Below are 46,759 nucleotides of genomic sequence, written 5' to 3'. Positions count from 1 at the left end.
TAACGCCGAAGCACAGCGGCGCCCTTGGAATGGCGACGAAGGAGCCATGGAAAGGGCGTCCGGCGGCCGTAGGCCGCGTACTGCTGCGACTTGTTAAGGGCCTGTTTACCCTTGGTTTTTGATTTGGCACCCAACGCTGAATGCCGACTCCCGATACCTTGCAATAACTTGACCAATTGCGCCAGGAACCAGAACACCGAATAGGCAGAAATTGCCCAATGAATACGCCGGATTGCCCCGAGACCTGAACACCAGATTAGCCGCCAAACCGTTGCCAGACTGAGGCCTGTTTTCAGCCTGCGGACAACCACTGAAGCCAGTGCCAAACACAAAACCCAATGAGCACCGGAGCAAGGCCTTTAACGCAAAGATAAGCGGCGCCCTGTACAGGGCGTCCGGTGGAGGCCGTAGGCCGGAACGAACTTGATCGACTTGTTAAATTATTTCAAGTTTGGCTACTTGGTAATACTCCTGCTCAGGAGCACTAACCCATAGGGCTATATTTCTTGGTAGATCAAATTCGGTTGTTACGCCAGCGTTTTCGAGAACCGGGCCCTTAAACTCAACCAAGATAGGTTCGTTAAACCCAGCTAATTCGAACGTACCTATGGCCCAATGGGCGTATTTACCCTGCTCTGAGCCGGAGTCTAGGAGGAAAAATTCCCCAGTGATCCTGTGTGGCCAACTTTCTACAGTTTCAAGATATTTTTCTGCATCGTTCTCAGGTATCCGGGCGTTTAGCTCCGGGTCTGCCGGTTTGACGCCTGTGAGCTTTTCAAATAACCAATTATAAATGCTCATCTAGTGCACCAAAAATTTAACGCCAGCAATAAACGGCGCCCTGAAAAGGGCGTCCGGTGGAGGCCGAAGGCCGGAACGAATTTAATTGCCTTGTTATAACTGGCACGGTTTCAGCGACCTTTCTTCTTGGTCGGATTCCGAATATGGCCAACCACAAGAACCACCACACAAATGAACAAGATCAGCAAAAGAACCAACAAGAGGAGTCCTGCGCCGCCTTCACAGGTTTGCTCACAACCGAGAAGCCTTGCGAGGAAGCGAACCCCTCCCCTAAACAACCCGTCAAACAGTAGTTCTCCCAAAAACTCTCACCTACTTTTGCCGGAGCCTGATTGCCCCGTGCATATAACAGCTAATTATACGAACGCGTTCGTATAACACCCGTTCGTAAAACCCCATCTTAAAACTCTCAATATTTTTTTCAAAAATCACTTCAAAAACAGTTGCTTGAGAGCATTTCACCACGGCTACCGCCGGAGTTATACGCCCACCTTCGAGCCACCCCTGCGCACCATTGTGGGCGTATAACTCCGCCCATTGTTTTCCATCTTTTCAACCCTATCAGATAGTTACACGGATTTCTCATGCGACTTTTGCAGTTTTGCGAACGCGTTCTTATAACTCCGCCCTACAGTCGCATCTTGACATCTCCATATACCGGGTTACTGTATATAAAAACAGTATTTCGAGGATGACTGGATATGGATATCCCCTCCCCCCTTCCGGCACAGCCAACCCGCTTCCTGGACAAGGTCCGGAGCTTTATCCGTCTGCGCGGCATGGCGTACAAAACCGAAACAACCTACCTGTTCTGGATCAAACGGTTCATCCGGTTTCATGATCGGAGACACCCTGAGTCTATGGGAACTGTCGAAGTGGAAGCGTTTCTGTCTCACCTTGTTTTGCAGGCAAATGTCAGCACCGCTACCCAGAGGGTCGCGCTCAATGCGCTTGTGTTTCTGTACCGTGAGTTCCTGGGGCAGCCCTTGGAGGAACTCAGTTTTGAACGCGCGAGGAGGCCCAAGCGTTTACCCACCGTGTTCAGTCCGGAGGAAGTAAAGGCAGTGATCGGCAACCTGGAAGGCGAATACAGGCTTGTCGCCATGCTTCTCTATGGCTCAGGCCTGCGTATTAATGAAGCGTTGCGTTTGCGGGTTAAAGACGTGGACTTTGATATGCAGCAGCTGATCGTTCGAAGTGGCAAGGGGGACAAGGACCGGATTACTTTGCTGCCGGATCGCTTGATTAAGCCGCTACGGAAACAGATCGATTCTGCCCTGCACCAGCATCAGGCCGATCTCCTCAAAGGGGTCGGTTCAGTCTATTTACCCGCAGGGCTGGCACGAAAGTATCCGAATGCCAGCGAGGAGCCTGGCTGGCAGTATGTTTTCCCCGCAGCGGAGCTTTCCCGGGATCCGCGTGCTAACGTCCGGAGGCGCCATCATCTGCTCGATCGGACGGTTCAGAAACACTTCCGGCGCGCTATTTTGGATGCTGGTATTCGCAAGCATGCGGGCAGCCACACCTTCCGACACAGTTTTGCTACGCGTCTGCTTGAGGCGGGGTACGACCTGCGCACCATCCAGAAGCTGCTGGGGCATTCGGACCTGCGAACCACTGAGATCTACACCCACGTTGTTCGCAAGGGAGGATTTGGCGTCCGCAGCCCGGTTGACAGTGCCTTTTAAACTCCCGGTTACTGGCCGGTATCCGTTTGATATGGATATAGCCGGGCAGCGGGGGCCCTGAGGGCCTCACTGCATGTTCTGGTAAGCGTCGTCTGTGCGAGCGGCCATCACGAAGTCGTTTTTGTGCAGGCCGCCAATCTTGTGGGTCCACCAGCGCACGGTGGCTTTGCCCCACTCCAGCAGGATAGCCGGGTGATGATTTTCCTCTTCGGCCAGATCGGCCACTTTGTTGGTGAATGCCTGGGCCTGGACGAAGTTGCGGAATTTGAACACGCACCGGAGCTGTTCTTCGCCATCCAGCTCGACGATTTCCCAGTCGGGAACAGATTTGAGCAGTTCGGCTTTTTCGTCTGCGGTGACTTGTGGTGCGTCAGCACTGCAGGCTTCACAGGCTTGCTGTTTCAGATCGCTCATTTTCACCTCCTTTTGCCTCTTCCCTAACCATGGGTTTCAGCCTTCGTTTTATCAACCCGGTGCTTGAAATCCGGCCCTGTTCATAATACTGTATATTTAAACAGTATTCGGAGATTTCCCCATGAGCGAACTGCTGAACACACTGATGCGGGATGCCCGTGTCTGGCAGGGGCACCGGCACCGTCAAACCACACAACCCTCCGAATCCACCGGCTACCAGGTACTGGATAACCAGCTGGGGGGCATCGGCTGGCCCCGGGGCGCGTTGAGCGAATGCCTGCTGGATGCCCCCGGTATTGGCGAGCTGCACTTGTTATTACCGTTGATGCAGCGGCTGACGGAAGCGGGCAAGACCGCATTCTGGCTGAATCCGCCACACACGCCCTATGCACCGGCCCTGGCACGGGAAGGCGTAGATCTGGATCAGGTGGTAATGATTCATACCGAAGATGCCGGCGATTTCCTATGGACCCTGGAAAACTGCCTTCGCTCCCCGGTCACCGGTCTGGTGCTGGCCTGGCCGGGCAAGCTGGCCACCCGTGAGGTCCGCCGGCTGCAACTGGCGGCGGAAGCGGGCAGCAACGTGTGTGTGCTGTTCCGGGAGCGCAAATATGCAGAGCAGAACTCTCCGGCCGCCCTGCGCCTGGAACTGACGCCGGACGACAATCAGGATCTCAAGGTCAATGTGATCAAGCGCCGGGGCAGCTGGCCCGGGCAGCGGTGCAGCCTGGCCATGGCGCACCGGGCCGACCTGGCGTTCCGGGAAGCCCCTCGGGTGGTGCAAGGCCCCTGGCAACACACACAACGATAGGGTTCACATGCTCTGGTTGTACCTGCATTTTCCGCACCTGCTGCTGGACCATATCCGCCGTGACCGGGAGGACCAACGCCCTCTGGTTATTGTGGAAGGCTCCGGCCAGCGCGTTATCCAGGCCTGCCCGGATGCCCGGGACCATGGTGTACGTGCCGGCATGCGCCTGAAAACCGCCATCAACCTGGTACCGGAACTGGGCATGGTGCGGGCACAGCCCGAGCAGGAAGCCCGGATACTGGAAGACCAGGCTCGGTGGCTATACCGCTACGCTGCCCACATCGTATTGGTATCCCCGGATGGCCTCCTGGCGGAAATCGGCAGTCTGCAGAGGCTATACGGCGGCCTGCCGGCGGTCTGGCAAACGGTGGAACAGGCCCTGAACGAACACCGGCTCACCGCCTGGGTTGCCATTGGCCATACTCCGCTGTCAGCCCGACTGATTGCCCGGGCCGGCAAGGGGGAATGCACAGCGGACAAGGGTCATATTCTCCGGGCCCTGGAGACCATGCCACTGGTGGCTGCAGAGTTTGATGGGAAAACCTGCACCCGCCTGCAGCGGCTGGGTCTGAATACCCTGGGCGAGGTATTCGCGCTGCCCGCACCGGAGCTGGCCCGCCGGCTGTCTCCGGAAACCCTGGCCCGCATCCAGAAAATCCAGGGCACAAGGCCCGATCCGCAAACACCTTGGCAGCCGCCCCATTCGTTTCGTCAGCAGGCGGATTTCATTCAGGAGATCGAACACACTCAGGGGCTGCTGTTTCCGCTGCAACGCATACTCTCGGAGCTGGAAGACGACCTGTGCTGGCGCCAGCAGGACACCGACAGCCTGCACCTGATCCTGCAGCACCGGCACGAGGAAGACACCCGCCTGCGGATACGGACCGCCGGGCCGGAACACCGGGCCGAGGCCTTCCTGAACCTGATCCGGCTGCGGCTGGAACAGCAGCCATTGCGGGCACCGGCGGTTGCCCTGGTGCTGTCGGTGAAACGCTTTCTGGGGCGAGAAGCTCCCACCGGCCAGGATCTGTTGGGCGAAGGCCAGGACCTGAACGAGGCCTGGCATACCCTGATCAGCCGGTTGCAGGCACGACTGGGCGAGCAATCCCTGAAACGGTTATCCCCCCAGGCGGACCATCGCCCGGAGCGGGCCTGGTCGGCCACAGAGGTGCAACAAAAACACAAATCCCGTCTTGCAGCGCCGGAACACCTGCCCCGCAGGCCACTCTGGCTGCTGCAGGGCCCGCAACCGCTGACCGAACCGCCGGCGGCCTGGTTTGCCGGGCCGGAACGCATCAGTGGCGGCTGGTGGGACGGCCAACGGGTACATCGGGATTATTACATCGCCCAGCTGCAAAGCGGCCAGCTGGCCTGGGTCTTCCGGGATGTGCATGAGGGTTGGTTCATCCATGGCTGGTTCGGGTGACGCAATGTCCGGCTACGCCGAGCTCTTCTGCTTCAGCAACTTCACTTTCCTGACCGGCGCCTCCCACCCTCACGAATTGTCGGAACGGGCGGCAGAGTTGGGTTACACCGCCCTGGCCATCACCGATGCCTGCTCCGTGGCCGGCATTCCCCGGGCCTGGGCAGCCCTGAAAGAAAGTCAGGTCAAGCTGATTACCGGCAGCTGGTTTGAGCTGGAGGATGCCCCGACAGGCGCCGCGATTCCCCGATTCATCTTGCTCGCCCGCACCCGCATGGGGTACGGCCAGCTATGCCAGCTGATCACTACTGGCCGCCGCCGCGCGGAAAAAGGCCAGTACCGGCTGTTTTACAGGGATGTGGAAACCCACGAGCTGGACGACTGCCTGTGCCTCTGGCTGCCGCCAGCCATTGTCGAGGTGGATGCTGACCAGGCCCTGGCCTGCGGCGAATGGCTGTACCGGCTGTTTGACCACCGGTTCTGGATTGCCGCCGCCCGTACCCTGGAATCCGGAGAAGAGCAGCAACTGGCCCGCACCCGCTGGCTGGCCGATCAGCTTCGCTGCCCCATCACCGCCTGTGGCGAGGTCCACATGCACAGCCGGGAGCGCCAGCCCCTGCAGGACGTACTCACCACCCTGCGCCATCACACCACCCTGGAAAGTGCCGGCCATTGCCTGTTCCAGAACGGTGAGCGTTACCTGCGTCCCCTGCCAGTCCTGCAACGGCTGTTCCCGGAAACCTGGCTGCAACAGGCCCTGCGCATTGCCGAGGACTGCACCTTCGAGCCCGGCAGCCTGCGCTACGAATACCCACCGGATCTGGTTCCGGAGGATGAAACGCCCGCCGGCTACCTCAAACGCCTGACCCGCGAAGGCGAGCGCCGGCGCTACCCGGATGGCACCCCGCTCCAGATCCAGGGCCTGATCCGCAAGGAGCTGGAGCTGATCACGGAGATGAAGTACGAACACTACTTCCTCACCATCCAGGACATCGTCGCCTTTGCCCGCAGCCAGGGCATCCTGTGCCAGGGACGGGGCTCGGCGGCCAATTCGGCGGTTTGTTATTGCCTGGGTATCACCGAAGTGAACCCGGCCAATGTAGAGCTGCTGTTCGAACGATTCATCTCCAGGGATCGCAACGAACCGCCGGATATCGATGTGGATTTCGAGCACGAACGGCGGGAGGAAGTCATCCAGTACATCTATCGGCGCTATACCCGGGAACGGGCCGCTCTGGCCGCCACCGTCATCCGCTACCGCCCCCGCAGCGCCATCCGCGATGTGGGCAAGGCCCTGGGTTTTGATCCGGCCCTGGTGGAACAACTGCTGGATGGCATCGACTGGCGGGACGAGGCCACCAACTGGCGCCAGCAGATCCTGGACAAGAATCTCACCCGCAACCCGCAGGTGGCGGACCAGTTCTTTACCCTGGTGAACACCCTGCTCGGCTTTCCCCGGCACCTGTCCCAGCACGTCGGCGGCTTTGTGATCAGTTCCGGCCCGCTGGCCGAACTGGTACCGGTCGAGAACGCCGCCATGGAAGACCGTACCGTGATCCAGTGGGACAAGGACGACCTGGAAAGCCTCGGGCTGATGAAAGTGGACGTCCTGGCGCTCGGCATGCTCTCTGCCATCCGCAAGGCGCTGGAGCTGATCAGCGAACAAAAAGGCGGCCCATTTACTATCCAGGACATCCCCCAGGAAGACCCGGCCACCTACGCCATGCTCCAGAAGGGCGACAGCATCGGCGTATTCCAGGTGGAATCCCGCGCCCAGATCAACATGCTGCCGCGGCTGAAGCCGGAGACTTACTATGATCTGGTCATCGAAGTCGCCATCGTCCGCCCCGGTCCCATCCAGGGCGACATGGTCCACCCCTACCTGCGCCGCAAACACGGCCTGGAACCGGTGGACTACCCAAACGACGCCGTCCGCCGTGTCCTGGAACGCACCCTGGGCGTGCCCATTTTTCAGGAACAGGTCATCAAACTCGCCATGGTCGCCGCCGGCTTCTCCGCCGGCGAAGCAGACCAACTCCGCCGCGCCATGGCCGCCTGGAAATCCCACGGCGACCTCACCCCGTTCCGGGAAAAACTCATCACCGGCATGCTCGAACGGGGCCATGATGCCGACTTTGCCGAACGGTTATACCAACAGATCTGCGGCTTCGGTGGTTACGGCTTCCCCGAATCCCACGCCGCCAGCTTCGCCCTGCTGGTTTACGTCTCTGCCTGGATCAAACGCCACTACCCCGCAGCCTTCTACTGCGCCCTGCTCAACAGCCAGCCCATGGGCTTCTACTCCCCATCCCAACTGGTCCAGGACGCTCGCCGCCACAACGTCACCGTGTTGCCACCAGACGTCAATTACAGCCATTGGGACCACACCCTCGAAGGCCCGGACCGCCACCTGCGCCTGGGCCTCAGAATCATCCAGGGCCTTTCCACCGGCGGCGCCGAACGCATCCACCAAAACCGCCCGGCCAACGGCTACCGCTCCGCCACAGAACTCCGCCGCCAGGCCGCCCTCAACCAGCGGGACATGGAACTCCTCGCCGGCGCCAACGCCATGCCCGGCTTCACCGCTAACCGCCACCAGGCCTACTGGCAACTGCTCGATCACGAACAGCCCACCGAACTGTTCGCCGCAGAAGACCCGGACGACTACCAACCGGACCACTGCGACCAACTCCCCGAACCCACCGAAGGCCAGAACGTCCTGGCCGACTACGCCAGCCAGGGCCTGACCCTCCAACGCCACCCCCTGGCTCTATTACGGCAGCAAGGCCACCTCCGCTTCTGCCTCACCTCCGAACAACTCAAAACCACCAAAGCCGGCATCCCCGTCCAGGTCGCCGGCCTCGTCACCGGCCGCCAACGCCCCGGCTCCGCCTCTGGCGTCACCTTCGTCACCCTCGAAGACGAAACCGGCAACGTAAACGTCGTAGTCTGGCTGGAAACCGCACGACGGCAGCGGAAGCCATTACTGACTGCCCGGCTATTACATGTGAAAGGCGTGCTGGAGAGAGAGGGCGATATCGTCCATGTGATGGCGGGGAAACTGTCGGACCTGAGCCATCTGATTAACTCGTTACCGGTCAGTTCGAGAGATTTTCACTGATCTCGAATCTACACATACCTTCAGGGTCTCGTTTCCGGAATCCCACTGAATGGTATGGGCGCCTGTCAGGGTCTCCCTCCCGGGAATGTTGAAGGCCATGGATGGCCTGAAACAAGCGCACATGGGTGAGGCCGAGCGTTTATGAAGCGAAGCTTCATGCGACAGCCGAACGACAGCAATCTGTGATTGCTGGCTGGACCCCGAAGGGGTGCTCGTAGCGGTTCCCGGGAGGGAGACCCTGACAGGTGCTTGCACCTTAAGTTAACGGCCAGAAACAAGAAAACCCCGCCCAAAGGCGAGGTCTTCTCAAAACAGCGGCGAGAGATCAGCTCAACAACTTGATCATCACACCCGCAGCCACCGCGGAGCCGATAACACCAGCCACGTTCGGCCCCATCGCGTGCATCAGCAGGAAGTTCTGCGGATTGGCCTCCAGACCAACCTTGTTGGACACCCGCGCCGCCATCGGCACCGCAGATACCCCGGCAGAACCGATCAGCGGGTTGATCTGCTCCTTGGTCAGCTTATTCATCAACTTCGCCATCAGCACACCACAAGCCGTACCGATACCGAATGCGACAATACCCAGCGCCAGAATACCCAGAGTCTGGGCGTCCAGGAACTTGTCCGCCATCAGCTTGGAGCCAACAGACAGCCCAAGGAAGATCGTGGTGATATTGATCAGGGCATTCTGGGCCGTATCGCTCAGACGCTCCACCACGCCACACTCCCGCATCAGGTTACCGAAGCAGAACATACCCAGCAGCGGTGCCGCATCCGGCAGGAACAGAACCACCGCAATCAGTACCACCAGCGGGAAGATAATCTTCTCCTGCTTGCTCACCGGGCGCAGCTGGGACATCTTGATGGCGCGCTCTTTTTCGCTGGTCAGCGCCTTCATGATCGGCGGCTGGATCATCGGCACCATCGCCATGTAGGCATAGGCCGAGACCGCAATGGCACCCAGCAGATGCGGAGCCAGAACACTGGACACGTAGATGGAGGTAGGACCATCCGCACCACCGATAATACCGATGGCGGCGGCTTCCAGGATGTTGAAATCCAGAACACCGGTCCAGTCCAGCAATGCAGCACCCAACACGGTTCCAAAAATACCGAACTGCGCTGCCGCACCCAGCAGCATGGTCTTCGGGTTGGCCAACAAAGGACCAAAGTCTGTCATGGCACCCACGCCCATGAAAATCACCAGCGGCCCGATGGTGCTGCCGATAACCACGGAGTAGAAGTTGTACAGCATGCCATGGCCATAACCGAAGTCCTGGGCAATGGAGTTGGCCATCGCCATCTCGGAGTAACTGGCCTCCTTGACGGCAACCTTGAAGGCTTCCTTCAGCTCGGGCGTCACCGCCTGGCCGGCCTGATAAGCCACATCTAGCGGCGCGGCCAGCGCGGCCAGAATCTGGCTCGCGTCGCTCTTGAGAGCGAAGTGGATGGCATTTTCCGCCGCAGTCAGGGCAAGCCCTGCCTCCGGGATGTTCGCCAGGATGCCGCCGAAACCGATTGGTATCAGCAGCAGTGGCTCAAAGCCCTTGCGAACTGCAAGGAACAGCAGAAGCAGGCCGATGGCGATCATGATCACCTGGCCGAGCTCGATGTTGAACAGGCCACTACCTGTCCAGAGTGTGATTAATTTTTCCATGGAATGCTGGCCCTTATGCGATTGTCAGCATTTCATCATCAGGGGATACGGCATCACCGACCTTGATGAAGACCTCACCGATGGTACCGGCTTTGGGTGCGCGAACTTCGGTTTCCATCTTCATGGCTTCGAGGATGATCAGGACATCGCCCTCTTCCACGGTGTCACCCGGAGAAACCAGAACCTTGAAGATGTTACCGCCCAGCGGTGCTACCAGAGGCTCACCTTCGCCGGCAGCAGGTGCCGGTGCCGAGGATGCGGCCGGTGCGGAAGCAGCACCACCCTCACCCTGGATCTGGCTGATCTCACCGCCTTCGGAAACAGCAACCACAAACTTCTTGCCGTTCACTTCCACGGTGTAGGTCTCGGGGCCTTCGGACTTCTTGGCCGGAGCGGCGCTTTCGGCGGTCGGAACCGGCTCGAATGCATCCGGGTTGCCACGGTTTTCCAGGAACTTCAGGCCGATCTGCGGGAACAGCGCGTAGGTCAGCACGTCGTCTACGGTGTTATCCGCCAGCTTGATGCCTTTCTCTTCGGCGAGCTTCTTCAGTTCGTCGGTCAGCTTGTCCATTTCCGGCTCAAGCAGGTCGGCCGGACGACAGGTAACGGGCTCTTTTCCGTCCAGAACACGCTCCTGCAATTCCTTGTTCATGGGCGCCGGTGCCGCACCGTACTCGCCCTTGAGGATTGCAGAGGTTTCTTTGGAGATGGACTTGTAGCGCTCGCCGGTCAGAACGTTCAGTACCGCCTGGGTACCCACGATCTGGGACGTCGGCGTTACCAGCGGAATGAAGCCCAGGTCTTCGCGGACCTTGGGAATCTCGTCCAGAACCTGGTCGAACTTGTCGCTCGCGTTCTGCTCACGCAGCTGGTTTTCCATGTTGGTCAGCATGCCACCGGGCACCTGGGCAATCAGGATGCGGGAATCGGTACCCCGGAGGCTGCCCTCGAACTTCGCGTACTTCTTGCGCACTCCGCGGAAGTATGAAGCGATTTCTTCCAGCAGGTTCAGATCCAGGCCGGTGTCACGGTCGGTGCCTTCCAGAATCGCCACCACAGCTTCGGTGGGCGAGTGACCGTAGGTCATACTCATTGAGGAGATGGCGGTGTCCACGTTATCGATACCGGCTTCCGCCGCCTTGATGGCAGTGGCGGTCGACATGCCAGTCGTTGCGTGGCACTGCATGTGGATCGGAATATCCAGTTCTTTCTTCAGACGGCTGACCAGATCGTAGGCCACGTACGGCTTGAGAATACCCGCCATGTCCTTGATAGCGATGGAGTCCGCGCCCATGTCGGCCACTTCCTTCGCCAGCTCGACCCACATCTCGATGGTGTGGACCGGGCTGGTGGTGTAGGCAATGGTGCCCTGGGCGTGCTTGCCGGTCTTACGAACGGCCTTGATGGCACGATCCAGGTTGCGAGGGTCGTTCATCGCATCAAAAATACGGAATACATCGACGCCATTCTCGGCGGCACGCTCACAGAAACGGTCCACCACGTCATCCGCGTAATGGCGGTACCCCAACAGATTCTGACCACGCAGCAACATCTGCTGCGGCGTGTTGGGCATGGCTTTTTTCAGCTCGCGGATGCGATCCCAGGGATCTTCGCCCAGGTAACGGATACAGGAGTCGAAGGTAGCTCCACCCCAGGATTCCAGAGACCAGAAACCGACTTTGTCGAGTTTCTCGGCAATGGGCAGCATGTCATCCAGCCGCATACGGGTGGCAAGCAGGGACTGGTGCGCGTCACGCAGAATTACGTCCGTAATCCCCAGCGGTTTCTTTGTGTCAGTCATCGTGTCAGCCTTCTGTTAAAAGGTTCTAATCTGTTACCGGGTCACTTCTTGTGGCGTGACCGGTATTGTGCAATCGCCTTCTTGATGGCCTCGGCAGTGTCAGGATCAACCGACGCGGGCGCCTTCGGCTTGGCACGTGGCGTTCTGGCCGGGGTTGCCGGCTCTGGTGGCGCAAACCGTCCAATGAGTTTGGACATGAGGAGTGTCGCGAATACCAGAACAATCAGGAACACGAACACGAAGCCCATACCTGCGATCATCAGATCAACGGCTTGTGACATCAGCTCATTCATATCGAACAGCTACCTGTATTGGTTTGTGTGATTTCCCCGCCTTGCCCGGTCCGACCACTTAGACTAAGGTCTTACAGCCTTATCGGGACAAATCGGGAGGCAAAATCCTGCGTAATTTACCGTTTTCGCGTGCCCCGAGCAACCTGAATGGGATTTGCCATACGCGCTTTCCGAGGCTCGTGGCCCGAATTGACAAATTTCCGCACCCCGGAGCCGTTCCGAATTCAGGCATATCGGACACGTATTTTCCGCCCCTTGATCCGCCCCTGTTCGAGGCGCTTCAGAGCCTTGGCTGCGAGCTCCCGATCGATCGCAACAAAGCACTGAAAATCAAACAGATCGATCTTGCCCACGGCCGCTCCGGGAATGCCCGCTTCACCGGTCAGCGCACCAAGGACATCACCGGGGCGCACCTTGTCCTTTCGGCCGCCGGCAATACACAGTGTCCGCATGGCCGGTGCCACGGGCCGGCGCGGCACCGCCAGCAGGGCTTCGGTATCGCCCCATGCCGCCGGCCGCTTACGGGCAGCCTCGAGCTGGCTGATCTTGTGGCCTTTGGCAGGTGTGCAAAGAGTTACCGCCAGGCCCTGTTCACCCGCGCGGCCAGTGCGGCCCACACGATGGGTATGAACTTCGGGATCCCTTGCCGGCTCGGCGTTGATCACCAGGGGCAGGGATTTGATATCCAGCCCCCGGGCAGCCACGTCAGTAGCTACCAGTACCGAGCAGCTCTGGTTGCCGAAACGCACCAGCACGCTATCCCGCTCCCGCTGTTCCAGATCCCCGTGGAGCGCTAAAGCGGAAAAACCACTGTCCCGCAGGCTGTCAGCAAGCTCATCACACTGCTGTTTGGTGGTACAGAACACGATGCAGGATGCGGGCTGGCGCTCAGACAGTACCGCCATGACCGCCCCGGCGGTGACACCGGAAGGAATTTCATAGAAGAGCTCACGGATATCCGGGTTGTCCCCAGCCGACTCCGCCCTCACATCTACAGGTTCGCGCTGGTAACGACTGCTGAGCTTACGGATGGCTTCCGGCCAGGTAGCAGAAAACATCAGGGTCTGGCGCGCGTCCGGCGTGTGGGAAAGGATGTCCTCCATCGCTTCCTGAAACCCCATGTCCAGCATCCGATCCGCTTCATCCAGGACAACCGTACTGGCCTTGTCCAGCTTCAGAGTACCCTTGCGCAGGTGATCCTGAATCCGCCCCGGCGTACCCACAACGATATGCGCTCCGTGGCTCAGGGAGCCGATCTGGGGGCCGATGGCAACCCCGCCACACAGGGTAAGCACCTTGATGTTCTTCCGGGCCCGGGCCAGCTCCCGCAAGGATTTCGCCACCTGGTCCGCCAGCTCACGTGTGGGGCAAAGCACCACCGCCTGCACGGCAAACAGTCGCGGCCGAAGGCCCTCGATCAATCCAATGCCGAAGGCCGCTGTTTTCCCGCTGCCGGTCTGGGCCATGGCAATAACATCCTTACCCGCCAGGCAATGGGGCAACGCCCGGGCCTGGATCTCGGTAGGTTGTTCGAAACCAAGCTGCTCAAGATTGGCAACCATGGCAGGTGAAAGACCAAATTCTTTAAAGGAAGACATACAAGAAAATCCCGGGGACAGCCGATGCTGGTTATGGAGGCAAAAACGAGCGCGTATACTACACCATCAGGATACCCGATTTGGTAAATAAAGAACGGAGCTACCGATGGCATCCCTACAGGATCAGTTACTGAAAGCCGGTCTGGCCGACGAGAAGAAAGCCAAGGCCATCCGCAGTGAGAAACGCAAACAACGCAAACAGCAGCCCAAGGGGGCGGTACAGGTCAACGAAGCGGAAATCCGCGCCCGCCAGGCCCGGGAAGAGAAGGCCGAACGGGACCGGCAGCTGAACCTCCAGCGCCAGAAAGAGGTAGAGAAAAAAGCCATCCAGGCCCAGATCCGTCAGCTGGTGGAAACCAACCGTCTGGATCGCAGCCGGGGCGAAACCTCCTACCAGTTCGTGGATGACAAGAAGATCAAGAAAATCCTGGTGGACGACACCATGGTGGATCAGCTCTCCCGTGGCCGTCTGGCGGTGGTTCGTCTGGGCGAGAACTATGATGTGGTGCCTGAAAAGGTCGCCCGCAAGATCATTGAGCGGGACGAAGGCGCCGTTGTGGTCCTGCACGACCGCAAGCAGGACGACCAGGGCGAGGACGATCCCTATGCCGGTTACGAGATCCCTGACGACCTGATGTGGTAGGTATTAGTAATAACTTCGCGCCCGGCGGCGCTGAACTAGACTGCAGGAACAGTCTCATTCGGGAGAATAACACCATGAAACTGAAAACCTCACTGATTCGCACCGCCGGCGTTGCCATGCTGGTCACCATGGTCAGCTTTCCCCTCGCAGCCCAGGAAGAAGAAGCCGTCTTCGGCCGGGAACTGATGACCCAGCAGGAGATGCAGGAACACCGCCAGACCATGCAGAACCTGAACACCCAGGCGGAACGGCAACAATACCTGCAGCGGCACCAAGAGCGCATGCTTGAGCGCGCCCGCGAGCGCGGCGTAGAGCTTCAGAACGGCCAGGGCCGCGGCCAAGGACAGGGCATGATGAATGGTCAAGGCCAGGGTCAGGGCCAAGGTATGATGAATGACCAAGGTCAAGGCCAAGGTCAAGGCCAAGGTCAGGGTCAGGGTCAGGGTATGATGAATGGTGGACAAGGTAACCGTGGTGGTAAAGGCTCCGGCGGCCAGGGTGGCGGCGGATAAACGACAGTCCACCGCTTTATCGGGCACAAAAAAACGGGGCTGAAAATTCAGCCCCGTTTTCGTTTACGGCGTGGACTACCAGAGATGGTATCAAGCGGTTCCGCGACGCTCGCGCGCCCAGAGGCCGGTAACCCAGGATGAATCCGAAGCCAACTGGTCTAAACCATCCTCGCCTTCATCGGCAAATCAGTTGGCAGGTACCGACAGTATCTATGTAAATCAGTGTCTTGCCGTCTACAGGTGGGGCCGAGAGGTTATCGGTTTTGACGCTATCCATGGTTGCCGCGAATACCGCGGGCGATACACCCAGAACCGAACACATAACCGCAGCGGGCCTGCTAATCTTTGGGGTGAACCCAATGTGCCCCGCTCTGAGACTGGTAGCCTGTGTGGGACAAGTATAATTCGGGACAGGAAACCTTATCAGCAGGTACGACAATGACCGACCTTGCATCTGACACGCCCGCAACCAAAAGTCGCCGGTCACCCACCCCTCCCCACAGCTGCCTGAAGCGTTATGGCATCGACGGTCGAGGCCGTGAAGTGGACCTGTGCGGCCAGGCTGCCAGTGACCACCCGGAGTTTGCGGCGTTTCTGGTCAACTGCGGTATCGACTTTCTCTCGGTGAGTCCGGACAGTTTCCTGCGGGTGAAAGAACAGGTTGCACGAGCCGAATCCGCGGGAGACCCGTCATGAGCAGCAGCGCGAGACCTTCGGAGAGCCAGGGCAGCATTACTGCAGTCCGGGGAAACGTGGTGGACGTGCAGTTCAGCTCCGCCCTGCCCTCCCGCAACGCCGAACTGCGGACCGGCAAGGACTGGCAGGTAATTCTGGAGGTGCAGACTCACCTCAATACCACTACCGTACGCTGCATCGCCATGAACTCCACCCGGCGACTCGCCCGGGGCGTGCCGGTCAGACAGACCGGAGCGGGACTGAAGGTGCCGGTTGGCCCCTCTCTGCTGGGCCGCATGATGAATGTGTTCGGCAAACCAGTAGATGGTGGCCCGGCCATCGAGACCACCGAGTACTGGCCCATCCACCGCCCGATGCTGCCACTTGCAGAGCGCACCACCAGTACTGAGATCTTTGAAACCGGGATCAAGGCCATCGATCTGCTCGCACCCATGGAGCGCGGTGGCAAATCCGGCATGTTCGGGGGCGCGGGCGTTGGCAAGACAGTGCTGATCAACGAGATGATCAACAACATGGCCGAGCAATATGAGGGCATCAGCCTGTTCTGCGGCATTGGCGAGCGCATGCGCGAGGCCGAGGACATGTACAGTTCAATGCAGGAATCCGGTGTGCTGGAGAAATCGGTGCTCGTCTATGGCCAGATGAACGAACCACCCGGCGCGAGGTTCCGGGTTGGCCATGCCGCGCTGACCATCGCGGAGCATTTCCGGGATGTGCAGAAGCGGGATGTTCTGCTGCTGATCGACAATGTGTTCCGGTTCGTGCAGTCTGGTACCGAAGTTTCCGGCCTGATGGGGCGGATTCCGTCCCGGGTCGGCTACCAGCCCACCCTGGCCACCGAACTGGCGGCACTGGAAGAACGGATCTGCAGCTCGCGCAATGGCAGCATTACCTCGGTTCAGGCGGTCTATGTACCAGCGGATGACCTGACCGACCCTTCCGCCACCCATATTTTCTCCCACCTGACCGCCTCCATCGTCCTGTCCCGGAAGCGGGCCAGCCAGGGTTTGTACCCCGCCGTGGATCCTCTGAAAACAGACTCGAAGATGCTGACTCCAACGATAGTCGGCCATCGCCATTACCGGGTCGCGCAAGCGGTGCGAAGCACCCTGGCGGAATATGACGATCTCAAGGACATCATCTCCATGCTCGGGATGGAGGAACTCTCCCGAGAGGACCGGGCCACAGTGAGCAAGGCCCGAAGGCTGGAACGTTTCCTGACCCAACCGTTTTTCACCACCGGGCAGTTCACCGGCAAGGGCGGTCGCCTGGTGCCCCTGGAAAAAACCATCGCAGGCTGTGAGCGGATACTGGCCGGCGAGTTCGAAAAGGTCAGCGAAAAGGCCCTTTACATGATTGGTGACATCGACGAAGTGGACATCCCGGAGGCCAGTCGTGAGTCCTGATCAACTATCGACTCCGGACTCCATGCACCTTCGCCTGTTGCTGCCGACGGAAGTGCTTCTGGAGCAGTCCGTTTCGAAAATCATTGCCGAAGCGGAAAACGGCGAGTTCTGTCTGCTGCCCAGGCACATCGATTTTGTGGCAGCACTGGTGCCGGGCGTTCTTTCCTTCTATACCAGTGAGGGAGAGGAACACTTTGCCGCAGTGGACCGGGGCATCCTGGTGAAGTGTGGGCGCGATGTGTTTATCTCCACGCCCCAGGGCGTCACCGGAACCGATATCGCGGAGCTACAGGAACTGATCGAGGAACGCTTCCTGGAGCTTGATGAGCACGAGCGAAGGGCCCGCGGCGCACTTGCCCGACTCGAGGCCGGTGCCCTGCGGCGATTCCTTGATCTCAGGGAGCAGTTCCATGACTGACAAACCCAACCCGCCAGGCTCTGACAACGACCCCGGGGACCTCGGCAGCACCGTTGGGCGCCGGGCAAGGCGCAAGCAGAAGGCCCGGGCAGAGGGCCGCCGCACTGCCTGGTTCGGACTGGGCATGTTCGGACTGGTAGGCTGGTCCGTAGCGGTCCCTACCCTGATTGGCATCGCAATTGGCGTCTGGGCCGACCGGCGCTGGCCCGGTGAGGTGTCCTGGACCCTGACACTGCTGATTATCGGGGTGGCACTGGGCTGCCTGAACGCGTGGTACTGGATCAAACAGGAGAGTGAGGATGAGTGAAGGGGTATCCCTTGCCGGATTTGTGACGGGCCACATAGCCAGTTTCGGGCTGGGTGTCCTGCTCGGAACCGTCTTTCTCTGGGGGCTATGGCTGACCGTCCAACGGCTGCCAACGGCTGCCCATCCGGCCATAATGATGCTGGCCAGCCTCCTGTTACGTTTTGGTGTGACCCTGGCCGGATTCCTGGTGATAGCCCGGATCGGCAGCTGGGAGCATCTCCTGGTGGCGGCCGCCGGCTTTACCCTGCCCCGCTTGATGATCGGCCGCCGGCTTAAGTCCACACTGGGCAGGGAGGATCCACAGGCATGACCATTACGCCAGACAGCGTTATTTATTGGCAATGGGGCGATTTCGCCCTGAATGCAACCATCGTGTTTACCTGGCTGGTGATGGCCCTGCTGACCCTGGTGTCCTGGCTGGTGAACCGGAAACTGTCGGAAGGCCACGACCTGTCACGCTGGCAAAACCTTCTGGAAGTGGTGGTGATCGGTATCCGGGACCAGATCGCCCAGGTAAGCCATCAGCAGCCAGGGCCTTACCTGCCTTTCGTGGGCACCCTGTTCCTGTTTATTGCGATGGCCAACCTGCTCAATGTAATTCCCGGTTACATGGCCCCCACGGGATCGCTGTCCACCACAACCGCCCTCGCCATATGCGTGTTTGTTGCCGTGCCGGTTTTCGGCATTGCCAGCAAAGGCGCCGGGGCCTACCTGCAGCATTACATCAAGCCGACCCCGCTGATGCTACCGTTCAATGTGATCGGGGAGATTTCCCGCACGGTTGCCCTGGCTGTCCGCCTCTATGGCAACATCATGAGCGGGACAGTGATCGTCGCCATCCTGCTGAGCCTGACACCCTACTTCTTTCCTGTGGTCATGCAATTATTGGGGCTGCTTACCGGCATGATCCAGGCCTATATCTTTGCCATTCTCGCCATGGTCTATATCGCTTCGGCGACCACGGTCCATGAGCATGGCGAGCCAGACGAACCTCAGCAGAAAACACCACCGTCCAAACAGTAAAGGAGTTGCCTATGGACAGCATTTCTCTGATCGGCATGGTTTCAGTCATCACCGCAGGCCTGACCATCGCCATCGGCTCCATCGGGCCCGCGTTCGGAGAAGCCCGGGCCGTCGCCCAGGCCCTGAGTGCCATCGCCCAGCAGCCGGATGAATCTGCCACGATTACCCGTACCCTGTTCGTGGGCCTGGCCATGATCGAGTCGACCGCAATCTACTGCTTTGTGGTGGCCATGATCCTGATCTTCGCCAACCCATTCTGGGATCATGTGACGGCCGTTGCCGGAGGCTGATCCATGGAAATCAACTGGATCACGGTATCGGCCCAGGTTGTCAATTTCCTGATCCTGGTCTGGCTGCTCAAGCACTTTCTCTATCAGCCGGTTACCCGGGCCATGGACCGGCGTGAGCAGAAAATCCGCAACCGCATGGACGAGGCGGACAGCCGCGAACAGCAGGCGATGAAGGAGAAGGAAAGCTACCAACAGAAACTTGCGAGCTTTGAGAAAGAGCGTGAGGAACTGCTGGAAGAAGCGCGCCAGGAAGCCCGACAGACACGAAGCCAGATGCTGGATCAGGCGCGAGAGGAAACCGCCCGCGCTCGCAACCACTGGATGCGTGAGGTGAGCGAAGAAAAGACGGCTTTTATCGACGGAATGCGGCATCAGTCCCTGGACGTGGTTGAGTCCGTTATCCGGAAGGCCCTGCAGGACCTTGCGGACGAACGCCTGGAGGAGCGGATTGCCCATACCTTTGTCCGGCAACTAAACTCGCTGGATGAAGAAACCCGGGAGGCCATGGGGCATTCCGGGGAACCTGCCACCATTGCCAGTTCCTTCGAGCTTGAACCGGCCCAGCGAAGCACCTTGACCCGAGCGATTCACGATCTGATTGGTGCTGACCTGGCGGTGAACTATACGCGGGCGCCAGAGCTGATCTGCGGCATCGAACTGACCTGTGAAAGTCAGCGGATCAGCTGGAACCTGTCGGACTACCTGGAAGAGATGACCGCAAGTATCGAGAAAGCGTTTGAGCCTCTTCAAACAGGCGGGCCGGGAGCCTGATGCCATGCTGATACAAATGCTCGATGACACCATGGCGACGATGAAGACCGTCACCCGGGACAACAGATTCACCCTGCACAGCCAGGAAACCGGGACCGTAATGCAGGTCGGTGGCGGCATTGCCCGGGTGCGGGGTCTGGCCAGTGTTACTTCGGAAGAGCTGGTGCAGTTTCCCGATGGCGTTCTCGGGGTGGCCGTCAACCTGGAGCCGAATGAAGTGGGCATCATGCTGCTCGGCGATAGCGACAACCTCAATGCAGGAATACGGGTGACGGCAACCGGCCGGGAAACCGACACCCCGGTGGGCGAGGGGCTGCTGGGCCGGGTGATTGATGCCACGGGCCGGGTGCTGGATGGCGGCAAGCCACTGGAGGTCCACGAACGCCGCCCCATTGAACGGCCGGCGCCGGAAATCATCGAACGGGCACCGGTGACCACCCCGCTGGAGACCGGCATCAAATCCATAGATGCTCTCATTCCCATTGGCCGGGGGCAACGGGAACTGATCCTGGGAGACCGCCAGACCGGCAAGACCTCCATTGCCATCGACACCATCATAAACCAGCGTGGCAAGGGCGTGGTGTGCATTTACTGTGCCGTTGGCCAGAGGGCGACCTCGGTTGCCAAGGTGGTGGAAACCCTCCGTCAGCACCGGGCCATGGAGCACACGGTAGTGGTGGTGGCCTCGGATGACAATCCGCCGGGCCTTCGTTTCATTACCCCCTACGCAGCGACCACCATGGCCGAATATTTCATGGAACAGGGCCAGGATGCGCTGATCGTCTACGATGATCTGACTCGCCACGCCCGGGCCTACCGGGAACTATCACTGCTGCTGCGCAGGCCACCTGGCCGGGAAGCCTACCCTGGCGATATCTTCTACATCCATTCCCGGTTGCTGGAGCGCAGCACGCACTTGCGCAGCGAGTTCGGGGGCGGCTCGCTGACCGCTTTGCCGGTGATTGAAACCCAGGCCCAGGATATTTCCGCCTACATTCCCACCAACCTTATTTCCATTACCGACGGTCAGGTCTACCTGTCACCGACGCTGTTCCAGAAAGGCCTCTTACCCGCCATCGACGTGGGCAAATCCGTCTCACGGGTTGGCGGAAAAACCCAGCATCCCTCCCTTCGCAGTGTGGCCAGCGACCTACGCCTCGCCTACTCTCAGTTCGAGGAGCTGGAAACGTTTGCCCGTTTTTCCACTCGCCTGGACAAGGATACCCGCGCCACCATCGAGCGTGGCCGGCGCGTCCGGGAAGTGTTGAAACAGGGCGAGCACCACCCCCTGCGAGCCAGCGAGCAGGCCGTCATTCTTTTTGCCGTGAACGCCGGGCTTCTGGATGATCTGCCCGCGGAATCGGTTTCAGAAAGGGAGCAGAATATTCAGCAGCACCTGTCGGCGACCTTGCCCGAAATCTGCGCGCAGATCGACGCCGGCAAGAAACTGGGCGACGAGCAGTGGCAGCAGACCACCGAAGCCATTAAGGAGGCGCTGGCAACAGAGTTAGCGCCTTCAGACAAGGACCGGACCTGACATGGAATCCCTCGAACACCTGCGGAAACGGCTGGACAGCCTGGAAGATCTCCGCGGCATCGTCAAAACCATGAAGGCACTCTCTGCAGCCAATATTCACCAGTACGAGCAGGCAGCCCGGGCACTTTCCGGCTACTACCGCACGGTCGAGATGGGGCTGCATGTGGTTCTCAAGGGCTTTGATCCCTCAAGCTTTGCCGGGGGTTCACCCTCCGGCGACCACCGTCTGGGCGCTGTCATTTTCGGCTCTGACCATGGGCTGTGCGGCCGTTTTAACGAGGATATTGTTGAATATTCTCTGGAACGCATGGAGAGCATTCCGGCGGACAGAGATAGTCGGCGAATACTGGCCGTGGGTGCACGGGCAGCCGCCAGCCTGGAACATGCCGGACAGACCATCGAGGAGGAGTTTCCGGTGCCGGGGTCAGCAAGCCAGATTACCAAGACGGTCGGCCAGATCCTTCTGAAAATTGACGAATGGCGGGAACAGGGTGGTGTGCATTATGTCTACCTGTTCTACAACCGCCACTCCAGCATGCAGGGCTACCACCCCACCGGCGTTGAGTTGTTACCGGTAAACCTGCGGCGGTTTCACCGACTGGAAGAAGAGCCCTGGCCCTCCCGAAGCCTGCCGACCTACACCATGGACCGGCGGGCGCTGTTTCGCCGCCTGCTGGACCAGTACCTTTTCGTACTTCTGTTCCGCGCCTGCGCAGAATCTCAGGCCAGTGAACATGGAGGGCGTCTGGCCGCCATGCAGGCGGCCGAACGTAATCTGGAGGAAAGGCTCGGTGACGTTACGATGGACTACAGACGCGCCAGGCAGACGGTCATCACCTCGGAACTCCTGGACCTTGTGGCCGGATTCGAGGCCATTGAAACCGATGCCGGGCGGCCGCGTTAGCCGTTACTCATCGCGGTTCCAGTAAACCCGGACCAGGTTGGATTCCTTGGTGTACTGGATTTCCAGCTCACCGTCGTAGGCCCGCTCAATGGCTTCACCCGTGCCCCGGGGCAGGTGTAGATCGGTAAATTTCACCACCAACTCCCCTTCCGGACCATCCTCGACGCCCATCAGTCGCTTCATGGGATGATCGGCCTTTTCTTCCTCGACCTTGTTATAGATAAGTTTAAGAATTTCATCCCGATGCTTTCCGAGGAACACACCAGAGAGAGTGAGAATGCCTGCCGGCATGTCATCCCGGATTCGTTCACAGGCGGGGCACATCATCTCGTGGGCCTCCCCGACCGGCTCCGCCGACCACTGCCAGCGCCCCTTGTGAAAAACAGCACGGCACTCGGGGCACACGGTGGGTTCCTTAGGCTTGCTCCTGGCCATATATGGGTCGTGAATCTCCTCCTTGATTAGCCTGTCGCCACGACCGCGTTCGGCTACATCACCATCTTTTCCGCTCATACATTTGCTCCTTTCCCTGTTAATCCGGAATGTCGGTGTCAGTGCAGCCTGTGTCGCTCGAAGATTTCCCGGACCTCCCGCTCGGTTTCTTCCGGCACGATGACCTTAACGACCTTGGCGTCTTCGTCGATGTAGATGTTATCCCTCGGGATGCCAGTCGCAATCAGGTCATCCCAGGTGTTCTTGGCCTGGTCGTGATCGTCGTAGGAGCCATTCAGGGTTTTATTCATTGTCGGACCTCCGTGCCATATTATTTGCTTGCAACTTGAAGAATAGGCAGGAGGGTGAGGATTGTGCAAATAGTGATCGGTCAGAAATTGATTCGTGGCAAGTCCTTTCTGCCTCCACTCAGCCCCCTTTTCCCGTCCAACGCCAATCCCGGATTTCCGGCATATCCTGCCCTTCCCTGTCAATATACTGCTTGTGTTCGGTCAGCCGGTCCTGCATATGCTGCTTGAGGTAGGCCCCTCTCTGCATGAGATGCGGTACACGATCTACCACATCCATCACCAGATGGAATCGATCAATGTCATTCAGCACTGCCATATCGAAAGGTGTTGTCGTCGTGCCCTCTTCCTTGTAACCGCGCACATGCAGGTTCCGGTGATTCGTTCTCCGATAGGCCAGGCGATGAATCAGCCAGGGGTAGCCATGGAATGCAAAGATAATCGGCTTGTCGGTCGTAAACAGCGAATCAAAGTCCCGTTCCGAAAGCCCCACGGGATGCTCCTCTTTCGGTTGGAGCGTCATCAGGTCAACCACGTTGATTACCCGAACCTTCAGCTCCGGCACATGCTCACGCAGGAGTTTGACCGCCGCCAGGGTCTCGACGGCAGGCACATCGCCCGCACAGGCCATCACCACGTCCGGCTCACCGTCCTGGTCGTTACTGGCCCACTCCCAGATCCCGATACCGGCGCGGCAATGCTTGATTGCCGAGTCCATGTCCAACCACTGGGGGCTGGGCTGTTTACCCGCAACAATGACATTGACCTTGTCCCGGCTGCGCAGGCACTTGTCGGCAACGTATAAAAGCGTGTTGGCATCCGGCGGCAGATACACCCGCACGATGCTGGCTTTTTTGTTAACCACGTGATCGATAAACCCGGGATCCTGATGGGAGAAACCATTGTGATCCTGGCGCCAGACATGGGAAGTCAACAGAATGTTGAGCGAAGCTACCGGTCTGCGCCAGGATATACCCTGACTCACCTTCAGCCATTTCGCATGCTGATTGAACATGGAATCGATGATGTGGATGAACGCTTCGTAGCAGGAAAAGAACCCATGGCGTCCGGTCAGCAGATAACCTTCCAGCCATCCCTGGCAGGTATGCTCGGAGAGGATTTCCATAACCCGGCCATCCGGTGATAAATGGTCATCGTAATCCATCCGCATTGCCTGCCAGGTTCGATCCGTCACCTCAAGAATGGCTCCGAGTCTGTTGGACACCGTTTCGTCCGGCCCCATCACCCGGAAATTCCGATTTTCGAGGTTCTGCGCCATGACATCCCTGAGGTAGTCACCCAGGCGCCGGGTAGCTTCCCCCGGAACGGCGCCAGGCTGCGGAACCTCAAGGGCATAGCTGGCAAACTCCGGAAGCCGTAAATCCCTGAGCAGGAGACCTCCGTTGGCATGGGGATTGGCTCCCATCCGCTGAGTCCCCCGGGGAGCCAATGCCGCCAGCTCGGGCCGGAGAGTGCCGTTGTCGTCAAACAACTCCTCGGGCCGGTAACTTTTCATCCAGTGTTCAAGCACCCGAATGTGCTCGGGTTTGCTGGCAAGCTCGGCAAAAGGAACCTGATGCGCACGCCAGTAGCCCTCGACCCTGAGGCCATCAACCTCCTCGGGGCAGGTCCAGCCCTTGGGGGTTCGCAGAATGATCATTGGCCAGCGGGGCCGCTCCTCACTCCCGCCCTCCCTGCCATGGGACTGGATCGACCAGATCTCGTCCAGAACCTCATCCAATACCGCAGCCATCCTCTGATGGACCACCATCGGGTCATCACCCTCGACCAGGTAGGGCTTGTAGCCGTAACCGGAAAACAGCTCCTCCAGTTCTTCCGGGCTGATCCTCGCCAGTATGGTCGGATTGGCGATTTTGTAGCCGTTCAGGTGGAGAATTGGCAACACCGCACCATCAGTAACCGGATTCAGGAACTTATTGGAATGCCATGCTGTGGCGGCTGGTCCGGTCTCTGCCTCACCATCCCCCACCACGCAGGCCACGATCATATTGGGGTTATCGAAAGCAGCCCCGAACGCGTGACTCAGGGAATACCCGAGCTCGCCACCCTCATGAATGGAACCCGGCGTTTCCGGTGCGGTGTGACTGGGAATGCCTCCGGGAAAGGAGAATTGGCGGAAAAGCTTTTTCATCCCTTCTTCGTCCCGGCTCACACTGGGATAGACCTCGGAATAGGTGCCCTCCAGATAGGTGTTGGCAACGATCCCCGGCGCTCCATGGCCAGGCCCGGTCACGTAAATCATGTTCAGGCCCCTGGTCCGTATCACCCGATTCAGGTGCACGTACACCAGGTTAAGGCCGGGCACCGTTCCCCAGTGTCCCAGTAGCCTCGGTTTTATATGCTCCAGTTTCAGAGGCTGCCGCAGCAGCGGGTTGTCCAGCAGATAGATCTGGCCGATGGACAGGTAATTCGCAGCCCGCCAGTAGGCGTCGATTCGCTCCAGCTCATCCGGCTCCAAAGGCGCCGGTTCCGAAGTATTTAGCTTCCCGTTTCCTGACATCGGATTGCTCCTCTGGGATGATTGGTTCACAAGGTAAATTCCTCATGCAGCTTCGGCACGATCACCTGTGCTAAACCGTGTGAGGCGTCGGTGCCCAATGCTTTCAGGGTCTCTTCGAGGGGCTGATCGGCGTATTCGTCCGTTTTTCTTTCCATGATGCTGTCGTTTCCCTGAGCGTTGCACCGGCGGGGATCGGTCATGCGAGCATTGAGGGGGAGTGGGGACTCCCGCCTGATAAAAATAGTAAGGCGGGTGTCGGCTGTCCACGTGACAGCCATGGGGAGGAAATAAAAAACCCCGCTCATGGCGGGGTTCTTTATTTAATATGGCGCGGCTGGGAGGATTAGGCAGGCCTTCGGCCCTTCCCCTTCGGGGCCGCCGTCGCTTCGCTCCGGCGTTCCTCAGCACACTTCGTGTGCTTCGGTCGAACCTCTTATCGGTTCAAATCCTCCCAGCAATACATAGCAAAACGCCTCAGCCTGTGGGGTACACAAACTGAGGCGCTTCGACTTTAATATGGCGCGGCTGGGAGGATTCGAACCTCCGACCGCCTGGTTCGTAGCCAGGTACTCTATCCAGCTGAGCTACAGCCGCTTAAAACTTCACATTGTTGGCTAACCAACTTTTTTCACTGAAATCAAGAGGGTTTTGAATAAGTGGCGCGGCTGGGAGGATTCGAACCTCCGACCGCCTGGTTCGTAGCCAGGTACTCTATCCAGCTGAGCTACAGCCGCGCATCAACACTCTTATTTCAGACTTCATTCTGAATAGTCAAGTGCAACCTCAACGGTCCTCTGCCTTCCGCAAAATGGAAATGGCGGAGAGGGAGGGATTCGAACCCTCGGTACGATTGCTCGTACGGTTCCTTAGCAGGGAACTGGTTTCAGCCACTCACCCACCTCTCCTTGAGAACGGGGCGTATACTACCATAATTTTTCTGTTTTCATAGGGTTGACACGAGATTTTTCAGCCTCGATTCACCCGGATATAAAAAAAGCCGTTCGGGTTAATCCTGAACGGCTTTTTTCTGATCAACGATTGCCCGGTTCCGGCTCCTCGGAGCCTTTTTCGGACTGAATCCGCTGATAGATTTCTTCGCGGTGTACCGCAACATCCTTCGGGGCGTTTACACCAATGCGAACCTGGTTCCCCTTGACTCCCAGAACGGTGACAGTGATTTCATCACCGATCATCAGAGTTTCGCCAACGCGGCGAGTCAAAATCAACATATCCCTTACTCCCTATCCAGAGCTTCTGCCTGTTCCGAAAAAATGGTTTAACGTACTTTTTGTACTTCTTGCTTTTATAATGGGATCACTAATCGATCAACAGACGCACATTCACTTATGCGAATGCGCTTCCTGATAGATTCAATCAATGACTCCCTTGTTATGAGACCCTCGGATAAGTCTGGCATCCGTTGGTTCAGGCCCCTTCTTGCACCCCGTTCTTGTCGAGCTCGAAAGCACTATGCAGTGCCCGAACGGCAAGTTCGAGATATTTCTCATCGATCACCACGGAAATTTTGATTTCCGATGTGGAGATCATCTGAATATTGATACCTTCATTCGACAGCGCTTCGAACATCCGGGAGGCAACACCCGCGTGAGAACGCATGCCCACACCCACGATGCTGACCTTGGCAATCTTGCTGTCGCCAACCACTTCACCGGCGGTCAGTTCATCGGCAACGCCCTGAAGCACTTCCTTCGCCCGCTTGAAGTCGTTCCGGTGCACGGTAAACGTAAAGGCGGTCTTGTTATCCTCGCCAACGTTCTGGACGATCATGTCCACTTCGATATTGGCGTCGCTGACCGGTTTCAGTATACGCGAGGCACTGCCCGGGGTATCAGGCACACCGGAAATAGTCAGTTTGGCTTCATCGCGGTTAAAAGCAATGCCGGAAACAACCGGTTGTTCCATGGCGTTTTCATCCTCAAAAGTAATCAGGGTGCCCTCGCCTTCCTGAAAGCTGGACAGCACCCGTAATGGAACGTTGTATTTACCTGCAAACTCGACGGAACGAATCTGGAGCACCTTCGACCCCAGGCTCGCCATCTCGAGCATTTCCTCGAACGTGATCCGCTCCAGGCGGCGTGCACTGTCAACGACCCGTGGATCGGTGGTGTAAACACCATCCACATCAGTGTAGATCTGGCACTCATCCGCCTTCAACGCCGCTGCCAGCGCCACCGCGGTGGTATCGGAACCGCCACGGCCGAGGGTCGTGATATTGCCGTTCTCGTCGATACCCTGGAATCCGGCAACGACAACCACCCGGCCAGCATCGAGATCTGAACGCATGTTGTGCTCGTCAATATGTTGGATGCGCGCTTTGGTGTGGCTGCTGTCGGTGAGGATCCGCACCTGGGAACCGGTGTAGGAACGGGCATCACAGCCCCGTTTCTGCAGGGCCATGGACAGCAGGGCAATAGTAACCTGCTCGCCGGTAGAGACCAGTACATCCATTTCCCGAGGCGTGGGCTCTTCCATGATGTCATTGGCAAGAGCAATCAGGCGGTTGGTTTCGCCGCTCATGGCGGACACCACGACCACCACATCGTGACCTTCCTTACGGAACCGGCAGACCTTCTCGGCAACCGCTTCTATGCGCTCGGTGGTTCCCACCGAGGTACCACCAAATTTCTGAACCAACAGAGCCATGTCTTTCCCAAACTCCGATACGGGGAATCGCAGCGGGGCCATGCCCCGCCAATTAAAAGAAAACGGGCGGGATTATAAACCCCAGCCCGCTTCCGAAAACAGTTGCTTAAGCGATATTTTTTTCCACCCAGGCAGACACGCCTTCCAGGGCACCGGCCAGCCTGGACGGATCGTTGCCACCGCCCTGGGCCATATCCGGACGGCCGCCACCCTTGCCGTCCACCTCGGCCGCCAGGTGCTTCATCAGGTCGCCGGCCTTGATGCGATTCGTGGCGGACTTGGTCACGCCAGCCACAAGGATCACTTTGCCATCCTCGACCGTTGCCAGCACGACCACGCCCTCACCCAGCTTGTTCTTCAACTGGTCAGCGGTTTCCATCAGGGCCTTTCGGTCCGCGCCTTCCAGTTCGGCGGCGACGACCTTGAGACCGGCGACTTCCACCGCAGAGCCGGCGAGATCACTACCGGCGGAGCTGGCCAACTTGGCCTTGAGCGCGTCCACCTCTTTCTCGAGCTGCCGATTACGATCCAGAGTCTGCTGGACCTTTTCGACCACGGTTTCCCGGGTCGCGCGGACCAGCTTCGCGGCATCGCGGAGCGTTCTTTCGGTTTCCTCGACCCATTCCAGCGCACCGAAACCGGTTACCGCCTCGATGCGACGAACGCCTGAGGAAATGCCACTTTCAGAGGTAATGCGGAACAGGCCAATATCACCGGTGCGGGCCACGTGAGTACCACCACACAGCTCGACGGAATAATTGTCGGTACCCATGCTCAGGACACGGACACTATTACCGTACTTCTCATCGAACAGGGCCATCGCACCTTTCTCCTTGGCGCTATCCATATCGGTGATTTCGGTCAGGACCGGCGTATTTTCCAGCACCTGCTCGTTCACCTGGCGCTCGATTTCCCTGAGCTGCTCCAGCGTGACCGCCTCGAAGTGGGAGAAGTCGAAACGCAGTTTGTCCGGATCCACCAGGGAACCCTTCTGGGTGACGTGTTCACCCAGCACCTTACGCAGGGCAGCATGCAGCAGGTGGGTGGCCGAATGGTTGCGCTTGGTGCGCTCACGCCGGGCATGGTCGATGCGGGCGTCCACTTCCAGGCCCGGGAACAGCTCACCCTCGATCACGGTACCGATGTGCAGGTGGTTGTCACCTTCCTTGCGGGTATCGTTCACCTTAAAACGGCCGCCGCTCCAGGTCAGCAGGCCGGTGTCGCCTACCTGACCACCGGATTCGGCATAGAAGGGGGTACGCTCAAGCACCACTACTGCCTCGTCGCCGGCCTCGGCGTTTTTCTCATCGGTGCCCACCAGCACGGTACGAATCCGCTCGTGGCCGTCAATATGGTCGTAACCGGTGAATTCGGTCTGGCCCTCAAGTTTCAGGCCGGTGGCGTTGTAGTCGATGCCGAACTTGCTGGCGGCACGGGCACGATCACGCTGGGCCTCCATCGCCTTTTCATAGCCTTCGTAATCCAGCGTCAGGCCTCGCTCCCGGGCGATATCGTTGGTCAGGTCCACCGGGAATCCGTAGGTGTCGTACAGGGTGAAGATGGTCTCACCCGGAATTTCGGACCCTTTCAGCTCGGCGATATCCTGCTCGAGCAGGCGCAGCCCCTTGTCCAGTGTTTTGGCAAACTGCTCTTCTTCCTGCAGCAGCACCTTCTCGATCTGCTTCTGGCTGCTGACCAGCTGCGGGTAAGCCTCGCCCATCAGCTTCACCAAGGCATCGGTGAGCTTGTAGAAGAACGGCTCGCTGGCACCCAGCTTGTTGCCGTGGCGCGCGGCCCGGCGGATGATCCGACGCAGCACGAAACCACGGCCTTCATTGGAAGGCATGACGCCGTCGGCGATCAGAAAGGCGCAGGAACGAATGTGGTCCGCAACCACTCGCAGTGATGCTTCGGTGGTAGCTACACCGCCCAGGATTTCAGAAGCGGCCTTCAGTAGATTCTGGAACAGATCGATTTCATAGTTGCTGTGAACGCCCTGCAGCACCGCGGTAATGCGCTCCAGGCCCATGCCTGTGTCTACAGACGGCTTGGGCAGATTTAACATTTCGCCATCGGCAGTACGGTTGTACTGCATGAACACCACGTTCCAGATCTCGATGTAGCGGTCGCCATCCTCTTCCGGGCTGCCAGGAGGGCCACCGGCCACTTCCGGGCCGTGGTCATAGAAAATCTCGGTACAGGGCCCACACGGGCCGGTATCGCCCATTTGCCAGAAGTTGTCGGAAGCGTAACGGGCGCCCTTGTTGTCACCAATGCGGACGATGCGGTCCGCGGGCACGCCGATTTCTTTGTTCCAGATATCGTAGGCCTCATCGTCCTCGGCGTAGACGGTCACCCAGAGCTTATCCTTGGGCAGGTTCAGCCACTGCTCACCGGTCAGGAAGGTCCAGGCGTAGTTGATGGCCTCGCGCTTGAAATAGTCACCGAAGCTGAAGTTACCCAGCATCTCGAAAAAGGTGTGGTGACGCGCAGTGTAACCGACGTTCTCGAGGTCGTTGTGCTTGCCACCGGCACGCACGCATTTCTGGGAGGTGGTGGCTCGGGTATAGTCGCGCTCTTCGCGGCCAAGGAAAACGTCCTTGAACTGGTTCATGCCCGCGTTGGTGAACAGCAATGTGGGATCGTCGTGGGGTACGAGCGAACTGCTCTCGACAATGGTGTGCCCCTGCTGCCTGAAATACTCGAGAAACGCCTGTCGCAACTCTGCGGTTTTCATAGACCTTTGATACCTTTCCAGAAACCCGGCGGGGAGCCCCTCGGGTCCGCGATTGAATACGAATACTTACATGCGTGTGCAAATCCGCTACTCTAGCACACGCCGAGAACATGAAAAACGTGAAACCTCAGAGGAAACCCCATGCCCCGACGCTTTCATGACGCCGAGGAACTGTTCCCGCCAGCAACGCTTACCAAGCGCGCCCTTGCCATCATTTACGATGGCCTGATCAGCATCGCCGTGTTGCTGGTGGTCACCTGGGTGTACACCATGATTGCCGGCTGGATTATCGGCTGGGAACACTACGAACAGATGGCCGAAGCCGGCCAGCTATCCGGTGACCCGGGACTGACCTTCGTGCTCTTCCTGGTGCTTTACCTCTTCTTCGCCTACTTCTGGACCCGGATCGGACAGACCCTGGGCATGCAGGTATGGCGCATCCGCATCGAGAACCTGGACGGCACTTCCGTGAGCTGGACCCAGGCCCTGCTGCGCTACGGCACTGCCGCGGCGATGATCTTCGCCGCCATGCTGGCCGGCTATTACGTGGGCCCTGTCACCCTGCTCCTGACCGTCCCCGCCATCATCGCCCTGTTCCTGCCGATCAACGGGCTGTCAGTTACCGACCGCACGTCCAACAGTGTGGTCGTCCAGATACCCAGAGAAGCGAAGAAAAAGACACTCTGAGTCAGGCCGGGAAGTTACCCGGCCCGCCGCATCAGCACGGCACCCACCGCCGCATTGACGATGATCGGAATCAGCACCGCCAGCATCGGATTGAAACCGTAAACCACACTCATGGGACCGAGCAGGTCCTGCATGTACTTGAACAGCAGCCCTACCAAAAGACCGGTGAACACCCGGAACCCCATGGTGACGGATCGCAGCGGACCGAAGATGAACGAGATGGCAACCAGTACCATTACCGCCGTTCCCAGAGGCATCAGGGTCTTTTTCCAGAACGCCAGCCAGTAATTGGCCGCGTTCAGGTCCTGTTCATCCAAATAGGATGCGTAGGTATAGAGACCGGTCATCGACAGGTTCTCAGGTTTGACGATAAGCACACTGAGAACCTGGGGAGTCAGCCCGGTTTCCCAGCGCAGCACCTGTCTCCTTTCCAGGCGCGTACCCTCTGCTTCGATATGGGTTGTCCTGACCTTCTCCAGTGACCAGTGATCCCCCTGGTAGATTCCCCGTTTCGCGAAGCTGGAAGATTCCAGTTGCATGTCGTCACTGAACCGGAACAGGGAAACCCCGTGCAACACGCCATTGGGCTGGACGGCATTGAGGTGCATGAACACATTCCCTTCCCGGTGCCACACCCCATGGGCCGAAGCGACGTTCTTTCCGGCCCCCAGGGCCATCGCCTTCTGGCTCTGGGCATAGCGTTCGGCAGGCGGTGCCACATATTCCCCTATCAGCACACCCAGCAGAACCACCACCAGGGCCGGCTTCATGGCCGACCACACAATCCGCTTCAAAGAAACACCGGCGGCCCGGATGACCGTGAGCTCCGAGGAACTGGCCATGGAGCCCAAACCGATGAGACAGCCCATGAAGGCACCCAGTGGCAGGTAGTCGTAGATGCGGCGGGGCAGCGTGAGCAGCACGTACCACAACGCCTGAAGGGTGTCGTAATCGTTGCGGGTATCCTCAAGTTCACCGATAAAGGCAAAAATCAGATCCAGCGACAGCACCACCACCATGACGAGGAACATCGCTCCACCCACGGTGCGCATGGTGTAGCCATCGATCTTACGCATGAGCAGCACCCTCCCTCATCAGGCGGCGCCGATGCAACCACGGGGGGCCAAACTGCAGCCACAAACCGAAGAGCAGGAACAGGGCGTGGACCCAGAGCATGCCGATCCACTCAGGCACTTTGCCGTCAGCCAGGGCATCCCGGGCCACGATGAGCAAGCCGAGGTAAGTGATATAGACCAGCATGGCCGGCAATAAATGGAAGAACCGCCCCTGCCTCGGGTTGACCCGGCTCAGGCGTACGGCCAAAAGCGTAATAATGGGAACGATCAGCGGCAGCGACAACCGCCAGTGCAGCATGGCGCGATCCTCGGGGTCGTCCGAAGCCCACAGTCGGGCGGTACTCATGCCATCCTCGAGTTCCACATCCCGTGCTGTGCCACTCTGGATCTTGAGCCCGTATGCCCCGAACTCCGTCACCTTGTAATCCAGCGCCCCGGGTGAGCCGTCGAATCTGGCGCCCTGTTCCAGAATCAGAAACCGGCTTCCGGTTTCTTCATCAATCAACTGGGAACCGGCCTCCGCCGTAATGATACTCAAGCCCTCGCCATTGCGGCCGTATTCGGCAATGAACACGCCCTGCAGGCGGCGCTTGTCATCGCTGAGGTCTGCCGTGTAGGTCACGCGGCCACCGGAAAGCAGGGTCTGGAAGCGGCCCGGCGCCAGCATTTCGAACTCGGTGGCCTTGGCCTGCTCGGCAAAGATGTACTCCACCTGCTTCATCCCCCAAGGGGACACATACAGACTCATGGCCCCGACGGTCAGCATCACCGGGAGACTGCCAAGCAGGGTCTTGGTCAAAAGCTGCCGGTTACTGATACCGCAGGCTGACAGCACCGTCATCTCGCTTTCGAGATACATCCGCCCGTAGGCGAGCAGAATGCCGATAAAAAGGCCAAGGGGCAGGATCAGCTCGAGGAAGCCCGGAAACCGGTACATCATGATCAGCGCCAGCACATCCGCCGACAGCTTGCCCTCGGCGGCGCTGGCCAGGTACTTGAGGAAGCGGCCACTCATGAAAACCAGCAGCAGGATGCCGGAGACAGCAACCATGCTGATCATGACCTGGCGAATGAGATAACGGAAAATAATGCTCAAAACGGTCTCTCTGGCCGCACCTGCGGAAACGAATGGAGGATTCCGGAAACAGCGCGTATTCTATGTAACCTTTGGTCTGAATGACAGAGCCGGGGGATTACATCCGGGCCATAGCGAAACCTGCCCCGGCCGGTTGATTAACCCCCTGCCGACCCCAATGCTAGACTAGAACAAACATTCAATCCGCATCCCCGCGGACGTTTCTTCAGAATCACCAACAGGAGTTGCCATGAACTTCAGCCTGAGCAGCAAAGCTATTGCAACCACCAAGGCGGATTGCCTTGTCGTCGGCGTGCCCGAGAAAGGCGACTGGCCCGAGTCGACCACCCACGCCGACGAAGTACTCGACGGACTGATTAAGAAGCTGCAAACGGCAGGAGACATCACCGGCAAGAACGGCAGCACCGCTGTATTCCCCCTCGACGGCCGCGCCTGGAGCCGACTTCTGGTCGTTGGCACCGGCAAAAATGATGACCGCTCACCGGTCAATTTCCGCAAGGCGGTTACCGCCGTCATCGGCGCCCTCAAGGACGGCCCCTCGAAAAGTGCCCTGATCGCCATGGCAGACACCCCGATCAAAGGCGACCAGGCCGTCACCTCCGAAGAAGCACTACTGAACGTCATCGGCCGCATCCTGGAAGAACAGCTGTACACCTTCAACCAGTTCAAGAGCGACAAGCCTGCTTCCCGGAAACTGAACAAGGTCACCGTGGTCGCCTCCGGCGGCGGAAAAGCCCTCAAGGAAGCCTTCAACCTGGGTCTGGCCACCGGCCGCGGCATGAACTTCACCCGCGACCTGGGCAACACCCCGCCCAACATCTGTCACCCCAGCTGGCTCGCCGACCAGGCCAAACAGCTGGCCAAAGACTACGACAGCATCAAGACCGAAGTGCTGGATGAAAAGCAGATGGAAAAGATGGGCATGAACACCATCCTGGCCGTCGGCAAAGGCAGCACCCAGCCCCCGCGCCTGATCGTCATGGAATACCGTGGCGGCAAGGCCAAGGACAAGCCATACGTCCTGGTGGGTAAAGGCATCACCTTTGACACCGGCGGCATCAGCCTCAAGCCCGGCGAAGGCATGGACGAAATGAAGTACGATATGGGCGGCTCCGCCGGCGTATTCGGCACCATGAAAGTACTCGCCGAAACCAAACCCAAAATCAACGTCGTCGCGGTTGTGGCGGCTGCCGAAAACATGCCGGATGGCGGCGCCTCCCGTCCGGGCGACATCGTCACCACCCTGTCCGGCCAGACCGTCGAAATCCTCAACACCGATGCCGAAGGCCGGCTCGTGCTTTGTGACGCCCTCACCTACGTGAAGAAATTCGACCCGGAAGTGGTGATCGACATGGCTACCCTCACCGGCGCCTGCATCATCGCCCTCGGTAACCAGGCCACTGGCCTGCTGTCCAACAACGACGAACTGGCCAATGAACTGCTGGCCGCTGGCGAACGCACCGGAGACCGAGCCTGGCGCCTGCCCCTCTGGGACGAGTACCAGAGCCAGCTCGATAGCAACTTCGCCGACATGGCCAACATCGGCGGCCGCCCGGCCGGCACCATCACCGCCGCCTGCTTCCTGTCCCGGTTCGCCAAGGAGTACCGCTGGGCCCACCTGGACATCGCCGGCACCGCCTGGCTCTCCGGCAAAGCCAAAGGCGGTACCGGCCGCCCGGTACCGCTACTGGTTGACTACCTCATGTCCCACGCCGGCAAATAATGCAGGACGATCAGCCCCAAAACACCCCGGACCCCGGCAGCCCCGCTGCCGGCCCCTCCGGGCAGGAAGGCCGGAACCAGCGTTACTGGTTCCACATCCTCGCCAAAAACACCCCCACTGCCCGCAACCTCCACGCAGTCAAACTCGTGGACAAAGCCTGGCACCAGGGCGACCGCGTCTGTATCGTCTGCGACACCATGCAACAGGCCCAGGAACTGGACGACCTCATCTGGAACTTCAGCCCGGATGCGTTCATTCCCCACTCGATCGTCCCCGACTCGACAACAACCTGCACCGACCCCGTCGGCATCCTGCTCTGCCCACCGGTCGCCGAAGACTGGGATACGGTGATCATCCTCTCCGCCACTCTGCCGGCGGATGCGGACCGCTTCAAACGACTGGCACTGGTGGCCCACAACGATCCGAGCGTGCTGAATCAGGCAAGATCCCATTTCAAGCAACTCAGGGCTCTCGGGATCGAACCCAAGGTGCACGACCAGCGGAAACGAAGAAGCGAATAGCACAGAGTCAGATCTGCGCAGTTGGGGCAGGCTTTCCAAAAATCTCGAAGGCCAGGGATGGCCTGAGAGAAGCGCACAGGGACGTGCTCGTAGCGGTTTTTGGAAAGCCTGCCCCAACTGCGCAAGGCACCAAACCAGCATGCCTGGCATTTAGAGAGGTTCGCCGCAAACAACCCGACCATGTATAATCGGGCGTCTAATTTTTCCCTTGTGAATCAACCAACGGTCACTGCAGAAACCCATGGAAAAAACCTACCAGCCAGAAAACATCGAGCGCCAGTGGTACGAAAACTGGGAATCCAAAGGGTACTTCCGCCCCAGCGGTGAAGGCCAGTCCTTCAGCATCGCCATCCCGCCCCCCAACGTGACCGGCAGCCTCCACATGGGCCACGCCTTCCAGCACACCATTATGGACACCCTCACCCGCTACAAGCGCATGCAGGGCCGTAACGCACTGTGGACCGTCGGCACCGACCACGCCGGCATCGCCACCCAGATGGTCGTCGAGCGCAAACTCACCGCCGAAGAAGGTAAAACCCGCCATGACCTCGGCCGGGAAGAATTCATCAAACGCATCTGGGACTGGAAAGAACATTCCGGCGGCACCATCACTCGCCAGATGCGCCGCCTCGGCAACTCCGTGGACTGGAGCAACGAACGCTTTACCATGGATGATGGCTTCTACAAGGCCGTCCAGGAAGTGTTCATCCGCCTGTACGAGGACGGCCTGGTCTACCGTGGCAAACGGCTGGTGAACTGGGATCCAAAACTGCACACCGCCATCTCCGATCTCGAGGTGGAGAACAAGGAAGAAAAGGGTTTCTTCTGGCACCTGCGTTACCCGCTGGCCGACGGCGAACAGACCCAGGACGGCAAAAACCACCTGGTGGTTGCCACTACCCGACCGGAAACCCTGCTCGGTGATACCGCCGTCGCCGTACACCCGGACGACGAGCGCTACCAGCACCTGATCGGCAAATTCGTGACCCTGCCACTGGCCAACCGCCGCATTCCGATCGTGGCCGACCACCACGCCGACCCGGAAAAAGGCTCCGGCTGCGTGAAGATCACCCCGGCCCACGACTTCAACGACTACGCCGTGGGCAAACGCAACAACCTGCCCATGATCAACGTCATGACCCAGGACGCCAACATCCGGGACGTGGCCGAAGTATTCAACGCCGACGGCACCGAGAATACCGAGATTGACGGCAAGATCCCGGCGGCCTACGCCGGCCTGACCCGGGAAAAGGCCCGGGACCAGGTGGTCACCGACATGAAGGTCAACGGCCTGCTCGAGCGGGTCGAAGACCACGTGCTGAGCGTGCCCCGCGGCGACCGCTCCGGCCTGATTATCGAACCGATGCTGACCGACCAGTGGTTTGCCGACGCCAAGACCCTGGCCAAGCCCGCCATCGAAGCGGTCGAGGACGGCCGCATCCAGTTCGTGCCCAAACAGTACGAGAACATGTATTTCGCCTGGATGCGCGACATCCAGGACTGGTGTATCTCCCGTCAGCTGTGGTGGGGTCACCGGATCCCGGCCTGGTATGACGCCGAAGGCAACATCTACGTTGGTGGCAGCGAAGAGGAAGTGCGCCAGAAGCACAACCTGGCCACCGACGTTGCTCTGGAACAGGACGAAGACGTACTGGACACCTGGTTCAGCTCCGCCCTGTGGACCTTCGGCACCCTGGGCTGGCCGGAAATCACGGAACGCCTGAAGACCTTCCACCCCACCGACGTGCTGGTCACCGGTTTCGACATCATCTTCTTCTGGGTCGCCCGGATGATCATGATGACCATGCACTTCATGAAGAACGAGGATGGCACCCCGCAGGTGCCGTTCAAGACCGTCTACGTTACCGGCCTGATCCGGGACGAACACGGCGACAAGATGTCCAAGTCCAAGGGTAACGTGATCGACCCGCTGGACATGATCGATGGCATCAGCCTGGACGACCTGCTGGAAAAGCGTACCGGCAACCTGATGCAACCGAAGCTGGCCGAGAAGATCGGCAAGCGCACTACGAAGGAATTCCCGGAGGGCATCGCTGCCCACGGTACCGACGCGCTGCGCTTCACCCTGGCGGCCATGGCCACCACCGGCCGTGACATCAACTGGGACATGAAGCGTCTGGAAGGCTACCGCAACTTCTGCAACAAGCTGTGGAACGCCGCCCGCTACGTGCTGATGAACACCGAGAGCGAAGACTGCGGCGTGAACGACGAGCCGGTGCAACTGTCCCTGGCCGACCGCTGGATCATCAGCGAACTGCAGCACTGCGAGCAGGAAGTGATCCGGCACCTGGACCAGTACCGCTTTGATCTCGCCGCCTACGCCCTGTACGAGTTCATCTGGAACGAATACTGCGACTGGTACCTGGAGCTGTCCAAACCGGTACTGAACGATGACAATGCCAGCGCCGAAGCCAAGCGCGGCACCCGCCGCACTCTGGTGCGGGTGCTGGAAGCGGTCCTGCGCCTGGCCCACCCGATGATGCCGTTCATCACCGAGGAAATCTGGCAGCGCATCGCGCCGCTGGCCGGCAAGACAGGTGACAGCATCATGCTGCAGCCGTTCCCGCAGCCCGACGAAAGCAAGCAGGACGCCGCCGTCGCCGCTGATATCGAGTGGCTCAAAGGCGTGATTGTGGCAGTACGGAACATTCGTGGCGAAATGAACATCTCTCCCGGCAAGCAGGTTCCAGTTCTGCTCAAGGGAGGCAGCGCCGAGGACGAGCGCCGCATGAACGACAACCGCCAGTTCCTGACCTCCCTGGCCAAGCTGGAGAAGCTGGAGTGGTTCGAGGGTGACAAGGCCCCCATGTCCGCCACCCAGCTGGTGGGTGAGATGGAAGTGCTGGTGCCCATGGCAGGCCTGATCGACAAGGACGCCGAGCTCAAGCGCCTCGACAAGGAACTGGATCGCCTGCAGAAGGAAATCGGCCGCCTCGAAGGCAAGCTGGGCAACGAGAAGTTCACCGCCAGGGCACCGGCCGACGTGGTGGAAAAGGAGAAGGAAAAACTCCGGGACGCCAAGGGCAGCCTGAAGCGGCTGAGTGACCAGCGGGCCGACATCGAGGCCATGTAAGGCCATGATCGGCATCCTGGGCGCAGGCTCACTCGGGCGGCTCTGGGCCGCCCTGCTCCCGCAGGACCAGGTTGCCTTTCTGCCGCGACCGGACACCGATCCGGCTGCGGCCACCCTCAGCTATACCTTCGAATCGATTCAGGGCGGCCAACGCACCATTGCCCTGCCCTGGCTCCAATCTCCGGATGACCTGAGCTTGCTGCTGGTCACCACCAAGGCCGGCGACACCCTCGACGCCCTCCAACACTGGCTGCCCCGGATACCGGAATCGGCCCCCATCGTGCTGTTCCAGAACGGACTCGGCAGCCAGCAGGCAGTCGCGGACGCCTGGCCCGAACGCCCCATCCTGGCCGCCTCCACCACCGAAGGCGCCAACCGCCCAGATGCGGACCGGGTAGTCCATGCCGGTACCGGTGAAACCTGGATTGGCCCACTGACCCCCGCCGCCCGGCCGGAGCTTCCCGGCGTGGTCACACAGCTCGCGACCACCGGCCTGGTGGTACATGCGGAAGACCAGATTCTCCCCCGGCTCTGGCAGAAACTGGTGGTCAACGCCGGCATCAATCCCTTTACCGCCATCCTTGCCTGCCCCAACGGCGACATCCTGGCCAACGATTTTTTCCTGGGCCATATTGACCCACTGTGCAACGAAATAGCCGGGCTGATGTCTGCCGAGGGCATCGGCAACCCCTCTCCCGAAGAGCTGCGCCGGAGAATCGAGACCGTCGCCCGCAACACCGCCCGGAACACCTCTTCCATGCGCGGAGATATCCTGAACGCCCGGACAACAGAAATCGACTTCATCAACGGGTACCTGGTGCAGCTCGGCCGGCGCCTTGATATCCCGACACCAGTGAACCAATTGCTGACGGACAAGGTAAAACAACTGTCGCCACATTAAGAGTCAGAGGAGTTTCCTGATGGGCAACCGCCTTTCAAAGATCTACACCCGTACCGGAGATGACGGTTCCACCGGCCTCGCGGACGGCAATCGCATCGCCAAGAACGCCCAACGGGTCGAAGCCATGGGTACGGCCGACGAACTCAACTGCCACATCGGCTTGCTGATCGAGACCCTGGACCAGGACGACGAGTTGATCGAATCCCTGCGGCGCATCCAGCACCACCTGTTCGATCTCGGCGGTGAGTTTGCCATTCCCGGAAGCCGGGTCATCGGCGATGATCACATCCAATGGCTCGAGGAAACCCTGGACCGGCACAATGAACATTTGCCGCCGCTCAAGAATTTCGTGCTTCCCGGCGGGACGGCTGCCGCGGCCCAGTGCCATCTCGCCCGGGCCGTTTGCCGCCGGACCGAGCGGGTAGTTGTGGCGCTCGGCCACGAGGATTCCATCAATACCGCATCACGCCATTACCTCAACCGGCTGTCGGACCTCCTGTTCGTTATCGCACGGGTACTCGCCCGCCGGGGTGGCGGTGAGGAGATTCTCTGGGAGCAAAAAAAATCCGGCCTCTGAGGGCCGGATTTCTTCGATCGGATCAGGTCAGACGACACCGGCAATTACCAACAACGCCAGGCCACACAGCCACGCGAGCATGGTGCGGTTGAGCAGGTCCCGGACCGCGGCCACGCTGGTCGAGCCGAACCGGGACCACTCATCCGGATGCACCTTCAGGAACCGCTCCGGATCAAGCGCGTAACCGGTCAATGCGCTGTTCGCTGACTCGGCCAGCAGCTCCCCAGCCGGCTTGCGGACGGCCAACAGCAAGCCTTTCGCCTCACCGAGCCAGCCGGCCAGGTCGCCGGCCACCCCGAAGGTTACCGAGACAAGACGGGCAGGAATCCAGGCCAGCCATTCGGCCCACCGGACAAACCGGGGCCGCGCCGCAGCCTGGGGCCACTGTTCCGCCAGGGCAACCATGCCCCGGGCCAGGATAGCAGCAGGCATCCCGCCTACCACGAACCAGAACGCCACCAGGAAATACCGTTCGAAGATCGATACCATGAAGGCCCGGGACAATGACAGGTGCATGGTTTCAGCGGAGCTGTTTTCCTGGCGATCCTCCACAGGCAATCGGTCCCGGACATGGTGCCAGGCGGCCTGCATGTCATCGCGACCCCAGGCATCGGAATAGTCCCGCAGGACCCGCTTCCAACCGGGAGCGCCCATCATCGCAACCAGCACGATAAACTCCACCGGATAAACCAGCCAGCGCAGCCCGTAGTCGGTCAGCAAATATTCCAGCAAACCACTGAGGAGCGCTGGCAGCAGCACCAGAGCCAATCCGCCGGCAATACTGGTTTCCGCGCCCGCATGGACCCGACTGCCCCGATGAAACCAGGCCCGCCACAGGGCATCTCCGGAGAAATGCCCCGAACTGTCCAGTTTCCGGCGTACCAGGTACGCCAGCAGGAAAACAATCAGCACCATCAGGCGAGCTCTCCAGATCCGGAACGGGTATTCAGGCAGGCCATGAAATACTGCCAGTCAAAGGCGGGCCCGGGATCGGTTTTGCGGCCGGGAGCGATATCACTGTGACCGGTGATGCGACTGACATCGATCTCCGGCCATGCTGCCATCACCTGGCGGGCAATTGCCGCGAGCTCACGGTATTGGGCCTCGGTGTAGGGAATATCATCAGCCCCTTCAAGCTCGATACCGATAGAAAAGTCATTACACTCCTCGCGGCCATCAAAACAGGATTGCCCGGCGTGCCAGGCCCGGTCCAGCAGACTGACAAACTGGATCACCTCGCCGTCCCGGCGAATCAGCACATGGGCGGACACCTGGATATCCGTGATGGTTTCAAAGTAAGGGTGCGCCGCCGGATCCAGTCGGTTACAGAAGAAGTCCTGTATCTCCGGGCCACCGAATTGCCCTGGCGGCAAGCTGATGTTGTGAACGACCAGCAGGCTGATATCAGCCCCTTCCGGCCTGGGCCCATAATTGGGTGATGGACACCAGACGACTCCTGACAGGCGCCCTGTTTCCCTAAGACTGGCAATCCTGTGTTCTGAAATCATCAGTCTTTTCGGCTGCTGCGCAGGTTATCGATGATGGATTCCAGCGCCCGGTCAAAGATAAGTCCGTCATCCAGCATTCCAATCTCGCCGGCGGCCATGGCCCGGGCCAGTTCTTCCCGCTGGTATTCCGCCACTTTTGCACCACTGCGGTTTACAAAAATGTATTTGCCGGTGGCCTTGATGAATGCCGCCAGCTTGCAGCGGGTCCTGTTGTCGTGGCGGATCAGTTCTATCCAGGAACCGACCCGAAGACTATCTGCCCGGGCAAGCCATTCTGCTTCGACATCCGGTTCGCCAACAGAGACATCATCCTGGCCGGGCATACCGGTGTCTGGCAGTGTCTCCTCCGGTAAAGTCTCCTGGCGGTCGACCGGCGCTTCCGGCTGGGGCACGGCGGTTACCAGATGCTGGAAAACGTCGACATGGGCCAGCTCCAGATCCCTGATCGCGGAATCCGTGGCAAATGGATCCCACGAGATCTCCTGCATGGCCTTGCGAAACTCATCCACGATTGTGGGAATGGCCCGTAAGAGCTCGCTCCGCGTTGTATCTGTAATCGGTCTCGGATCGACACTCCAGGCCAGGCGCTCAGTGAACCCCCGAGCGTTCTTCCATGCGTCACTGGCCTCGCCCTGGCGCAGGAAGACCCATTGCAAATAACGGGTCCATGGTTGCTCCAGCAGCGCCATCACCGGCTCCGGGATATTCCGGTTATTGGTCACCCGGGACACCATTGCCTCGACCATCCCACTGGCCCGTTCCTGCCGTGCCCGGCCCTCCTCAGCATCTCTTAGACGCTGCTCCACCAGTTCCCGGCGGCGGCGATCCAGGTCCATGAAATGGCTGAAGTCCTGGAGCAACTCCTCAAACAACGACACATTGGTCGTAAACTCGTTCAGGATCCTGTCGACGATATATTCAATCTTCTCCCTCAAGGGGTCCCGCTGGCCCGGTTTCTTCTCTGTCCAGCCAATGGCCGATAACGCCATGTCATTAAGCAGCTTGCGTACCGGATGGCCACCCCGATTGAAAAAATTCGGATCACTGAGGGCGACCTTTAGAACGGGAATCTGCAACCGGGAAATAAGGGCTTTCATTGCCGCATGGAGCTGACGGTCCTCGAGAATGAAATCAAACAGCATGGACACGAGGTTGATCACATCGTCGTCCATCTGGCCGACCTGCATCGGCTTGCCTTCATCAGTCTTCAACACCAGCAGGATTTGCTCCCTGAGCGGCACCACCTGCTCCGCATCCCAGCTTACCGCCTGGACCTGAACCTGGCTGAGCTTTGACACCAACCCCTCGGTGTCCAGAAACGCGACCCCGGACTGGCCCGCACCACCACCGGAAGAGTCACTGCCCTGACGCAATAATGCACTCAACTCCGAGAACGTCGCGCCGCCCGCGTTTTCAGTAGTGGCCGCATCGACAGCTGCCGGAATCTCCTGACCAGCCTTGTCACCGGAAGACTTGCCAGCCGTGCCGGACTTCGGCCCGGGAACCGGGGGACGCTTCATATCGGGAAGCACGCCTTCGTCAATCAGCGTTTTGTTGGCCTGTTGATAGAAATTGGCAAGGATATCCGCCAGCAGCTTGTCAAAAAGCTTGAACACCACCAGCTTGGCCCGGATATCGATATCCAGGTCGGCACAGGCCTCGCTGACACCGCCACAAATCACTTCGGGGCTCAGGGGCATCTGACTGTCGGAGAGCTCAATTGCAGGAACCAGGTGATTGACTCTCTCCGTCAGCAGCCGGATGGCATCGGCGTAACGATTGCGCAGCTTGTTGACCAGATTCTCGATGGCAACCTGTTGTTCAAGCTCACCGTGGTCCATCAGGCTCAGGTTGTCCTGATCGATTTCCTCCAGGTCCCTCCGGGCAACGTGGGGGCGGAACCTACCGATCTCGTTAAAGGCCCGGGAGACATACTGCAGGATAGAGACGGAGATGGACTTGCGACGCAGACGGAGCTCCCGCATGGCGTCAAAATAGGCAAGCTGGCCGTGTTCGTTACTGGCCCGGTCGGCCAGCTCGAACAGGGTATCGTCAGAGCGGTCAAAGAATTCGTTGAGGACGGATTTCAGTTCCCGTCCCGACGCATCGCGCAAACGGATCAGCGCAGGTGGTAACGAGAACTGGCCCGCCTGCTTCCTGTCCTGAAAGCTGACTACCTTGTTATCCTGCGCCATTGCCTAACTCCGGGGTCATGAATTGTCGAGTGTCCGTGTGTATAAGTTACTATAATAGAAGCTCTTAGCGTCAGGTTCTGTCAGATTTTGTCACCATTTGTGTCACAGATGAGCAATCGGCGGATCAAACGTGACTCTGCTCACATTTGGTGATTGCCGGGCATGGCATTAGAATCGTGCACCAGCTTTCTTTTCCCATGCCACATGACCAGACCGGACCCGACACCATGCTCCCTGCCGAACTCCTGCGCCAGTCCAGAATCGAATCCGTTGCCCAAAGCCTGCGGGAGGACATCGGTGATGGTGACATCACCGCCAGGCTGATTCCGGCCGACAAACTGGCTACCGGCCGGGTGATCACCCGGCAAGCTGCTACCCTGGCCGGCCGGGAATGGGTCGACGAGGTCTTCCGCCAGGTGGATCCTCAGGTGACACTGTTGTGGCAGGCCAATGACAGTGACCGGGTCAGCCCGGACCAGGTCCTGTTCACCATGGAAGGCACCGCCCGCAGCCTGCTCACCGCAGAGCGCACGGCCCTGAACTGGCTTCAGACCCTGTCCGGGGTCGCGACCACCTGTGCGGCCTATGCGGAAAAAGTCGCCCATACCGGGGTGAAACTCCTGGATACCCGCAAAACCCTGCCGGGCCTCCGGCTTGCGGAGAAATACGCGGTCACCTGTGGCGGCTGCCACAACCACCGCATCGGGCTGTGGGATGCGTTCCTGATCAAGGAAAACCACATTGCCGCCTGCGGCTCGATTGCCAAAACCATCGAGGAGGCTCGCCGCATTGCCCCGGGCCGCCCGGTCGAGATTGAAACAGAGAGCCTGGACGAACTCGATCAGGCACTGGCGGCGGGTGCTGACATCATCATGCTCGATGAGTTCTCGCTGGACGACATGCGCACCGCCGTGAAGGTCGCTGCCGGCCGGGCCAGGCTCGAGGCCTCCGGAGGCATCAATGACCGGACCCTCGTGCCCATTGCAGAGACCGGCGTGGATTATATTTCCATCGGTGCGCTGACGAAGGATCTGAAGGCCGTGGATCTGTCCATGCGACTGGACTGACCCGACTCACTTACCGGACAACAGCTTGTCCATTTTCTCCAGTTCCCTGACCAGCCCATGGCCGGATTCCGGCCGGCCACGGAAGTGTTCTTCTGCCATGGGCGCAATACCTGACACCGCTGGCAGAGGGTGATCGTTCTCGATCAGCATTTTCATCCGTTCCACGAACACAAACTGGAGCCACTGGGTGAATTCCATGGTATCCAGGCAAAAAGGCTTCTCGCTCTGGAACGCTTCCTCGGGCGGCGACTCGCTCTCCCAGACCTCCAGCTGCCGAAGTTCGATCTCGATCTGCAGCAGGCTGTCCGCTACCCGGGCAACTTTTTTCTGTTCGTCCGTCATGCAAATACCTAGTCGGTCAGCGGCTCCAACTCCACTGCCTCACCATGCAGGACGCGGAACAAGTCTTCATACTGGCGAGTCAGCGGATGCTTCGGAGCCATGTGAATGAGTGGCTGCCGGCTCTGATGGGATTCCTTCATCTTGACCGAGCTGGACAGCCGGACCGGCAATACCGGCAGGCCTTCCTCGATGAGCTCCAGTACCAGCTTCCGCGGCAGGCTGGCCCGGGGCTGGAACTGGTTGGCAATGATGCCTTCCACCACCAGCTCCTGATTATGATCTTCCTGCAACTCCCTGATTTCATTGAGGATGTTGTAAAGCGCCTGGCGGGAGAAGTCGTCGCAATCGAACGGAATCAGGCAACGCTGGGCTGCAATCAGCGCGGAGCGGGTATAGAAATTCAGCGCCGGAGCCGTATCGACGTAAATCGCATCGAAACTCTCCCCCAGTTTCTTCAGGGCTTCCCGGAGCTTGTAGATTTTGTGCTTGGCTTCGAGTTTGCGCTCCAGGAAGTCCAGTTCGGGACTCGACGGCATCACAAACAGGTTGTCGAACGGCGTCGCGTGTACGAACTCGTCCGGGCGACGGTTGAACACGGTAAAGGCAACCGTTTGCTCCAGCAGGTCTGCCACCGTGTCACGAAGCTCCGCGGCCGGCTTGCCCAACAGGTAGTGGGTCGAATTGCCCTGGGGATCCAGATCGACCACCAGGGTGCGCTTGCCCCGGGCAGCGCTGATAGCCGCCAGATTGCAGGTGATGCTGGACTTGCCCACTCCGCCCTTCTGATTGAATATAACCCGTCTCATGTCGTCCCTCCGTTAACCCGTGATCGATTTGCCATCCTTTTTTACCACTGCCACCTTCACCATCCCATGACCGTTTTGACGAAAGGAATGGTCAGCCGCCTCTGGGCCTGTAATGAATTCTCGTCCAGGACATCAAGCATGGCGAGCAGGTCGCCCAGGCGACGTGGCGCCCGACGCATGATGAAGCTGGCGACATCGTCGCTCATGACCAGGCCACGCTGCTCGGCCCTGGCCTGAAGAATGGTCTGACGATCTTCGTCCCGGTAGATACCGAGCTGCAGGGTCAGTCCGTGAGTGAGTCGTGAAACCAGGTCCGGCAGTTGGAAGCCCAGGGAAGTCGGCACTTCAGAGATGCTGACCATCAACAGGCCACCGCGATCGTGGATA

General features: G+C 59.3%; 45 protein-coding genes and 3 tRNA genes (1 of these 48 only partly in view). 22 read left to right on the top strand and 26 right to left on the bottom strand.

Going from position 1 to position 46,759, the window contains the following annotated elements; genetic code table 11:
* Positions 1-326 (bottom strand): hypothetical protein (locus R6W86_RS13705; RefSeq protein WP_410329923.1); only part of this gene is annotated, 326 nt, incomplete at its 3' end.
* A gap of 109 nt (positions 327-435) precedes the next feature.
* Complete coding sequence (locus tag R6W86_RS13700; protein WP_410329922.1) at positions 436-801, bottom strand: hypothetical protein; 366 nt, start codon at positions 799-801, stop codon at positions 436-438.
* A 701-nt stretch (positions 802-1,502) separates the two neighbouring features.
* Between R6W86_RS13700 and R6W86_RS13695 the strand changes: the two genes are divergently transcribed.
* On the top strand, positions 1,503-2,489 hold the full coding sequence (locus R6W86_RS13695) for an integron integrase (protein WP_410329921.1): 987 nt from the start codon (positions 1,503-1,505) through the stop codon (positions 2,487-2,489).
* A gap of 66 nt (positions 2,490-2,555) precedes the next feature.
* Here the strand turns inward: R6W86_RS13695 and R6W86_RS13690 are convergent, their stop codons facing one another.
* Positions 2,556-2,903, bottom strand: a complete 348-nt coding sequence (locus R6W86_RS13690; protein WP_410329920.1) for a 4a-hydroxytetrahydrobiopterin dehydratase — start codon at positions 2,901-2,903, stop codon at positions 2,556-2,558.
* A 121-nt stretch (positions 2,904-3,024) separates the two neighbouring features.
* On the opposite strand from R6W86_RS13690, the gene imuA reads away from it, so the two are divergent.
* From imuA to R6W86_RS13675, 3 genes are read left to right on the top strand one after another with little or no spacing between them, the layout of a single operon-like run.
* Complete coding sequence (gene imuA, locus R6W86_RS13685) at positions 3,025-3,714, top strand: translesion DNA synthesis-associated protein ImuA (RefSeq protein WP_410329919.1); 690 nt, start codon at positions 3,025-3,027, stop codon at positions 3,712-3,714.
* 7 nt (positions 3,715-3,721) lie between these two features.
* The gene (locus R6W86_RS13680; protein ID WP_410329918.1) at positions 3,722-5,140 is read left to right on the top strand and encodes a Y-family DNA polymerase; all 1,419 of its coding nucleotides are present in this window, start codon (positions 3,722-3,724) and stop codon (positions 5,138-5,140) included.
* Positions 5,141-5,144: 4 nt separating this feature from the next.
* Positions 5,145-8,258: an error-prone DNA polymerase gene (locus tag R6W86_RS13675; protein WP_410329917.1), complete on the top strand. Its 3,114-nt coding sequence runs from the start codon at positions 5,145-5,147 to the stop codon at positions 8,256-8,258.
* 325 nt (positions 8,259-8,583) lie between these two features.
* Here the strand turns inward: R6W86_RS13675 and R6W86_RS13670 are convergent, their stop codons facing one another.
* The 4 genes from R6W86_RS13670 to dbpA form a co-directional block, all read right to left on the bottom strand.
* A complete protein-coding gene (locus tag R6W86_RS13670; RefSeq protein WP_410329916.1) occupies positions 8,584-9,918 on the bottom strand; it encodes a sodium ion-translocating decarboxylase subunit beta in 1,335 nt (444 codons plus the stop codon).
* 13 nt (positions 9,919-9,931) lie between these two features.
* On the bottom strand, positions 9,932-11,719 hold the full coding sequence (gene oadA / locus R6W86_RS13665; protein WP_410329915.1) for a sodium-extruding oxaloacetate decarboxylase subunit alpha: 1,788 nt from the start codon (positions 11,717-11,719) through the stop codon (positions 9,932-9,934).
* A gap of 41 nt (positions 11,720-11,760) precedes the next feature.
* Positions 11,761-12,012 carry an OadG family protein gene (locus tag R6W86_RS13660; RefSeq protein ID WP_410329914.1) on the bottom strand — a complete coding sequence of 84 codons (252 nt, stop codon included), beginning with the start codon at positions 12,010-12,012 and terminating at the stop codon, positions 11,761-11,763.
* A 224-nt stretch (positions 12,013-12,236) separates the two neighbouring features.
* Positions 12,237-13,610, bottom strand: a complete 1,374-nt coding sequence (gene dbpA, locus R6W86_RS13655) for an ATP-dependent RNA helicase DbpA (protein ID WP_410329913.1) — start codon at positions 13,608-13,610, stop codon at positions 12,237-12,239.
* A 106-nt stretch (positions 13,611-13,716) separates the two neighbouring features.
* On the opposite strand from dbpA, the gene R6W86_RS13650 reads away from it, so the two are divergent.
* The gene (locus R6W86_RS13650; protein WP_410329912.1) at positions 13,717-14,253 is read left to right on the top strand and encodes a DUF2058 domain-containing protein; all 537 of its coding nucleotides are present in this window, start codon (positions 13,717-13,719) and stop codon (positions 14,251-14,253) included.
* An 89-nt stretch (positions 14,254-14,342) separates the two neighbouring features.
* Here the strand turns inward: R6W86_RS13650 and R6W86_RS13645 are convergent, their stop codons facing one another.
* Entirely contained in the window at positions 14,343-14,777 is a 435-nt protein-coding gene (locus R6W86_RS13645) for a hypothetical protein (RefSeq protein WP_410329911.1), read from the bottom strand.
* A gap of 426 nt (positions 14,778-15,203) precedes the next feature.
* Between R6W86_RS13645 and R6W86_RS13640 the strand changes: the two genes are divergently transcribed.
* Genes R6W86_RS13640 through R6W86_RS13595 form a run of 10 tightly spaced genes read left to right on the top strand, consistent with a single transcriptional unit; the run spans position 15,204 to position 22,117 of the window.
* The gene (locus tag R6W86_RS13640) at positions 15,204-15,461 is read left to right on the top strand and encodes a putative PEP-binding protein (protein ID WP_410329910.1); all 258 of its coding nucleotides are present in this window, start codon (positions 15,204-15,206) and stop codon (positions 15,459-15,461) included.
* Positions 15,458-16,867: a F0F1 ATP synthase subunit beta gene (gene atpD / locus R6W86_RS13635; RefSeq protein ID WP_410329909.1), complete on the top strand. Its 1,410-nt coding sequence runs from the start codon at positions 15,458-15,460 to the stop codon at positions 16,865-16,867. The genes R6W86_RS13640 and atpD overlap by 4 nt, the downstream gene beginning before the upstream one ends.
* Complete coding sequence (locus tag R6W86_RS13630) at positions 16,857-17,285, top strand: F0F1 ATP synthase subunit epsilon (RefSeq protein ID WP_410329908.1); 429 nt, start codon at positions 16,857-16,859, stop codon at positions 17,283-17,285. The genes atpD and R6W86_RS13630 overlap by 11 nt, the downstream gene beginning before the upstream one ends.
* On the top strand, positions 17,278-17,592 hold the full coding sequence (locus R6W86_RS13625; RefSeq protein WP_410329907.1) for an AtpZ/AtpI family protein: 315 nt from the start codon (positions 17,278-17,280) through the stop codon (positions 17,590-17,592). Before R6W86_RS13630 ends, R6W86_RS13625 begins: the two co-directional genes overlap by 8 nt.
* Entirely contained in the window at positions 17,585-17,902 is a 318-nt protein-coding gene (locus R6W86_RS13620; RefSeq protein WP_410329906.1) for an ATP synthase subunit I, read from the top strand. Before R6W86_RS13625 ends, R6W86_RS13620 begins: the two co-directional genes overlap by 8 nt.
* Entirely contained in the window at positions 17,899-18,615 is a 717-nt protein-coding gene (locus R6W86_RS13615; RefSeq protein WP_410329905.1) for a F0F1 ATP synthase subunit A, read from the top strand. Before R6W86_RS13620 ends, R6W86_RS13615 begins: the two co-directional genes overlap by 4 nt.
* A gap of 11 nt (positions 18,616-18,626) precedes the next feature.
* Positions 18,627-18,905 (top strand): F0F1 ATP synthase subunit C, encoded by a 279-nt coding sequence (locus tag R6W86_RS13610; protein WP_410329904.1) that lies wholly within the window; start codon positions 18,627-18,629, stop codon positions 18,903-18,905.
* Between the two features lie 3 nt (positions 18,906-18,908).
* Positions 18,909-19,676: a hypothetical protein gene (locus R6W86_RS13605; RefSeq protein WP_410329903.1), complete on the top strand. Its 768-nt coding sequence runs from the start codon at positions 18,909-18,911 to the stop codon at positions 19,674-19,676.
* Between the two features lie 4 nt (positions 19,677-19,680).
* Positions 19,681-21,213, top strand: a complete 1,533-nt coding sequence (locus tag R6W86_RS13600; protein ID WP_410329902.1) for an alternate F1F0 ATPase, F1 subunit alpha — start codon at positions 19,681-19,683, stop codon at positions 21,211-21,213.
* A 1-nt stretch (position 21,214) separates the two neighbouring features.
* The gene (locus tag R6W86_RS13595; RefSeq protein ID WP_410329901.1) at positions 21,215-22,117 is read left to right on the top strand and encodes a F0F1 ATP synthase subunit gamma; all 903 of its coding nucleotides are present in this window, start codon (positions 21,215-21,217) and stop codon (positions 22,115-22,117) included.
* 3 nt (positions 22,118-22,120) lie between these two features.
* On the opposite strand, the gene R6W86_RS13590 is transcribed toward R6W86_RS13595, so the two are convergent.
* From R6W86_RS13590 to alaS, 10 genes are all read right to left on the bottom strand, one after another.
* Positions 22,121-22,630 (bottom strand): BCAM0308 family protein, encoded by a 510-nt coding sequence (locus tag R6W86_RS13590; RefSeq protein WP_410329900.1) that lies wholly within the window; start codon positions 22,628-22,630, stop codon positions 22,121-22,123.
* A 38-nt stretch (positions 22,631-22,668) separates the two neighbouring features.
* On the bottom strand, positions 22,669-22,860 hold the full coding sequence (locus R6W86_RS13585; RefSeq protein ID WP_410329899.1) for a hypothetical protein: 192 nt from the start codon (positions 22,858-22,860) through the stop codon (positions 22,669-22,671).
* 118 nt (positions 22,861-22,978) lie between these two features.
* Positions 22,979-25,378, bottom strand: coding sequence for a phosphoketolase (locus R6W86_RS13580; RefSeq protein ID WP_410329898.1), 2,400 nt, complete (start codon positions 25,376-25,378; stop codon positions 22,979-22,981).
* 26 nt (positions 25,379-25,404) lie between these two features.
* The gene (locus R6W86_RS13575; RefSeq protein ID WP_410329897.1) at positions 25,405-25,683 is read right to left on the bottom strand and encodes a hypothetical protein; all 279 of its coding nucleotides are present in this window, start codon (positions 25,681-25,683) and stop codon (positions 25,405-25,407) included.
* 212 nt (positions 25,684-25,895) lie between these two features.
* Positions 25,896-25,972: transfer RNA gene (locus R6W86_RS13570), tRNA-Arg, on the bottom strand.
* A 63-nt stretch (positions 25,973-26,035) separates the two neighbouring features.
* Positions 26,036-26,112 (bottom strand) — tRNA-Arg (locus R6W86_RS13565).
* Between the two features lie 81 nt (positions 26,113-26,193).
* Positions 26,194-26,283, bottom strand: a tRNA-Ser gene (locus R6W86_RS13560).
* A 126-nt stretch (positions 26,284-26,409) separates the two neighbouring features.
* Positions 26,410-26,607: a carbon storage regulator CsrA gene (csrA, locus tag R6W86_RS13555; RefSeq protein ID WP_092002912.1), complete on the bottom strand. Its 198-nt coding sequence runs from the start codon at positions 26,605-26,607 to the stop codon at positions 26,410-26,412.
* 196 nt (positions 26,608-26,803) lie between these two features.
* Positions 26,804-28,042 (bottom strand): aspartate kinase, encoded by a 1,239-nt coding sequence (locus R6W86_RS13550; RefSeq protein WP_410329896.1) that lies wholly within the window; start codon positions 28,040-28,042, stop codon positions 26,804-26,806.
* A 106-nt stretch (positions 28,043-28,148) separates the two neighbouring features.
* The gene (alaS, locus tag R6W86_RS13545) at positions 28,149-30,779 is read right to left on the bottom strand and encodes an alanine--tRNA ligase (RefSeq protein ID WP_410329895.1); all 2,631 of its coding nucleotides are present in this window, start codon (positions 30,777-30,779) and stop codon (positions 28,149-28,151) included.
* Positions 30,780-30,920: 141 nt separating this feature from the next.
* Here alaS and R6W86_RS13540 point away from each other — a divergent pair, with 141 nt between their 5' ends.
* Positions 30,921-31,466: an RDD family protein gene (locus tag R6W86_RS13540; protein WP_410329894.1), complete on the top strand. Its 546-nt coding sequence runs from the start codon at positions 30,921-30,923 to the stop codon at positions 31,464-31,466.
* Positions 31,467-31,480: 14 nt separating this feature from the next.
* Here the strand turns inward: R6W86_RS13540 and lptG are convergent, their stop codons facing one another.
* Positions 31,481-32,542 (bottom strand): LPS export ABC transporter permease LptG, encoded by a 1,062-nt coding sequence (gene lptG / locus R6W86_RS13535; RefSeq protein WP_410329893.1) that lies wholly within the window; start codon positions 32,540-32,542, stop codon positions 31,481-31,483.
* Positions 32,535-33,638 carry an LPS export ABC transporter permease LptF gene (gene lptF / locus R6W86_RS13530; protein ID WP_410329892.1) on the bottom strand — a complete coding sequence of 368 codons (1,104 nt, stop codon included), beginning with the start codon at positions 33,636-33,638 and terminating at the stop codon, positions 32,535-32,537. Before lptF ends, lptG begins: the two co-directional genes overlap by 8 nt.
* A 229-nt stretch (positions 33,639-33,867) precedes the next feature.
* On the opposite strand from lptF, the gene R6W86_RS13525 reads away from it, so the two are divergent.
* The 5 genes from R6W86_RS13525 (at position 33,868) to R6W86_RS13505 (ending at position 40,454) form a co-directional block, all read left to right on the top strand.
* Entirely contained in the window at positions 33,868-35,361 is a 1,494-nt protein-coding gene (locus R6W86_RS13525) for a leucyl aminopeptidase (protein ID WP_410329891.1), read from the top strand.
* On the top strand, positions 35,361-35,882 hold the full coding sequence (locus tag R6W86_RS13520; RefSeq protein ID WP_410329890.1) for a DNA polymerase III subunit chi: 522 nt from the start codon (positions 35,361-35,363) through the stop codon (positions 35,880-35,882). The genes R6W86_RS13525 and R6W86_RS13520 overlap by 1 nt, the downstream gene beginning before the upstream one ends.
* Positions 35,883-36,123: 241 nt before the next feature.
* The gene (locus tag R6W86_RS13515) at positions 36,124-38,976 is read left to right on the top strand and encodes a valine--tRNA ligase (protein WP_410329889.1); all 2,853 of its coding nucleotides are present in this window, start codon (positions 36,124-36,126) and stop codon (positions 38,974-38,976) included.
* A gap of 4 nt (positions 38,977-38,980) precedes the next feature.
* Positions 38,981-39,877 carry a ketopantoate reductase family protein gene (locus tag R6W86_RS13510; RefSeq protein WP_410329888.1) on the top strand — a complete coding sequence of 299 codons (897 nt, stop codon included), beginning with the start codon at positions 38,981-38,983 and terminating at the stop codon, positions 39,875-39,877.
* 19 nt (positions 39,878-39,896) lie between these two features.
* Positions 39,897-40,454 (top strand): cob(I)yrinic acid a,c-diamide adenosyltransferase, encoded by a 558-nt coding sequence (locus tag R6W86_RS13505; protein ID WP_410329887.1) that lies wholly within the window; start codon positions 39,897-39,899, stop codon positions 40,452-40,454.
* 27 nt (positions 40,455-40,481) lie between these two features.
* Here R6W86_RS13505 and ampE read toward each other — a convergent pair whose 3' ends face one another.
* Genes ampE through R6W86_RS13490 form a run of 3 tightly spaced genes read right to left on the bottom strand, consistent with a single transcriptional unit; the run spans position 40,482 to position 44,157 of the window.
* A complete protein-coding gene (ampE, locus tag R6W86_RS13500; RefSeq protein ID WP_410329886.1) occupies positions 40,482-41,369 on the bottom strand; it encodes a regulatory signaling modulator protein AmpE in 888 nt (295 codons plus the stop codon).
* On the bottom strand, positions 41,369-41,962 hold the full coding sequence (gene ampD, locus R6W86_RS13495) for a 1,6-anhydro-N-acetylmuramyl-L-alanine amidase AmpD (protein WP_410329885.1): 594 nt from the start codon (positions 41,960-41,962) through the stop codon (positions 41,369-41,371). The genes ampE and ampD overlap by 1 nt, the downstream gene beginning before the upstream one ends.
* On the bottom strand, positions 41,962-44,157 hold the full coding sequence (locus R6W86_RS13490; protein ID WP_410329884.1) for a DUF1631 domain-containing protein: 2,196 nt from the start codon (positions 44,155-44,157) through the stop codon (positions 41,962-41,964). Before R6W86_RS13490 ends, ampD begins: the two co-directional genes overlap by 1 nt.
* Positions 44,158-44,384: 227 nt before the next feature.
* On the opposite strand from R6W86_RS13490, the gene nadC reads away from it, so the two are divergent.
* On the top strand, positions 44,385-45,224 hold the full coding sequence (gene nadC / locus R6W86_RS13485; RefSeq protein WP_410329883.1) for a carboxylating nicotinate-nucleotide diphosphorylase: 840 nt from the start codon (positions 44,385-44,387) through the stop codon (positions 45,222-45,224).
* 6 nt (positions 45,225-45,230) lie between these two features.
* Here nadC and R6W86_RS13480 read toward each other — a convergent pair whose 3' ends face one another.
* The 3 genes in view from R6W86_RS13480 to hda are tightly spaced (at most 56 nt apart) and all read right to left on the bottom strand, a layout consistent with a single transcriptional unit that may run on beyond the window.
* Complete coding sequence (locus R6W86_RS13480; RefSeq protein ID WP_410329882.1) at positions 45,231-45,566, bottom strand: YqcC family protein; 336 nt, start codon at positions 45,564-45,566, stop codon at positions 45,231-45,233.
* Between the two features lie 8 nt (positions 45,567-45,574).
* Entirely contained in the window at positions 45,575-46,372 is a 798-nt protein-coding gene (locus R6W86_RS13475) for a ParA family protein (RefSeq protein WP_410329881.1), read from the bottom strand.
* Positions 46,373-46,428: 56 nt separating this feature from the next.
* A protein-coding gene (gene hda / locus R6W86_RS13470; RefSeq protein ID WP_410329880.1) for a DnaA regulatory inactivator Hda crosses the window boundary here: on the bottom strand, positions 46,429-46,759 show its 3' end. It continues 368 nt past the right edge of the window; only the last 331 of its 699 coding nucleotides appear in the window; its start codon lies off the right edge, out of view — the gene reads right to left on this strand; its stop codon occupies positions 46,429-46,431.

The organism is Marinobacter sp. (assembly GCF_046484525.1).
Classification (GTDB): Bacteria; Pseudomonadota; Gammaproteobacteria; order Pseudomonadales; family Oleiphilaceae; genus Marinobacter.
The sequence above is the reverse complement of the archived record's forward strand: the minus strand, read 5'-3'. Positions and strand labels throughout refer to the sequence as shown.

What these genes read in the sequence shown, in the direction of transcription:
- R6W86_RS13575 (WP_410329897.1), bottom strand. Translation starts at nt 25,683, where the DNA reads ATGAGCGGGGTTTTTTATTTCCTCCCCATGGCTGTCACGTGGACAGCC.
- imuA (WP_410329919.1), top strand. Translation starts at nt 3,025, where the DNA reads ATGAGCGAACTGCTGAACACACTGATGCGGGATGCCCGTGTCTGGCAG.
- R6W86_RS13585 (WP_410329899.1), bottom strand. Translation starts at nt 22,860, where the DNA reads ATGAATAAAACCCTGAATGGCTCCTACGACGATCACGACCAGGCCAAG.
- lptG (WP_410329893.1), bottom strand. Translation starts at nt 32,542, where the DNA reads ATGCGTAAGATCGATGGCTACACCATGCGCACCGTGGGTGGAGCGATG.
- R6W86_RS13670 (WP_410329916.1), bottom strand. Translation starts at nt 9,918, where the DNA reads ATGGAAAAATTAATCACACTCTGGACAGGTAGTGGCCTGTTCAACATC.
- R6W86_RS13625 (WP_410329907.1), top strand. Translation starts at nt 17,278, where the DNA reads ATGACTGACAAACCCAACCCGCCAGGCTCTGACAACGACCCCGGGGAC.
- R6W86_RS13520 (WP_410329890.1), top strand. Translation starts at nt 35,361, where the DNA reads ATGCAGGACGATCAGCCCCAAAACACCCCGGACCCCGGCAGCCCCGCT.
- R6W86_RS13490 (WP_410329884.1), bottom strand. Translation starts at nt 44,157, where the DNA reads ATGGCGCAGGATAACAAGGTAGTCAGCTTTCAGGACAGGAAGCAGGCG.
- R6W86_RS13615 (WP_410329905.1), top strand. Translation starts at nt 17,899, where the DNA reads ATGACCATTACGCCAGACAGCGTTATTTATTGGCAATGGGGCGATTTC.
- R6W86_RS13475 (WP_410329881.1), bottom strand. Translation starts at nt 46,372, where the DNA reads ATGAGACGGGTTATATTCAATCAGAAGGGCGGAGTGGGCAAGTCCAGC.
- R6W86_RS13515 (WP_410329889.1), top strand. Translation starts at nt 36,124, where the DNA reads ATGGAAAAAACCTACCAGCCAGAAAACATCGAGCGCCAGTGGTACGAA.
- R6W86_RS13480 (WP_410329882.1), bottom strand. Translation starts at nt 45,566, where the DNA reads ATGACGGACGAACAGAAAAAAGTTGCCCGGGTAGCGGACAGCCTGCTG.
- R6W86_RS13660 (WP_410329914.1), bottom strand. Translation starts at nt 12,012, where the DNA reads ATGAATGAGCTGATGTCACAAGCCGTTGATCTGATGATCGCAGGTATG.
- oadA (WP_410329915.1), bottom strand. Translation starts at nt 11,719, where the DNA reads ATGACTGACACAAAGAAACCGCTGGGGATTACGGACGTAATTCTGCGT.
- R6W86_RS13650 (WP_410329912.1), top strand. Translation starts at nt 13,717, where the DNA reads ATGGCATCCCTACAGGATCAGTTACTGAAAGCCGGTCTGGCCGACGAG.
- R6W86_RS13550 (WP_410329896.1), bottom strand. Translation starts at nt 28,042, where the DNA reads ATGGCTCTGTTGGTTCAGAAATTTGGTGGTACCTCGGTGGGAACCACC.
- atpD (WP_410329909.1), top strand. Translation starts at nt 15,458, where the DNA reads ATGAGCAGCAGCGCGAGACCTTCGGAGAGCCAGGGCAGCATTACTGCA.
- R6W86_RS13675 (WP_410329917.1), top strand. Translation starts at nt 5,145, where the DNA reads ATGTCCGGCTACGCCGAGCTCTTCTGCTTCAGCAACTTCACTTTCCTG.
- alaS (WP_410329895.1), bottom strand. Translation starts at nt 30,779, where the DNA reads ATGAAAACCGCAGAGTTGCGACAGGCGTTTCTCGAGTATTTCAGGCAG.
- R6W86_RS13640 (WP_410329910.1), top strand. Translation starts at nt 15,204, where the DNA reads ATGACCGACCTTGCATCTGACACGCCCGCAACCAAAAGTCGCCGGTCA.
- R6W86_RS13605 (WP_410329903.1), top strand. Translation starts at nt 18,909, where the DNA reads ATGGAAATCAACTGGATCACGGTATCGGCCCAGGTTGTCAATTTCCTG.
- dbpA (WP_410329913.1), bottom strand. Translation starts at nt 13,610, where the DNA reads ATGTCTTCCTTTAAAGAATTTGGTCTTTCACCTGCCATGGTTGCCAAT.
- R6W86_RS13595 (WP_410329901.1), top strand. Translation starts at nt 21,215, where the DNA reads ATGGAATCCCTCGAACACCTGCGGAAACGGCTGGACAGCCTGGAAGAT.
- R6W86_RS13580 (WP_410329898.1), bottom strand. Translation starts at nt 25,378, where the DNA reads ATGTCAGGAAACGGGAAGCTAAATACTTCGGAACCGGCGCCTTTGGAG.
- R6W86_RS13695 (WP_410329921.1), top strand. Translation starts at nt 1,503, where the DNA reads ATGGATATCCCCTCCCCCCTTCCGGCACAGCCAACCCGCTTCCTGGAC.
- R6W86_RS13510 (WP_410329888.1), top strand. Translation starts at nt 38,981, where the DNA reads ATGATCGGCATCCTGGGCGCAGGCTCACTCGGGCGGCTCTGGGCCGCC.
- R6W86_RS13600 (WP_410329902.1), top strand. Translation starts at nt 19,681, where the DNA reads ATGCTGATACAAATGCTCGATGACACCATGGCGACGATGAAGACCGTC.
- R6W86_RS13700 (WP_410329922.1), bottom strand. Translation starts at nt 801, where the DNA reads ATGAGCATTTATAATTGGTTATTTGAAAAGCTCACAGGCGTCAAACCG.
- R6W86_RS13590 (WP_410329900.1), bottom strand. Translation starts at nt 22,630, where the DNA reads ATGAGCGGAAAAGATGGTGATGTAGCCGAACGCGGTCGTGGCGACAGG.
- R6W86_RS13610 (WP_410329904.1), top strand. Translation starts at nt 18,627, where the DNA reads ATGGACAGCATTTCTCTGATCGGCATGGTTTCAGTCATCACCGCAGGC.
- R6W86_RS13620 (WP_410329906.1), top strand. Translation starts at nt 17,585, where the DNA reads ATGAGTGAAGGGGTATCCCTTGCCGGATTTGTGACGGGCCACATAGCC.
- ampD (WP_410329885.1), bottom strand. Translation starts at nt 41,962, where the DNA reads ATGATTTCAGAACACAGGATTGCCAGTCTTAGGGAAACAGGGCGCCTG.
- R6W86_RS13540 (WP_410329894.1), top strand. Translation starts at nt 30,921, where the DNA reads ATGCCCCGACGCTTTCATGACGCCGAGGAACTGTTCCCGCCAGCAACG.
- csrA (WP_092002912.1), bottom strand. Translation starts at nt 26,607, where the DNA reads ATGTTGATTTTGACTCGCCGCGTTGGCGAAACTCTGATGATCGGTGAT.
- nadC (WP_410329883.1), top strand. Translation starts at nt 44,385, where the DNA reads ATGCTCCCTGCCGAACTCCTGCGCCAGTCCAGAATCGAATCCGTTGCC.
- R6W86_RS13680 (WP_410329918.1), top strand. Translation starts at nt 3,722, where the DNA reads ATGCTCTGGTTGTACCTGCATTTTCCGCACCTGCTGCTGGACCATATC.
- R6W86_RS13690 (WP_410329920.1), bottom strand. Translation starts at nt 2,903, where the DNA reads ATGAGCGATCTGAAACAGCAAGCCTGTGAAGCCTGCAGTGCTGACGCA.
- R6W86_RS13505 (WP_410329887.1), top strand. Translation starts at nt 39,897, where the DNA reads ATGGGCAACCGCCTTTCAAAGATCTACACCCGTACCGGAGATGACGGT.
- R6W86_RS13525 (WP_410329891.1), top strand. Translation starts at nt 33,868, where the DNA reads ATGAACTTCAGCCTGAGCAGCAAAGCTATTGCAACCACCAAGGCGGAT.
- ampE (WP_410329886.1), bottom strand. Translation starts at nt 41,369, where the DNA reads ATGGTGCTGATTGTTTTCCTGCTGGCGTACCTGGTACGCCGGAAACTG.